The 57,671-nt window shown below is 32.3% G+C and carries 66 protein-coding genes, 1 pseudogene and 1 riboswitch; of the genes and pseudogenes, 56 read left to right on the top strand and 11 right to left on the bottom strand.

Features of this window, described 5'->3' with window-relative positions; all coding sequences use genetic code 11:
- The first annotated feature begins 145 nt into the window (after positions 1-145).
- The 7 genes from MKX82_RS29805 (at position 146) to MKX82_RS29835 (ending at position 4,629) form a co-directional block, all read left to right on the top strand.
- Positions 146-652, top strand: coding sequence for a hypothetical protein (locus tag MKX82_RS29805; protein WP_341082280.1), 507 nt, complete (start codon positions 146-148; stop codon positions 650-652).
- 17 nt (positions 653-669) lie between these two features.
- Entirely contained in the window at positions 670-975 is a 306-nt protein-coding gene (locus MKX82_RS29810; RefSeq protein ID WP_341082282.1) for a helix-turn-helix domain-containing protein, read from the top strand.
- A gap of 223 nt (positions 976-1,198) precedes the next feature.
- The gene (locus tag MKX82_RS29815) at positions 1,199-2,107 is read left to right on the top strand and encodes a C39 family peptidase (RefSeq protein ID WP_341082283.1); all 909 of its coding nucleotides are present in this window, start codon (positions 1,199-1,201) and stop codon (positions 2,105-2,107) included.
- 79 nt (positions 2,108-2,186) lie between these two features.
- Positions 2,187-2,720 (top strand): hypothetical protein, encoded by a 534-nt coding sequence (locus tag MKX82_RS29820; RefSeq protein ID WP_341082284.1) that lies wholly within the window; start codon positions 2,187-2,189, stop codon positions 2,718-2,720.
- Positions 2,721-2,853: 133 nt separating this feature from the next.
- The gene (locus MKX82_RS29825; RefSeq protein ID WP_341082285.1) at positions 2,854-3,621 is read left to right on the top strand and encodes a hypothetical protein; all 768 of its coding nucleotides are present in this window, start codon (positions 2,854-2,856) and stop codon (positions 3,619-3,621) included.
- A complete protein-coding gene (locus MKX82_RS29830; RefSeq protein WP_341082288.1) occupies positions 3,596-3,958 on the top strand; it encodes a hypothetical protein in 363 nt (120 codons plus the stop codon). The genes MKX82_RS29825 and MKX82_RS29830 overlap by 26 nt, the downstream gene beginning before the upstream one ends.
- 515 nt (positions 3,959-4,473) lie before the next feature.
- Positions 4,474-4,629, top strand: a complete 156-nt coding sequence (locus tag MKX82_RS29835; protein ID WP_341082290.1) for a hypothetical protein — start codon at positions 4,474-4,476, stop codon at positions 4,627-4,629.
- 207 nt (positions 4,630-4,836) lie between these two features.
- On the opposite strand, the gene MKX82_RS29840 is transcribed toward MKX82_RS29835, so the two are convergent.
- Positions 4,837-5,181, bottom strand: coding sequence for a hypothetical protein (locus MKX82_RS29840; RefSeq protein WP_341082291.1), 345 nt, complete (start codon positions 5,179-5,181; stop codon positions 4,837-4,839).
- Positions 5,182-5,250: 69 nt separating this feature from the next.
- Here MKX82_RS29840 and MKX82_RS29845 point away from each other — a divergent pair, with 69 nt between their 5' ends.
- The 3 genes from MKX82_RS29845 to MKX82_RS29855 all read left to right on the top strand — a co-directional run bounded on the left by MKX82_RS29845 (position 5,251) and on the right by MKX82_RS29855 (position 7,573).
- A complete protein-coding gene (locus MKX82_RS29845; RefSeq protein ID WP_341082292.1) occupies positions 5,251-5,790 on the top strand; it encodes a hypothetical protein in 540 nt (179 codons plus the stop codon).
- A 274-nt stretch (positions 5,791-6,064) separates the two neighbouring features.
- On the top strand, positions 6,065-6,802 hold the full coding sequence (locus tag MKX82_RS29850) for a hypothetical protein (protein ID WP_341082293.1): 738 nt from the start codon (positions 6,065-6,067) through the stop codon (positions 6,800-6,802).
- A gap of 318 nt (positions 6,803-7,120) precedes the next feature.
- Positions 7,121-7,573, top strand: coding sequence for a hypothetical protein (locus MKX82_RS29855; protein WP_341082294.1), 453 nt, complete (start codon positions 7,121-7,123; stop codon positions 7,571-7,573).
- 227 nt (positions 7,574-7,800) lie between these two features.
- On the opposite strand, the gene MKX82_RS29860 is transcribed toward MKX82_RS29855, so the two are convergent.
- Positions 7,801-8,217 (bottom strand): DUF4304 domain-containing protein, encoded by a 417-nt coding sequence (locus MKX82_RS29860; protein ID WP_341082295.1) that lies wholly within the window; start codon positions 8,215-8,217, stop codon positions 7,801-7,803.
- Between the two features lie 232 nt (positions 8,218-8,449).
- Between MKX82_RS29860 and MKX82_RS29865 the strand changes: the two genes are divergently transcribed.
- Together MKX82_RS29865 and MKX82_RS29870 are read left to right on the top strand one after the other, a co-directional pair.
- On the top strand, positions 8,450-14,617 hold the full coding sequence (locus tag MKX82_RS29865) for a DNRLRE domain-containing protein (RefSeq protein ID WP_341082296.1): 6,168 nt from the start codon (positions 8,450-8,452) through the stop codon (positions 14,615-14,617).
- 52 nt (positions 14,618-14,669) lie between these two features.
- A complete protein-coding gene (locus tag MKX82_RS29870) occupies positions 14,670-15,152 on the top strand; it encodes a hypothetical protein (RefSeq protein WP_341082297.1) in 483 nt (160 codons plus the stop codon).
- Positions 15,153-15,436: 284 nt separating this feature from the next.
- Here the strand turns inward: MKX82_RS29870 and MKX82_RS29875 are convergent, their stop codons facing one another.
- The 3 genes and pseudogenes from MKX82_RS29875 to MKX82_RS29885 all read right to left on the bottom strand — a co-directional run bounded on the left by MKX82_RS29875 (position 15,437) and on the right by MKX82_RS29885 (position 18,205).
- Positions 15,437-16,177 carry an AAA family ATPase gene (locus MKX82_RS29875; protein WP_445738873.1) on the bottom strand — a complete coding sequence of 247 codons (741 nt, stop codon included), beginning with the start codon at positions 16,175-16,177 and terminating at the stop codon, positions 15,437-15,439.
- A 30-nt stretch (positions 16,178-16,207) separates the two neighbouring features.
- Positions 16,208-17,590, bottom strand: a pseudogene (locus MKX82_RS29880) (Mu transposase C-terminal domain-containing protein); the annotation flags it as partial.
- Positions 17,591-17,647: 57 nt separating this feature from the next.
- A complete protein-coding gene (locus MKX82_RS29885) occupies positions 17,648-18,205 on the bottom strand; it encodes a recombinase family protein (RefSeq protein ID WP_127738745.1) in 558 nt (185 codons plus the stop codon).
- Between the two features lie 379 nt (positions 18,206-18,584).
- Between MKX82_RS29885 and MKX82_RS29890 the strand changes: the two genes are divergently transcribed.
- Both MKX82_RS29890 and MKX82_RS29895 read left to right on the top strand, forming a co-directional pair.
- On the top strand, positions 18,585-19,112 hold the full coding sequence (locus tag MKX82_RS29890; protein WP_127738746.1) for a GrpB family protein: 528 nt from the start codon (positions 18,585-18,587) through the stop codon (positions 19,110-19,112).
- A 423-nt stretch (positions 19,113-19,535) separates the two neighbouring features.
- A complete protein-coding gene (locus MKX82_RS29895; RefSeq protein WP_127738747.1) occupies positions 19,536-20,294 on the top strand; it encodes a DUF5626 family protein in 759 nt (252 codons plus the stop codon).
- 44 nt (positions 20,295-20,338) lie between these two features.
- On the opposite strand, the gene MKX82_RS29900 is transcribed toward MKX82_RS29895, so the two are convergent.
- Both MKX82_RS29900 and MKX82_RS29905 read right to left on the bottom strand, forming a co-directional pair.
- The gene (locus MKX82_RS29900) at positions 20,339-20,572 is read right to left on the bottom strand and encodes a hypothetical protein (protein ID WP_127738748.1); all 234 of its coding nucleotides are present in this window, start codon (positions 20,570-20,572) and stop codon (positions 20,339-20,341) included.
- 1 nt (position 20,573) lies between these two features.
- Entirely contained in the window at positions 20,574-20,903 is a 330-nt protein-coding gene (locus MKX82_RS29905) for an ArsR/SmtB family transcription factor (protein ID WP_127738749.1), read from the bottom strand.
- Between the two features lie 311 nt (positions 20,904-21,214).
- Here MKX82_RS29905 and MKX82_RS29910 point away from each other — a divergent pair, with 311 nt between their 5' ends.
- The 9 genes from MKX82_RS29910 (at position 21,215) to MKX82_RS29950 (ending at position 27,147) form a co-directional block, all read left to right on the top strand.
- Positions 21,215-21,865, top strand: coding sequence for a uridine kinase family protein (locus MKX82_RS29910; RefSeq protein ID WP_182102337.1), 651 nt, complete (start codon positions 21,215-21,217; stop codon positions 21,863-21,865).
- A 157-nt stretch (positions 21,866-22,022) separates the two neighbouring features.
- Positions 22,023-22,622, top strand: a complete 600-nt coding sequence (locus MKX82_RS29915) for a DUF4304 domain-containing protein (RefSeq protein WP_182102336.1) — start codon at positions 22,023-22,025, stop codon at positions 22,620-22,622.
- Positions 22,623-22,877: 255 nt separating this feature from the next.
- Positions 22,878-23,270, top strand: a complete 393-nt coding sequence (locus tag MKX82_RS29920; protein ID WP_182102335.1) for a DUF3888 domain-containing protein — start codon at positions 22,878-22,880, stop codon at positions 23,268-23,270.
- A gap of 190 nt (positions 23,271-23,460) precedes the next feature.
- Positions 23,461-23,844 (top strand): DUF3888 domain-containing protein, encoded by a 384-nt coding sequence (locus tag MKX82_RS29925; protein ID WP_182102334.1) that lies wholly within the window; start codon positions 23,461-23,463, stop codon positions 23,842-23,844.
- Between the two features lie 274 nt (positions 23,845-24,118).
- Positions 24,119-24,727, top strand: coding sequence for a recombinase family protein (locus MKX82_RS29930; RefSeq protein ID WP_251647372.1), 609 nt, complete (start codon positions 24,119-24,121; stop codon positions 24,725-24,727).
- Positions 24,728-24,762: 35 nt separating this feature from the next.
- Positions 24,763-25,506 (top strand): hypothetical protein, encoded by a 744-nt coding sequence (locus MKX82_RS29935; RefSeq protein WP_251647369.1) that lies wholly within the window; start codon positions 24,763-24,765, stop codon positions 25,504-25,506.
- 149 nt (positions 25,507-25,655) lie between these two features.
- A complete protein-coding gene (locus MKX82_RS29940) occupies positions 25,656-26,036 on the top strand; it encodes a NucA/NucB deoxyribonuclease domain-containing protein (RefSeq protein WP_341082324.1) in 381 nt (126 codons plus the stop codon).
- A 29-nt stretch (positions 26,037-26,065) separates the two neighbouring features.
- Entirely contained in the window at positions 26,066-26,371 is a 306-nt protein-coding gene (locus MKX82_RS29945) for a hypothetical protein (protein ID WP_251647367.1), read from the top strand.
- A 38-nt stretch (positions 26,372-26,409) separates the two neighbouring features.
- Positions 26,410-27,147 carry a hypothetical protein gene (locus MKX82_RS29950; protein ID WP_285308680.1) on the top strand — a complete coding sequence of 246 codons (738 nt, stop codon included), beginning with the start codon at positions 26,410-26,412 and terminating at the stop codon, positions 27,145-27,147.
- Between the two features lie 231 nt (positions 27,148-27,378).
- A riboswitch (cyclic di-GMP riboswitch) is annotated at positions 27,379-27,462 on the top strand.
- A gap of 63 nt (positions 27,463-27,525) precedes the next feature.
- On the opposite strand, the gene MKX82_RS29955 is transcribed toward MKX82_RS29950, so the two are convergent.
- Positions 27,526-27,684, bottom strand: a complete 159-nt coding sequence (locus MKX82_RS29955) for a hypothetical protein (RefSeq protein ID WP_251647364.1) — start codon at positions 27,682-27,684, stop codon at positions 27,526-27,528.
- Positions 27,681-28,781 (bottom strand): hypothetical protein, encoded by a 1,101-nt coding sequence (locus MKX82_RS29960; RefSeq protein WP_341082298.1) that lies wholly within the window; start codon positions 28,779-28,781, stop codon positions 27,681-27,683. The genes MKX82_RS29955 and MKX82_RS29960 overlap by 4 nt, the downstream gene beginning before the upstream one ends.
- A 325-nt stretch (positions 28,782-29,106) precedes the next feature.
- On the opposite strand from MKX82_RS29960, the gene MKX82_RS29965 reads away from it, so the two are divergent.
- The 13 genes from MKX82_RS29965 (at position 29,107) to MKX82_RS30025 (ending at position 41,181) form a co-directional block, all read left to right on the top strand.
- A complete protein-coding gene (locus MKX82_RS29965; RefSeq protein WP_285308682.1) occupies positions 29,107-29,421 on the top strand; it encodes a hypothetical protein in 315 nt (104 codons plus the stop codon).
- The gene (locus MKX82_RS29970; protein WP_251647361.1) at positions 29,399-29,566 is read left to right on the top strand and encodes a hypothetical protein; all 168 of its coding nucleotides are present in this window, start codon (positions 29,399-29,401) and stop codon (positions 29,564-29,566) included. Before MKX82_RS29965 ends, MKX82_RS29970 begins: the two co-directional genes overlap by 23 nt.
- A complete protein-coding gene (locus tag MKX82_RS29975) occupies positions 29,563-30,069 on the top strand; it encodes a hypothetical protein (protein WP_251647360.1) in 507 nt (168 codons plus the stop codon). Before MKX82_RS29970 ends, MKX82_RS29975 begins: the two co-directional genes overlap by 4 nt.
- A gap of 8 nt (positions 30,070-30,077) precedes the next feature.
- Entirely contained in the window at positions 30,078-30,308 is a 231-nt protein-coding gene (locus tag MKX82_RS29980; RefSeq protein WP_285308683.1) for a hypothetical protein, read from the top strand.
- A 916-nt stretch (positions 30,309-31,224) separates the two neighbouring features.
- The gene (locus MKX82_RS29985) at positions 31,225-32,343 is read left to right on the top strand and encodes a CHC2 zinc finger domain-containing protein (protein ID WP_285308684.1); all 1,119 of its coding nucleotides are present in this window, start codon (positions 31,225-31,227) and stop codon (positions 32,341-32,343) included.
- A 50-nt stretch (positions 32,344-32,393) separates the two neighbouring features.
- A complete protein-coding gene (locus MKX82_RS29990; RefSeq protein ID WP_285308685.1) occupies positions 32,394-33,047 on the top strand; it encodes a SprT-like domain-containing protein in 654 nt (217 codons plus the stop codon).
- An 873-nt stretch (positions 33,048-33,920) separates the two neighbouring features.
- Positions 33,921-35,441, top strand: coding sequence for a primase C-terminal domain-containing protein (locus MKX82_RS29995; protein ID WP_285308686.1), 1,521 nt, complete (start codon positions 33,921-33,923; stop codon positions 35,439-35,441).
- A 222-nt stretch (positions 35,442-35,663) separates the two neighbouring features.
- Entirely contained in the window at positions 35,664-35,903 is a 240-nt protein-coding gene (locus tag MKX82_RS30000; RefSeq protein ID WP_251647355.1) for a hypothetical protein, read from the top strand.
- Entirely contained in the window at positions 35,900-36,829 is a 930-nt protein-coding gene (locus MKX82_RS30005) for a conjugal transfer protein TrbL family protein (RefSeq protein WP_251647354.1), read from the top strand. The genes MKX82_RS30000 and MKX82_RS30005 overlap by 4 nt, the downstream gene beginning before the upstream one ends.
- Positions 36,830-37,264, top strand: a complete 435-nt coding sequence (locus MKX82_RS30010; RefSeq protein WP_251647353.1) for a hypothetical protein — start codon at positions 36,830-36,832, stop codon at positions 37,262-37,264.
- Positions 37,245-39,557 (top strand): VirB4 family type IV secretion system protein, encoded by a 2,313-nt coding sequence (locus tag MKX82_RS30015; protein ID WP_341082300.1) that lies wholly within the window; start codon positions 37,245-37,247, stop codon positions 39,555-39,557. The genes MKX82_RS30010 and MKX82_RS30015 overlap by 20 nt, the downstream gene beginning before the upstream one ends.
- The gene (locus tag MKX82_RS30020) at positions 39,558-40,115 is read left to right on the top strand and encodes a hypothetical protein (protein ID WP_285308687.1); all 558 of its coding nucleotides are present in this window, start codon (positions 39,558-39,560) and stop codon (positions 40,113-40,115) included. It abuts the gene before it with no gap.
- A complete protein-coding gene (locus tag MKX82_RS30025; RefSeq protein WP_251647350.1) occupies positions 40,093-41,181 on the top strand; it encodes a peptidoglycan DD-metalloendopeptidase family protein in 1,089 nt (362 codons plus the stop codon). The genes MKX82_RS30020 and MKX82_RS30025 overlap by 23 nt, the downstream gene beginning before the upstream one ends.
- A gap of 43 nt (positions 41,182-41,224) precedes the next feature.
- Here MKX82_RS30025 and MKX82_RS30030 read toward each other — a convergent pair whose 3' ends face one another.
- Complete coding sequence (locus MKX82_RS30030) at positions 41,225-41,863, bottom strand: hypothetical protein (protein WP_285308688.1); 639 nt, start codon at positions 41,861-41,863, stop codon at positions 41,225-41,227.
- A 271-nt stretch (positions 41,864-42,134) separates the two neighbouring features.
- On the opposite strand from MKX82_RS30030, the gene MKX82_RS30035 reads away from it, so the two are divergent.
- The 19 genes from MKX82_RS30035 to MKX82_RS30125 all read left to right on the top strand — a co-directional run bounded on the left by MKX82_RS30035 (position 42,135) and on the right by MKX82_RS30125 (position 54,516).
- Entirely contained in the window at positions 42,135-42,968 is an 834-nt protein-coding gene (locus MKX82_RS30035) for a hypothetical protein (protein ID WP_285308689.1), read from the top strand.
- 196 nt (positions 42,969-43,164) lie between these two features.
- Positions 43,165-43,380: a hypothetical protein gene (locus MKX82_RS30040; RefSeq protein ID WP_251647344.1), complete on the top strand. Its 216-nt coding sequence runs from the start codon at positions 43,165-43,167 to the stop codon at positions 43,378-43,380.
- Positions 43,381-43,407: 27 nt separating this feature from the next.
- Positions 43,408-44,577 (top strand): ParM/StbA family protein, encoded by a 1,170-nt coding sequence (locus tag MKX82_RS30045; RefSeq protein ID WP_251647342.1) that lies wholly within the window; start codon positions 43,408-43,410, stop codon positions 44,575-44,577.
- Positions 44,577-45,062: a hypothetical protein gene (locus MKX82_RS30050; protein WP_285308690.1), complete on the top strand. Its 486-nt coding sequence runs from the start codon at positions 44,577-44,579 to the stop codon at positions 45,060-45,062. The genes MKX82_RS30045 and MKX82_RS30050 overlap by 1 nt, the downstream gene beginning before the upstream one ends.
- 745 nt (positions 45,063-45,807) lie before the next feature.
- Positions 45,808-46,095 carry a hypothetical protein gene (locus MKX82_RS30055; RefSeq protein ID WP_341082301.1) on the top strand — a complete coding sequence of 96 codons (288 nt, stop codon included), beginning with the start codon at positions 45,808-45,810 and terminating at the stop codon, positions 46,093-46,095.
- Positions 46,096-46,685: 590 nt separating this feature from the next.
- Positions 46,686-47,066, top strand: coding sequence for a hypothetical protein (locus MKX82_RS30060; RefSeq protein WP_251647336.1), 381 nt, complete (start codon positions 46,686-46,688; stop codon positions 47,064-47,066).
- A 65-nt stretch (positions 47,067-47,131) separates the two neighbouring features.
- Positions 47,132-47,317 carry a hypothetical protein gene (locus MKX82_RS30065; protein WP_251647334.1) on the top strand — a complete coding sequence of 62 codons (186 nt, stop codon included), beginning with the start codon at positions 47,132-47,134 and terminating at the stop codon, positions 47,315-47,317.
- Positions 47,317-47,532: a hypothetical protein gene (locus tag MKX82_RS30070; protein ID WP_285308692.1), complete on the top strand. Its 216-nt coding sequence runs from the start codon at positions 47,317-47,319 to the stop codon at positions 47,530-47,532. Before MKX82_RS30065 ends, MKX82_RS30070 begins: the two co-directional genes overlap by 1 nt.
- The gene (locus MKX82_RS30075) at positions 47,529-47,903 is read left to right on the top strand and encodes a hypothetical protein (RefSeq protein WP_251647330.1); all 375 of its coding nucleotides are present in this window, start codon (positions 47,529-47,531) and stop codon (positions 47,901-47,903) included. The genes MKX82_RS30070 and MKX82_RS30075 overlap by 4 nt, the downstream gene beginning before the upstream one ends.
- On the top strand, positions 47,900-48,091 hold the full coding sequence (locus MKX82_RS30080; RefSeq protein ID WP_251647328.1) for a hypothetical protein: 192 nt from the start codon (positions 47,900-47,902) through the stop codon (positions 48,089-48,091). Before MKX82_RS30075 ends, MKX82_RS30080 begins: the two co-directional genes overlap by 4 nt.
- A complete protein-coding gene (locus MKX82_RS30085; RefSeq protein ID WP_251647326.1) occupies positions 48,081-48,566 on the top strand; it encodes a hypothetical protein in 486 nt (161 codons plus the stop codon). The genes MKX82_RS30080 and MKX82_RS30085 overlap by 11 nt, the downstream gene beginning before the upstream one ends.
- A gap of 550 nt (positions 48,567-49,116) precedes the next feature.
- Positions 49,117-49,389 carry a hypothetical protein gene (locus MKX82_RS30090; RefSeq protein ID WP_251647324.1) on the top strand — a complete coding sequence of 91 codons (273 nt, stop codon included), beginning with the start codon at positions 49,117-49,119 and terminating at the stop codon, positions 49,387-49,389.
- A 202-nt stretch (positions 49,390-49,591) separates the two neighbouring features.
- On the top strand, positions 49,592-49,825 hold the full coding sequence (locus MKX82_RS30095; protein WP_251647322.1) for a hypothetical protein: 234 nt from the start codon (positions 49,592-49,594) through the stop codon (positions 49,823-49,825).
- 139 nt (positions 49,826-49,964) lie between these two features.
- Complete coding sequence (locus MKX82_RS30100) at positions 49,965-50,246, top strand: hypothetical protein (RefSeq protein ID WP_341082305.1); 282 nt, start codon at positions 49,965-49,967, stop codon at positions 50,244-50,246.
- A 584-nt stretch (positions 50,247-50,830) separates the two neighbouring features.
- Positions 50,831-51,277, top strand: coding sequence for a JAB domain-containing protein (locus tag MKX82_RS30105; protein WP_251647422.1), 447 nt, complete (start codon positions 50,831-50,833; stop codon positions 51,275-51,277).
- A gap of 239 nt (positions 51,278-51,516) precedes the next feature.
- A complete protein-coding gene (locus MKX82_RS30110; protein WP_251647319.1) occupies positions 51,517-51,996 on the top strand; it encodes a hypothetical protein in 480 nt (159 codons plus the stop codon).
- 804 nt (positions 51,997-52,800) lie between these two features.
- Positions 52,801-53,064 carry a hypothetical protein gene (locus MKX82_RS30115; protein WP_341082306.1) on the top strand — a complete coding sequence of 88 codons (264 nt, stop codon included), beginning with the start codon at positions 52,801-52,803 and terminating at the stop codon, positions 53,062-53,064.
- Between the two features lie 19 nt (positions 53,065-53,083).
- Positions 53,084-53,914, top strand: a complete 831-nt coding sequence (locus MKX82_RS30120; RefSeq protein WP_341082307.1) for an ArdC family protein — start codon at positions 53,084-53,086, stop codon at positions 53,912-53,914.
- Between the two features lie 422 nt (positions 53,915-54,336).
- Positions 54,337-54,516: an aspartyl-phosphate phosphatase Spo0E family protein gene (locus MKX82_RS30125; RefSeq protein ID WP_251647314.1), complete on the top strand. Its 180-nt coding sequence runs from the start codon at positions 54,337-54,339 to the stop codon at positions 54,514-54,516.
- Between the two features lie 67 nt (positions 54,517-54,583).
- Here MKX82_RS30125 and MKX82_RS30130 read toward each other — a convergent pair whose 3' ends face one another.
- The gene (locus tag MKX82_RS30130; RefSeq protein ID WP_341082308.1) at positions 54,584-55,228 is read right to left on the bottom strand and encodes a hypothetical protein; all 645 of its coding nucleotides are present in this window, start codon (positions 55,226-55,228) and stop codon (positions 54,584-54,586) included.
- Between the two features lie 698 nt (positions 55,229-55,926).
- On the opposite strand from MKX82_RS30130, the gene MKX82_RS30135 reads away from it, so the two are divergent.
- Positions 55,927-56,409, top strand: a complete 483-nt coding sequence (locus MKX82_RS30135) for a macro domain-containing protein (protein ID WP_341082309.1) — start codon at positions 55,927-55,929, stop codon at positions 56,407-56,409.
- Positions 56,410-57,671 lie beyond the last annotated feature (1,262 nt).

The raw sequence follows: 57,671 nt of genomic DNA on the forward strand, positions 1-57,671 counted from the left end.
AGGTGAAACCCAAAACATTAAAAGAAAAAACATATGCTAAAATAAGTAAAAAAGGCTTAAATACATAAAAACAATGGACAAGGGAGGGGAATGTGTCATATATGACATAAATTGTTTAACGTTTTATTGCATATATGATATTATAATGGTAAAGTTAAATAAGAAAGCAAAAGTAATCTCATTTCCCAATGATTACAATAGAGACATATTCGCACCATATTTAGTTAGCTTAGGAAAAAAGGCAGAAAGTGAACATAAATATCGGGTTCAGTTAGCATATCTTTTAAAAGCCCTAGACTATATGCAATATGTAGATTTTTCTAACCTACCTACAGGCTCAAATCGTTTTTTTCATGAACTTGAAATTACAGTTGAAGGTAAAACTTATAGCAAAAGTTTTGAGTTGATAAAGCCTTTGGCCAAAGAAAATATTTATGAACTCCGAATAAATATAGAAGAATCCGAATGGAGATTTAGAGCAATTTTCTTTCCTTATACTTATAAAGGGGTACAGTACTACTGCTTTATTTATCCTTTTGTAAAGAAAGAACAAGTACAATTTGATTTAACAAACCAATTTAGAGATAAAGCATACAGTATTTATTATAATTTGAACCAAGAACCGTCTAAATATGTAAAGTATTTTAAGTAAGATAGGAGGTAATTATATTGGATTTAGTTAACATGGGACATGATATTGTACAAAATATACCAGAATTACATGATACATTTTTTAGCTTTTCAGCTAGTTTGGGTAAATTAGTTTTTGCTGCTCGAATGGATAAGAAACTTACGCAAAAAGAGTTAGCTGATAAATCTGGGGTTGCTGTTAAGACAATCCACCGTATAGAAGGTGGAAGTGGTGGGGTTACAGATAAGACTTATCAAAAAGTTTTCACCGCATTAAAACTTTCCCAAGACGATCTAGCAGAAGCTTTTAAAAAAACTCCTAATAAGGTTTTAGCAAAAGTGTAAGGTTGATATCAAAGAGATATCTCTAAAAGGTATCTCTTTTCTTAAAAACATAAAGTATACATGTATACTTTATGAAAATTATACAAAATAGTTCTTAAGTATTATTAAAACTTCTTATATGTGAAGTGCTTTCATGTTATCATCCAACTATATACATACATAATCTGTCTTTCTTAGGTATATGGATATAGTTGTAAAAAATAAAGAAATAGGGGAAACTATTATGAACAGACCAAAACATAAGAAAAACAAAATCACTAAAAAGTTATTTGCAATGGTTGCCGTAATGGTGATGCTTCTTACTATGATGGGAGAATCTTTTAGTCATAAGGTGGAAGCAGCATCAAAAACAACTACTATTTATTCAGTCAATGCTTCTGCTCTTAATGTAAGAAGTGGTGCAGGAACTAAATATAAGACAATTGGTTCCTTAAAAAGAAATGAGATTGTTTCCGTTAAAAAAACAATGTCCAATGGTTGGTATCAAATCAATTATAAAAGTAAAAAGGGATATGTTAGTGGACAATATATATCTAAAACAAAAGTGTTAAACGTACCCCTAATTAAACAAAGACCACAATTACCTTCTGGTTGTGAAGTTACTTCGGTAGCAATGGCTTTAGCTTATTATGGCAAGAAAGTAGATAAAACAGTTTTAGCTAAAGAAATGCCAAAAGATAAGACTGCATTAAAAAGAAATAAAGACGGTTCAATAAAAACATGGGGAGATCCAGAGGTAGGTTTTGTTGGTGACCCATTTGGGACAGGCTTTACAATTAATCCAAAACCATTGAAAAAAGTAGTGGATAAGTATAGAAAAGGAAGTCTTGCTTTATATGGGAAAAATTTCAGTACAATTGAAGGTTATGTTAAGGATGGAAAGCCAACTGTAGTATGGTTTACTATCTCACATGAAATGCCGTATAACCGTTATTGGAAGACGTCAAAAGGAAAAAAAATCACGGCTCCTAGCCCACTACATGCTATTGTAGTAACAGGTGTTGATAAAAAATATGTTTATTTTAATGATCCTGAATCCAATAAACAAAGTGGTCAACATGTTAGAATGGCAAAAGATAAGTTTGTTAAGATTTACAACGCAATGGGAAAAAAAGCCCTTGTAGTTAAATAATTACTAGAAAAAGAGATACATAGATATCTCTTTTTTAGTGTTTACAAAAAAAATATGAACAATGAAATGGGGAAATAAAATGCCTTCAATTACATCATTAGCTCCTTATATTGCACTGATAGCGGGGATTATAGTTGCTTATTTAACGTTTAAAAGCCAACTAAGATTAAAGTCATATGAATTGCTTCTAAAGCGTAGAGAAGAGGTTTTGAGTGATATTGAAAAAGAAATAGAAAAATTGCAAACAATTAATCTAGAGATAGAAGGAAATACAACATCCCCAACTTTTGAGCGATATGGAAGAGATTACTTTCAAAATGGATTAATTTTATACCATAAAATGAAGGGAGCAAATTTTGGGAAGACTGCCGGTTACTTAATAGAATCTTATTATCATATTAATAACGAAAAAATAGGAGTAAATAATATTACGAAAGAAGAACTAGGAAGTTGGATTTTTAGGAAAACCAATACTTTATCAACGCTTTATGGATTGGCTCATTCTAAAGTAAATATGGAAATTCAATATCTTACACTACCAGGGTATCAGCGGCTTTACAAGAATGTGAAATCCTTATTTGAAAAATGGAAAAACAGAAGAAATAATGATTGAAAAAAGTGGGGTTTCTCCACTTTTTTTATTGAATATATTTTTATACCATTTAAAATAGAACGTATATTCCTTTGATTTTCTTAGATGATTTAATTGTATAGATAATAAACCATAAATAGAAAGGGTGTGCAATATGAGTAAGAATCAAGAATACCAAAATAACGCAGAGCAAAAATGCTTGGATTTAGTAAAAAATAATTTATATAAGAAAGATTGTTTTGGTATGTCTGATCAACAGTATATTGAATTGCAAAAATGGTTAAAGGATGCTAGGCCTAATCAGAGTAGTAATGAATTTCCTGATTTTGTATTTGAAAATGGTTTTATAGAACATTTTGCAATTACTTCATCGTTAGAGGGAAGAAAAGGCGCAAAACAGAAGCAAGAATCTATGATTTTAAGAAGGGAGAGCGAAACAGCTTTTTTAAGTGAACTTGATAGTAGTGAAGACAGACCACTAGTAAGCAAATCATTTTTTCGCCCATTTGAACAACACTCACATCTTAATATTGTAAATTCAGTTAAGAAAAATTGGCAAAAACACATAAAAAGTTATGAGAAAATATCTCCTCCTAAACATGGTATTTTTTTACTTGAATATACGGATTTTAATATTCACACTGCAATTTGCAAAGAAAATGAGTTAGCAGAAATATACAGCTCATATAGAATAAGTGCAGACAAAAATTTATTAGAGTGGATATATACATTTAACGGAAAAATTGAATATCTAATCTTGAGTAATCCATTCTCTATTGAAGTAATAAGAATAGAACAAATACTTAACATTATAGAGAACATCCCAAGAGTTATATATGAACCTGTTATAGGCATGGAATCTAATAAATATATAGCTGCTAAAGGAAGTGGAATAAGTGACAAAGATAACAGACGAACATAGAAGAATAATTGAGCAATCCATCTATTTACCTTTAGTATTGTCAGTATTGGAGCATGACAGAAAAGCAACCGAAAAATCTTCCTTTAAGATTAAGCTAGTTTATCTAAACCTAATTGAATACACAATGTTAAAGGTGCAAAAGGATCTTAAAAAGATTAATGATGATATGCGTAAATTCAATATGAAAGCTATCAGAGGTAATAATGATGGAGTATTTACAGAATATGATTTCTATTATAAAGGATATCATGAAAAACATAGATATTTTAATGCTAACCTCAGAAATAAATCAGAATTACTTCTGGATTATTATTTAAACAAGGATAACAATAACTAAAAAACACTTCTTTCTAATAACATAGGACTGACAAACAATGCAGTTCACCTCATAATTAATATTACTCCCTAATTATAAGAAGTTCATTATGAGTTAAATACCAACCAAAGATTTTATATACATATTATAAACCATATTTAATCGACTATATAAAGTTAAGAATTAACCGATATATTTACTAAACACAAATAGCCCTAAGAAATAGGTATTTCTTTTAGGGCAATCTATTATGTTTGTATTTTTAATAAGAGTACCTACCTTATCAGTAACTTACAAGGTACACACTATAGTTATTGTTTCTTATGCCATATGATCGATCAAGGCATTTAATATTTGTGTTTGGAGAAAACTAATCTATTATTAACTTTCGATATTCTTCCTTTATACTCGAAGGAGAGTAAAGATATCTGAGTTGCGCGCTAACTCATCCAGTTACTAATATTTCATTCTCTTGCACCTTTTATCATTATTAACAATTATTCTTTTTCTAATACATAATAGGAGAATTCAATTAGATGGATAAAATGAAAACATTACTTTCATACATACATGAATCAGCCATATTTCCAGAAGATGGACCTTCATATGCTGATAGGCAGAAAACAAACCTTTTTATTTTTGATAGAGAAAATCTGGAAGAATTGATATTGAAAGAATTAAAGAACAAATAGAACGATATAGAACGGAAAAAAATAAAAAAGGAAGTTGTTAGTTGGATTTTGGAAGTGTACAAAACCTAATGGGCTTCAAAATGATAATAAGGTATAAATAAAGTAAAAGTTTATTCCCTTTAACACTGACATATTTGATATCACTAATTTTGCGCTTGAATATTATAAAAGTACCCACTATTTGTATTATTAGTGGGTACTTTGTGTTTAATTATGATTTTCGATTCCTAACAATAAATTCAATTCATTATTCAGTCTTTTATATTCCTCAACTTCAAATGACACTGTTACTCTATCAACTCGTTTTGAGTCTGGATAAAGGTACAATTGTTGGTTGAACTTTACACCGATAGGTGAAATTATTTGATAAATTAAATTTAAAATTTTAAAACATTCAAAGTCTACTCCTTCTTTTAGATGATTTTTAACACTAACAACAATTAAATTGTTAATATTTTCAACCTTAGGTTTCCTAGTTGAAATATTATTAATTTTGCATTGTCCTTTTAAAACACGCTCAAAAATATCTGAATTTTTTATATTTTCTTCCAAAAACAACACTCCTTTATTTTTTTATGGTAACATTATACATATATAAAATAAATAGGAGGAAATAGAAATATGAGGAAATTTTTTGTTGGGGTATTTGTTTTATTAGTATCCTTTATTATTGCAGATCGAACTTTTGCTAGTGAAAATGACATTCAATTAGAAGATTTAACTACGCAAGGAGAAATAATTTATCAGGACGAAGAAATTACTGTAAGAGATTTTGGTAATGATCCTGACATTGCTAATCTTATCAAAGAAGAACCAAATAGTGTAACAGCTAATACAAATAATACTGGAATCGGTATTCAAGCAGTTGGACCAGGTGGGAGTGCAAATGTTACTGCTGCTACAAATGGAAGAACGATTTACTATACTGTTAGACCAGCTACATTATGGCCTTACCATTTTAGTGGCGTAATAAAATTAAGATATTATTCTGGTTTTAAAAGAGATGCAACAATAGGAGGTATGGGAGCTGCTGGTTCTTCTGTTAGTGGTGCTGTATCAATGAATAAAAACAACGGTGGATATGCAACATTATCTGGTAAAGCTTATTCTCTTGATGGTGATGAGTATAAGGTATTACCTGGAGTTGGGGTTGCATATTAAAGTTTAGTATGTTTTAAAGAAAACTGCACAATTATTACTTAGCAATCGCAATGAATTTCTAAACGTCTACTTATTATAGTAGACGTTTTTTCTTTGAATCAACCAATCTATTTGTAGTTCACATATTTTAATAGTTTTAATAAAACAGTAAATTAAAGTTTGAAATAATGTTGATTTTACCATTTGTATCACTAAAATTATTACAAAACATTTGTTCGTCTCTTGGCTAGAATTATGGTAAAATATTCATAAGAAAAACTTTGGAGGTGTGTTGTTGAGGCATCGTAATAATCGAACTGTTTTAGAAGAAAATTCACAAAAGGAATTAACCACTGTTCCGGGACCATTAGTAACTAAAATCATTATTGAAAATAGTCTGAGTAACGATTTTGAGGAAGCAAAAAAAGAGTGGGAATTAGTTACACATATTTCAAATGAATCAGATGAATTTGTTGAAAACTGCCAACTCTGTAACCATAAAAACTATATTGAAAATTGGTTAATACAAAATGCTAATACAAAGGCTTTATTAAAAGTAGGTTCAGATTGTATCAGACGATTTATACAGTTTGCTGGAACTGCAAATCAATATGACAGTAATACTTTCTTTGCTATTAAAGAAAAGGAAATAGGGAAAGAACTTGAGTTAAGAACATCATACAAAGAAGTTATTGGGATGCCATTACCAACTGTAAGAGCCGCCAATAGATTTAGAAAGCTTTGTAAAGAGTTGCTTGAGTCAAGAGGTCAAATTCATCTTCTTGCAACAACAGATGGTCAGTACGAAGTAATACAGCAGCTTTTTAGAGTGAATACACCAACAGCTAAAGAAATGAAAAATTTTGAATGGCTTATGCATGATCCGCCAAAATTACCTGTTCAAAAAGAAACTAAGAAATTCAGAGAAATAAAATATAAAGAGGGTACAACACTTAGAAGGAGTGCTAAAGTTACACGAAGCACGCTTGCTGACTCCAAGGCTTATCAAGATCCCTCAAAGAAATACGATTAAAAGCATCCATATTATTTGAACGTGCATTTTAGGTAAAGTTGGATGAATAGTTCTATTGATTTTAATCGCTATTATTACATCATTTACAATATTTATTTTGAATAGATATTTATCAAATGTAGCAGGAGTACATTGAAAGGAGTACCAATTTAGTACTCCTTTTTCTAACTATGCCTATTTTTCTATTTAGCGGAGCTTGCTAATAGCATTAAATTTTGTGGTGTGTTCTTTTTTAGAGGTTCCATTTTAAAAAAAGTAAGTATTTGTATCTAACTTCTTTTAAACTAAAAGTATGGTAAAAACCTAGAAGGAGGAATAATGATGAGTAACTATCCTTACGATATTATTAACGGAGAAGAAGTCCCCCCGTTAGTTATTAATGAAAATTATACCCTAACAGGAAAGCATAGTGGAACGGTTCAAGTAGAAAGTGGTGAATTTCAATTATTAGGGAGTTTGTCTGGAAGTTTACATGTTCATAGTGGTGCTACAGCATACATAAAGGGCAAACAAAGCGGGTCTGTTTCGGTTGATAGTGGTGGAAAAATAATAGTAATAGGTAACTTAAGCGGTTCTATGATGATTTCAAATAATAGTGTACTTATTGTTGAGCCGAATGGGAAAGCTTTTGGAAGTCTTCTTAATAATGGTACACTAATTTTAAGAGGTGTACTAGCTGGTGCAAGATCTGGACAAGGTGAACTTATAATTGAAGGTGCTGGTTATATTAAAACGCCAGTAATTAGAAATGGTATTCATTACTATCAATAATCTTAAGAAGAAATATAGAAATAGACTGGTGAATTCAAAATTCACCAGTCTATATTTATAATAATTGGTATTTTATTTGCATCTAAGTGTCATAACTTAAGATTTAATGTTCTAATTCTGTAATTGAGCTTAATTGTTAAATAGTAGGATAATTAAATTGATTTTTACTTTTAGTGATATAGAAAATAGTTGAGTTAATAAATAAGGAATTCCTATAGAGGAATTCCTTATTTATATAGAGAAGAAATCCATGTTTTATCCGAGGTATGTAAAAGTTTCAGAACACTATTTGCAACTTCAATGTAATCTTGGTCGCTTTTTGCAGATTCAAAATTAAACCATATACCGCCTTCATCTAATGATTTACCTCCTAATCTAAACCGATCATTTATAAAATGTGCAGTTACTTTATTTGGTGGAAGCTTTTCTCCCCTAATGACGGGAGTATCTTCCTTAGAACAACTAGCTAACTCAACAACAAAAGAGCCTCCCCATTTGTTGAATTGAAAGGTAATTAAATCAATGTTATTTTCATTTATTCTTCTGAAATGAGGAAGTGACCCTTTAAAACCTTGTTCTCTTAAAGCAGATATTACAACTTGTTTTAAAGCATTATCCATTTTCTTTCTTTCAATAGAAGCCATGGAATTACTCCTTTATTAATAAGATTTGTAGTTTGCCATACAGAGACTCATTCTTCAAGTTATAAAAATATTACATCATGAAAAGTATATCATACGTATAATCAGTCTAACGAGTATCCCAAAGTACTTATTACATTATGATTCAAATTACATTATGATTCAAGTTACTATAATAAATTATAAAATGTCGAAATATGTAGAAAAAAGGAGAATGATATTAGTATACCACTTTATGAATAATCGTTATAATGAAGCGTATTTTAAAATAATAGGGGGAATTCGTTTGTTTAAGAGGTTTATATTAATAATACTCAGTATTACTCTAGTTATCTCCATATTACCATCTTATGCTCAAGCTAATACTGGTAATGAGGTAGTAAATTCGACAGATGAGAGTACAAATATTTCAACTGATGAGATAATAGAAAATTCAGAAGAAATAGAAAACGAGAGAGATGAATATTCTAAAACATTCATAAATGATGAGGGACAACTTACAACAGAGATATACGCAGAGCCTATTCATACCAAAGTAGATGGGAAATGGGAGGAAATATCTACAGATATTATTCTAAATAGCAAAGATGAGTTACTTGAAACCGAAATAACTCAACTAGAAGCTGCATATCCTACTAAGATTTCTTCAAAAGAACAAATTAAATATTCCTTTGGAGAACATTCTTTAGAGTTTTCCAACATTACAGCAAGTGATGGGAAAGAAAGTTTTACTCTACAGCAACAACAAAATGCTGAGACAAATGAAAATAAAGTAACGTACAAAAATGTATTGCCAGGTATTGATTTAAGGCATGTTTCTTTGAATAAAGAAGTTAAAGAAGACTGGATTATTAACGAATATCAAGGAATAAATGAGTTTAACTATGTAGTTAATACTGATTTGTATCCTAAGTTAGAAGACGATGGATCAATTAGATTTTATGAAAATAAGGATTCAAAAGAAAAAGTATTTATTCTACCTTCACCTATGATGGAGGACTCCAATGTTAATAATGGTCTAGGTAACGGGGTAAAATCTAATCAATTGCACTATGAAATAGAAACAATTGATACTAATCAATATTCCATAAAATTAGTTGTTGATAAAAAGTGGTTGGAATCAGATGAAAGAGTATTCCCAGTATATATAGATCCTTCAGTTTCTGTAGATGCTATGGGTGACTCCTTTGTCTCAAGTGCTTACCCAAATACGAACTATAATAAGGAATGGGATTCAGTTCAGGGCGAATATGTTTTAAAAGTTGGTAAGTATGATAGTACAACAGGAACAAACTATGCTTTTATAAAGTTTTCCTTAACGAATTTAAAAGGTGCTGTGGTTGATTCTGCAGATTTAAAAACCTATGTAACGCATGCTTATTATGCTACACAAAAAACTGGACTTTGGGTGGATCGTGTAACAGGACCATGGTATGCAAATGAATTGACTTGGAATAATAAACCAGGATCTGCTGCCATTACCAGCACTACAGTTGCTAGAGATGAGTGGGCTACTTTCCCAGTTAAAGCAACTGTACAAGGATGGATTAATGGAGACTATCAAAATGATGGGTTTAAATTCCATACTAATGGAAACGGACAAACCTACTGGAAGAAGTTAAGTTCTGCTGAAACCGAAAATGTAGCTAAGTTAGTTATTTCTTATCATTATCCGACGATGAAGAATCCTACAGTAAAAGCTACACAAACTGCTGATGGAGCGACAACAGGCTATGTAGATGTTTCCTGGCCTTCTATGAATGGGGCTAAATCTTACGAATTACAAATGTATAATGGGAAAAGTTTTGAAACTGTTTATACAGGGACTGGGACAAGTTGGTCTTCGAAAAATAAAAAAATGTTCCCTAAATCTCCTTACTCTACAAGCAGCAGTTACAAACTTGACGGTACAGGTGTTGAACTTCCAGTTGATCCAAGTGCTTTTTATTCGGCAAAGAGTGGGACTTCAACTACAAGAAAAGAATATGGTTTTAAGGTAAAGGCTATATATGAGAATGGATCAAGTCCTTTATCTGCTGAAGTAAAAAAAGCAATCCCTGCTAATTTGGTAGATACACCAGACATGCCTACAGTAAAAGGTTATGCATATCCTGAAACTGACGTTACGAATAAAGAAAAAGGTTGGTTGGATATTAAATGGGATGCTGTGGCTGGAGCAAAAGGTTATAAGGTATTAATTTATAACGGTAAAGATTATGAAAGTTTTAATGTAGGAAATGTTACAAGTTGGTCAACTAAAGGACAAAAGATATGGCCTACTAGTACCGAAATTTCAGCTGGTAAGTTTGCTCTACATCACGATAAAAATGGTTCAGAGCTTCCAATAGACCCAAGACAAACTTATACAAATGCTAATGATGGATACCAATCATTTAAAAGGTATTCTATTGTAGTAGTTGCAGTAAGTGATTTAGGAGAAACACCAAGGTCGGTCTCAAATTACGGATACATACAATTACCAACAGTAAAGAATATCTCCGTATCAAATGAGATTGTGGATGACGTAAATAATCGAGGAATTCTAAATATTAAATGGGATAAGATAGATGTTGCTGGTGGCTACATTGTGGAAATCAATGACGGTAGTGGCTACCGAAGTTATGATGTTGGAAATGTGACGTCTTGGTCTACATTAGAAGATGAAAATGGAGAAGTATTTAGATTATTTCCGAATGTAGATTATCTACCAATGGATCCGACTCCTTATTATAAAAAGAATGGGGCGGATTCATCACTGTTTAGTAAAAAAGAATATGAAGTAAGAGTAAGAGCTTATACAATTAATGATGAAATAGAACCTCCTAGTGAAAAAGATAAAATTGATGGGCCAAGAGGATTAAGTGCAGCATCAACTAGTGTTTATACCTCCTTTGTACCCAATGATGAATTATCAGGTATAGAAGACTATTACACTTTCGGAACACATGAGATTGGAAATGCAGAAGCATCAGTGAATGTTACAACAGGAAATTTAAATCTTAATTTTAAAGATCATTCTATCTATACAAGAAGAATTGAGGAATTTAATTTTAATAGATACTATAATTCCAAATCTAATCAATCTTCTGTATTAGGTAAAGGATGGACATTTAACGGAAATGAATACTTTGTAAAGAAAGACTCCAATTCTTCCGATTTTTATTATTTTGATGAAGACGGTACAAGACATGAGTTTGTTTATAACCCTAAAACTGGGACATATACATCGCCTAAAGGAAAGTATCTTCAATTAAAAGATGTTTCAGTAAATAGCAAAGCAGGGTTTGCATTGGCTGATAAAGAAGGTTTTACAAAATATTTTGAAGCCAATCCTACTTTACCAAATAGTTATCGATTATCTTATTATAAAGATAATAATAATAACCAAATTAGATTTAAGTACTCAGAGGACAATAAATTAATAGAAGTTTTAGAAGTGGATGAAAATAATAACCCTATTCTTAAAAGTAGTTTGAAATTCACATATTCAGGTGATCTTATAACTATGTCTAGTTATAATAACCGTTCGGTTATTTATACGTATGATGATGAGAAGCGATTGATTAAAACAACAATTAACGCAAATGGGACCGAAAAGTCTATTACTAACTTATTTGATTATAATGAGGATAACAATTTAACAGTTTATACGGATGCTAAAAATAATATAAACACTTTCAGTTATGAGGATAACAAATTAGAAGTACTTACACCACAAAGTGACGGTAATGAATCTGTACTTACCACTTACAAGTATGACAAAGCTAATAATAAATATTATCAGATTGATATTGAAGGCAACACAACAACTTACGAACGTGATACTGTTAATAATACATTTGCTGTAGCAACTGTTATAAATGATGATGAAACCCAAAGTAAGGTAACATATGACGAAAATTATAATGAGTTAACAGAAACTGATGAATTAGGTAACTCATCCGTAAATAAATATGATGGTAATGGCAATATACTAACCAATACTGATAAAGAAGGAAACATTACAGCTTTTACTTACAACGATAAAAATCAGGTCATTGAGGAGATAAGTCCCGATGGCATAAAGACAATCAATCAGTACTCGGGATATAATTTAATAAGTACTCAAATAGGTGATGAACTGAAAAAGTATGAGTACGATAAATATGGGCGACAAACTAAAGAAATATATCAAAATAATACAGCGATTATTCAAACCTACGATGATGCTAATAATAAAACAATTATTAAAGATATCAATGGTAATTCTACAACTACTATTTTTGATGATTTTGGTCAAGTGGTTAAAGAATTTGATGGTGAGAATAGGGCAACAGGTTATAAGTATGATTTATTATATCCAGAGATTAAAACAGGGGTAACTGATGGTAATGGTAATACCACAACTTACGAATATGATAATAATGGTAATATCACTGCTGTAATAAATCCTAATGATAATCGAAAAACATTTAAATATAATGGAAATAATCAACTTTTAGAATCTGTTTATCCTATAAATGCTAATCTAACAAATAAAGTTATTAATACCTATGACGAGACCGGAAATCTTAAGACCGTAAAAATGAATTCAGGTACTACAAAGAATTATGATTATGATGATTTATATCAAATTAAGAATGTTTCATTTAAAAATAAAAATGGACAAGACTCATTATTAATAACTAATGGATATGATGATTTAGGAAATGTTACGAGTGTAACTTTAAAAAATATTATTACAAATAGTAATATAATTGAAAAACAAATTAGTTATACGGCAACTAATTTAATTAGTAATTATAATCAAGGCAATTACTCTACGAGCAATGAATATGATGCTAGTGATCGGATAAAAAACAAAATAATTAATTATAATGATACAGTGAAAAGTTTAAAAATTAATCAACAGTTCGAGTATGATGAAATAGGAAAAATAAGTAGTACTATATCCAGTTTAGGTTCAACCCCTTTATTTAAGAATGTGTATACTTATGATTCAGACCAAAATAAAGTGGTACAAAATTATAACGATGGTTTAGTTGAAAGTACTTCCCTATTTAATAAGAGTAGTAAAGTGAATTCTATTCAATATAAAATTAATGATTCGACTCTTTTACAATCATTATCTTATGAGTATGATAATTCAGGTAATATTTTAAAGGAAATTAGTAAGAATAATAGTGTAACTTATTCTTATGATGGTGATGACCAATTAGTAAAGGAAAATTTTCAAAATGGTACCACTAATGAGTATCAATACGATAATCTTGGTAATAGGGTAAAAGCCATTGTAAAGGGAAAAGAAATAGCTTATTCCTATAATGAGGGTAACCAGATCATTGAGAAAAACAAAATACCATATATATATGATACTGATGGGAAACTTATAAAAGATGATGTTTTTAAGTATGAATATAATGATATGGGATCTTTAACTAAAGTTAGTAACTTAAATAATAATGAAGTAGCTAGATATGAATATGATGAAAATGGTTTAAGAATAAAGAAGTTAATTGGATCTAAAACTATTGAATATTACTATGATAATAACAAACTTGCAATAGAAATTTTGAAAGAAAATAATCAAATAATAAGTTATCGATATTATCAATGGGATGGCAATGATGAAATAATCACAGGCATGCTGATATATAATAAAAAACAAGATAACACTTGGGAAACTAATAAATATTTATTCTTAAGAAATCAAAGAGGGGATGTTATTAGCATAATCGATAGTAAAGGAGCTGAGGTTGGTTCATATGAGTATGATGCATTCGGTAATATTATTAGCTTAAAAGGAGTAATTGCTGAAGAGAATTCTATTCGTTACGCCAACTATTATTATGATAATGAGACTAAACATTATTATCTTAAAGCTAGGTATTACAATCCTATAGATGGTGTTTTTCTAACACTTGATCCAGAAGCTGGACAAGTTACTGACTTAACCTCACAACATGGTTATATATATGCTGAAAATAATCCTAATTATTTTATTGATATTGATGGAAGAAGAGGGATTAGAATATACGGAGGTAGTAGGACAAAGACTAAAGGACTGTATATATATCCTTCATTCTCCACTGGTAAAGATGGCGAAGATTATATTCATATGATTTTTGGAGGGGATCCGCACAAGTACTTTTGGACTGAAGTTGATGGTGGGGGTGGTAGAATAATAGATGTGTATGCTAATAAAGTTGCTCATGAAGTCAAGGTTGGATATGCTACTAAATCCTCTAGGCATAAATTACAAGTTAGAAAAGATGCTTGGTTACTAAAAAACGAAAAGAAAAAAGTAGTATATGCGTATTGGCATTTCCTTAGAAGTAAGAAAACAGGTAAGTGTGGTGCTTCTGAACCATTAAGAAATTACTTAAAGAGTAAAGGTATAGGTTTTTGGGTGTACAGTGCTTAATTAGAGATAGAATTAATTTGAAAATGATAAAATCCCATTTTAATTTTTAAATATGGGATTTATCATTTTATTAGTTACGGTACTTAAATCAATTAAAATAGGAGGACTTTTTATTAAAAAATTAATTGTCTTTTTTATTGTACTTTTAATTGGGGGAGGTTTTTACATGTTTAAGAAAAATACTACTTCAAATAGTTATGAAGAATCACCACTTGCAGCTGGAATGAATTTTGATTTTGAACAGGTAGAACCATTATTAAATCGTATTAATTCCTCGGTGCTAGATTCTGGTTTTAGTCAGTCGGATATAAATTATATTCAGTCCGAAATTGAATTAATGATACACAATGAAGTTAAAGAAATTGGTACTTTCAATGTTGTATATAATGAAAAAAAAACTAAAATTAGAATTGAAGCCGAAGTTCATAGTGATGAAAATCCTCCAGATGTAGTTTTATATATGTACAGCACTCAAGAATTAGTTGACCTATTAGATGAAGCAATGATGGAACACGCGGAAGATTTAGGTGTCTAGGAGGTTATACTTCGTATAAGCATTAAGAATTCTAATTTAGAGATTCGATAATTCCTTAAATTATTCACTTTTGAGAAAATCAAAAATAAAGATGAAATAAAAATATCAAGCAGAGATTAAATCTGCTTGATATTTTTATTTCATCTAAAGTTTCATAACTTAAAAGAATTGACACCAAAAAGAAAACCTAGTTGTAAATTTTGGTTTTATTTTTCACTTATTTTAATAGTTATTTTTCATTAAATACAAAAAGCTATCCATAATAAAGGATAGCTTTTTTACTATTATTTAATTCCAATAACTAAACTATCTCTTGCGGCTTCAACAACATCTGTAGTTATAGTAGTAAGTTTATTAATTTCAAGAATTCTCTCTATCTGTGTAAATAGTCTTTGTATAAGCCTAAAGTTCCCTCCTGTTATCTTTATGATGTTGCTTATGGCTTCATAATCAGAAAAATCTTCAAGTTTTATAGAAAGTCCAAGCTCTTCCCATTTATACTCAAGTATATGATGAGCTTCATCTTTACTTAGTTTGTCAAACTCATGAGCAAAACCAATTCTAGAGTATAGTTGAGGATAACGAGCTAATCGTTTTTCAATTCCTGGCATTCCAATTAATATCATTGCTACGTTGTTTTGATCATAAATATCCCTAAGTTGTTCTAAACTTTGCAGTTTTAATCGGTCAATTTCATCGACAATGATTAAATCTATATCTTTATAGGAATCTGAATAATATTCTTCTTCGCCCGTAGTATGTAGTTTATACATCGCCTTTGACATATTTATTCTAAATCCTAAAGTATTGATATTGTCAGTCATTTTAGTAGATCGGACTGCTGGAGCTGTATAAAAAATTGTGTTGGCCTCAAGAATTGCTCCATCCGTTTTTAAAGGAATTTCATCTGCTTTTTTATAAGCTATTTGCTTCTCTATATTATCCCAATTTGTATAATACCTTGAAGATAAGGTTTTTCCGACACCTGGAACCCCATAACAAATACCTATATATTTATATTTGATACAAGCATCGCAAAATTCTGTAAAACGTTTATATTCTTCTTGTTTGGAATCTCTAACTTCTTCTATAACAGATTTTCTAGGTTCTAGTTGTTTCTTTAAAGTTTTTCTTACTTTATTTCGGGCAGAAACAATTTCTTTAAGATCTACGGTATAATCAGAGATTTCAGGAGAAATGGCAGTACATATGTATTTATCCTGATAAAATACTCTAATTTCTGCAATATCTCTTGGATTGTAACGAATAATCACAGTTTCACCAACGTACGCAGCTAAATTAGTATCTATATATCTCATGCCTTGAAAATGGATACCATCAGAATGCACTTTTCTTGGTTTTGCTACGTTTAATAATAATAAATCCAAAGTTTCTAAGCTTTCTGGCATATTAGGTAGAAATCCTGAACTATTCCAAGAATGTATTGGTTCCTTTTTTGTTGTGCCATGAATCCTATGGTGATACTTATATATAAGGAATGTTGAAAATTTTTCATCAAGTTCTTTAATTGTGAGAAGGGACTGGGTGGTTTGATTACCTAAATAACCAGGTAAATCTTGCAAAAACAATTGATTTACCGTTAGAAAAAACCTTTCAATTTTCCCTCGTCCTCTAGGAACACCTACAGTCGAAAAGACTAAGTTAATTTTCAAATCAATTGCTACCTGTTCTAAATGTTTAGAGGTAAAATCACTTCCGTGATCTGTGTAGAATTTTTCTGGGATGCCACATATTGGCCAATCACGATTTCCTTTCTTCCATATTGCTTGGTGTAAAACTAATGATGTGTTTATTGCAGTGGGGGATTCAAAGGATAAATAGTACCCAGCAATTGCTCGACTATAATCATCTAAGATAATTGTTAACCAAGGCCTTTCTGGTTTTCCTTTTTCATTTAACACGATAATATCTAGTAGAGTGTGATCAGCTTGCCAAATTTCATTGGGGTAGTTTGCTTCACGTCGATATATCAAATCATATTTGTTTTTATATTCTTTATTCCCTTCATAGGCTAACTTCTTAAGACTGGGTGAAAGAGATTTCGAAATGGAATAGACTTGATAATAACTAGGTTGTTTCCAATTTTTCTTTTTACATACTTCACATATTTTTCTATGGATAGAAGAGACCGAATTCCTTCTATGATTGAATATAAGGTTCTTTATCTCTTCCAATACATTATTCTCAACTTTAAAATCTCCTGAATCAGTACGACCTTTACGAATCAGACCCCTTAGTCCAAAATGGTTATACTTGTTAATCCAATTATGAAGTGTTCGTTTGGTAATGCCAGTTTCTTCAGCAATAGCTTTCAGTGGTTTTTCTTGATTAAGATAAGGAGCAATCAACCAATATTTATCCATAGCCTTTTGTCTTTGTTCTTCTGAAAATGATGTTAGTGGGGGAAGTTCACTCATATAAACAACTCCTTCAGAAATGGAAGCAACTAATTACTAGTTGATCTATTCCTATTTTTAATCATTATTGGTTTTATTCATTTTGCGGTAAAGAGTCATTCTGGATACTCCAGCTTTATCTGCTGCCTCAGAAAGTGTTATACCTTGCTCCATTAAATAAAAAGCAAAATTTATTTTTTCATTATCAATAGGCGGCCTCCCTGGTACTTTCCCTCGTTTTCTTGCAGCCAGAATTCCTTCTTTTGTTCGCTCAGAAGTTAAGTCACGCTCAAACTGTGAAATACCTGCGAAAACAGTAAAGAGCATTTTTCCATGGGCTGTTGTAGTATCAAGCCAGGATTCTTTCAAACTTTTTAAATTTGCACCCTTCTTTGCAATTAGTTCAGCAATCTCTATTAAGTCTTTAGTAGAACGAGATAGCCTAGTAAGATCTGTAACTACAACTGTATCCCCAGAACGTAAATATTCTAACAATTGATTTAATTCTGGCCGATTTCGTTTCGCACCTGTTACTTTTTCGAAAAAAATTCTCTCGCATCCAAATTCTACTAATTGTTGTTCCTGACGATCTAAATTCTGATCCATAGTGGAAACTCTCATATAACCAAATTTCATGAAATTCACTTCCTTTTCAGATTAATTGTATCAAAAAAGGTATAAAAATAGTATTGTTACATATTAATTTTGTTACATATTTTTGTTACAACTAGAATGCTATTTTAACTTTAAATTATTTATAAAACTGTTCTTGTAACAAAAATGACCGTTTTTGTTACAAAAAGATGTTTTTTTATAAGGGAAAATATAAATTAGGAAAGACCCTATAAAATGGAAATAGCTCTATATTCTTTTGGTGTGGAAATTTATGTAAGGATAAGTTAAAAGAAATTAGCTTGTTCCTTACTTATGGAATTAGAGTGGAAGTTTAATGGAAGAAGGATTTTAAGTAACAGTGCCGAATCATTTAAGTTACCCTTAGAATGAGGTGGTTAAAATGAAACTAGGACTAAAACGTGATGAGTTAAGATTAGAAACACATACCGTAGAATGGGAAAAAGAGTTTCATAGGGTGAAACAGGATATTCTAAATTCAACCCCTATTCAGGAAAAACAAATTGAACATATAGGAAGCACAGCTATTAAGGATATGGTTGCAAAACCAATATTGGATTTAGTTGTGGGTGTAGATGATATTGAAAATGTTGAAAAAACTATTTTTCAAGGACTAAAGAAAGCTGGATTTTTAAAACTTCAAGTACAACGTCCAAACGAAATCGTACTTGCAAAGTTTACTGATGAATCCTACGAAGAAAAGACCCACTTTATTCATTTAGTTGAATATAATAAAGACCTCTGGAAAAATTTAATCTTCTTTAGGGATTACTTAAATGCCAACCAAACAGCACGTGAACAATACAAAAGGATAAAAATTGAGTTTGTAAAAGAAAAAGATGGTGGAATTGATGAATACACCGACTATAAGGAACAATTCGTAAGTGAAATATACGGAAAAAGAAAATAGTTGTGAAATATCGAGGGCTTTGATCTAATAAGGATTAATACCGCATTTCCGGCATTCTCTAATAAAAGTTGAAGATTTTTAATAAGAATACTAGATAAGGATAACCTTCATATTTGGAGGTTATTTTTAAAAATAAGCGTACAATCGTTAATAGATTGGTAGTTTATATCAAAAAAGGAGAGTATACCTAAAATGGTATTACTCTTCTTTTGTCTTTCTAGTTATTGGCACTTTTTTATTCAGTTTTAGTAATTATTTAACGTTAATTTAATAAAATTCTATCAATCGATAATGTTTTTCTTTACCTTTTTTTTAAAAAAATAACATTTTATACAAAATTAGTAGATTTATAACTTGTATGGGTATATAATCAAATTGTTATTTGGGAAAATTTAAAAAATTACAAAAAAGATGGGTATCATTTTGAAGAAATTCATTACAGGTTTAACTATTCCAGTTTTAGCGCTTTCTCTTGGGTTGGGAGCTACCACAAGTTTTGCTAGTGAGTTAGATAGCCCAACCTCAAATAATGTAGTGGAACAATCTCAGCAAATAACTGCTGAAGATATAGCATCCCTAAAAGAATTTTTAACTAGTTATAATGTAGATGAGACAACTCAAGACCAATTGATTACAAAATTAAAGAATGGAGAAGTATGGGATTCTATTAAACAAGGTCAAGAACCAGTTAATACTGTTGAAAAAACAACAGAAGAAAATGGAGTTGAAACAATATCCACTTTTAAAGATGGTTCTATTGCAGTAACAACATTAGAACCAACTATTGTAGAATTTACAGAAAAGGCTCCAACTACTGGTGGTTTTTCAACATTTGCAGTTAGTCCAGGAACTGTTACAAGTGGAAGTGGTTATAAAAATTTCAAAAAAGCTAAAGCATATGTATATACTGGAATAGCTAATGCACATTTTTATGCTGATTTCACCATTGTGCAAGGTGGTAATGACTATATTTCACGAGTATATGACTATAAAATTGTAGGAATAGGCGGTACAGCTTCTTACGACAACCTTAAGATTACAAGAAAAACAGAAAATCTAAACGGAAAAGCATCTGCTAAACTTGATTTCACATGGGTTGCCTTTAACGGCGCAACAAGCAGCACTTGTTGGATTAAACTTTTTGTTGGAAAAGATTCATATAGTACTGACTATAGTTACTAATAAATAAAAAAAAATCTCTTTATTTTTAAAGAGATTTTTTTAATTCATTCAATGTCTTTTAACATTTTTTCAATATTATCTATTTTTTGATGAATTTCGTCTAATTGTTTCTGGTTACTTTCAATGTGTTGCTTTTCTAACCTTAATCTTTCATCAGCTCTTTTTTCATATTTTTTAACAGTTTTTACAATGAAAAAAAGAACAATTAGAATTAAAATAATTGGAAGAAAAATTTGCATTAATGAAAATAGACCTAAATAAGTAGTTACATTCGTCAAGTTAAAAATCTCCTTTTAAATTATCTTTCAATTCTTGTTGAAATAGTTTATAAATTACATTTTTATCTAACTGAATTTGAAAAGAACTTAATTCATAAAACTTTAACGCCTTACCTGATGTTGAAATTTCTAAATTACTTTTAACTAAATTAACCTCCTCTAATTTTTGCAAATGTAAGTAAAGTAAAGGCCTGCTAATTTCTAAATTACGAGCTAGTTCACTCACATATTGTCTTCCTGTTGCTAAAATTGCAATAATTTTTAATCTGTGTGGATTGGCCATGGCTTCAAGAGACTTCAATAATATTTCTTTAGAATATTCTTCTTTCATATGTAAGTATTTTATTACACGTGTAACACATGTGTCAATATTTTTAGAAAAATTAATTAAATTTCAAATATCCTAAAAATATATAAAAGGTGATCATCGAGGTTTAGTTAAAGAGTTTTGTCCGTTGAGACTTACTTTTTGAATATCAAGAAAAGAAAACAAAAAACTCTTATGGGAGAAACAGGGCAGGTTAGTTAAACAAGCAATAGAAGATTAATGATAAAATTTTAATGATAAAATTTAGCTATTGCTAAATCCAGTATAAAAGACAAGATAATGAACATAATTCGATAAGCGATTGGGAGGTAAATATGGAAAAGGTTCTACATAAGATAGCTAATTTGATTAACAGTAGTGATGAAAAAACGGTTATTGGGATTTCGGGTCATGGTGCATCTGGAAAGACAACATTTGCCCATAATCTGATTAAACTTCTGGGACATGAAAATGTGAATTATATCAATACTGACCCATATATCATTGGCTCTCATCTTAGAAAGTACACTATATTGAAATATGAATATAAGAATCAACACCATCAAGACAAAATGACAGCTTGTCATCCTTCTGCTCATAATATAAATGCTTTAGAGAGAGACCTTCAAATGGTAAGGGATGCTTTAGACTTTTATACAATAGGCACGCATTATACAGAGAGCGAGTTAATTTCTTCAAGAAATAAAGTGAATATTATAGAAGGGATGACCGTTGCCTTTACTGACCCCAATTTGTATAATCTAAAAGTTTACTTATATACTGATGGAGAAACCGAGCTGATGAGAAGAGGTATTCGTGATGTTTCTGAAAGGGGAATAGATATAAATTATTTAAGAAAATCTCATGAAGAGCGTAGAATTCAATATGAGTTATTTATGCATCCTTATCATAAGAATTTCGATATAGTTTTAAAAAATTCAAATGAAAACTATGTTCTTGAAAAAGGGCATTTACTTAATTTGTGAAAAAGTGTACTTACACTAAAGGGTGCTTTCCTTAAATGTAGGGTGCCTTTTCTTATGTTGCTAAAATGGGCAAGTTACTGTAATAAGGGGATGAAGGAATTATACTAAAAGAAGGAGAATATAACTCATCTAGGGTAAACGGAATGGAGAAATAGAGATGATTATGCAGGAAGTATTTAAACAACTTATAAAAGATGAAATTGCTCCTATATTTAAGGAAAATGGTTTTAAAAAGAAAGGAAATAATTTTGCAAAGACACTCTCTGACTTTGCATGGACTGTAAATATCCAATCATCTAAGTGGAATACAAAGGAAGAAGTGGAGTTTACTATTAATACTGGTATTTTTACTGATAAATTATTTGGAATAGGTTATAGAGAGGAACCACCCAAATTTCCAACAGAAATTAATTCGGTTCTTAGACACCGAATTTCTAAACTGAAAAATGAACAGGATTACTGGTATAAAATTAACTTATCAAGTGACTTAGCTAAAGTTAAACAGGAAGTAAGCAGTGATATAGAAAGTTTGGTTTTTCCATACTTTGAGAAATTCCAAACAATTGAGGACGTCATACAAGAGATGAAAAGAGAAGAATCACAAGACTCTTATAGCGATCTAGAACTAACTATTTTGTACCAAGTATATGGATATAATAAGGAAGCACAAGAAAGAATTATTAAAGCATACAACGAAGCTAGTTATAAACCATATATTAGAGAAGTGGCTGATCAACTAAATTTATCAATAGAGTGAATGGATTCTCATGTAAAAGAGCTTTATAGTCAATATGGCTAAAAATCTTACTAGTTTCTTCGGGCAATAGGAGGGGATGATCCATAAGGATTAATCCTCGTTTTTGGTTTTGTTACTAACGGGGCAGCATTCCTGTAATAATTGAAACCTGCTTATGGTAGAAACGCGGCAGGTTTGTTGCAGTAGTTTAAATATTTACCAAAAAAATCGAGTATATCAATTCTTTTTACTTGCATACTATTTATAGGTGATAATATGAAAAAATCATTAGTTCTGTTTATTGTTTTCCTTATATGTTTAAACTTTAATAATTTGGCTTACTCAGCTACTGTAAATGAGACGGATTCAAAGTTGTGTGATGCTCTAGGGTTAGCTTTAATCATAAGCTTAAGTAAACCAATAGATGTAGCAATTGCTAAAATTTATCAAGATGATAAGGAAGCTCCTGAAGGTCTGATTTGGGCTCCGTATACAACGAAAATCTTGAAAATAAAACAAACTAACGGAATTGGTGGAGCGTATGAAGTAACTTTAAAAGTATCGTCTTATTATGGTGCACATAATTTTTATGGTGAAGATGAAATAGTGGTCAGTGCAGAGGGTAAATTAATCTCATTTAAACATTTAAAAACATATCCAAAAGGATAGTATTAAAGTCATACGAATATAAGGTGAACAGAATTCAGCTGCTAAGAGCAGCTGTTTTTATTTTACAAACGTGGGAATCAATGCTTCTTTATTGCTCTGGTACAAACAGGGCAGAATAGTGACACAAAGGGACTGTAAAAAAACTAATAAAAAGGTAATTCAGCACACATAATACCACTGAGGTGGTTCAATGAATAGGAAAATTACATCCTTAATAGTTTTTATAATGTTATTAATAAATACACCCACGTATCCACTTGCTATAGAGTTACCGGAGACCATTAAGGAGGAAGAGTTAATAAATTTGTTAAATGAACAAATCCTTTCAGTGATTGGAAGTGATTGGTTTAGGGGAAACGAAAAAATATTAGAAGTAAAACAAGATGACGGTGGGACAGTTGTAGTAAAAGTTCAAGTGGTGAGCTTTGAAGGTCCTCATAATCCTCCTTACTTGCAAGAGATTATTACATTTAAAGTTAAAGGACATAAAGTTGTACCAATTGATTACTTCAATAGGGTCATTCCAGAAAATGAATGGGACAAATTCAAAATATCTGAAGCCATGAATGATTAATTAAACTTTAACAATATTAACAAAAAGGGATTTTTTAGAAAAGTCTCTTTAATTAGTCGCTTTAGTAGAAGGATTCTCATAATAAATGAATAAAAAAGGAAGAGTTTGTGAAGAAATGTACTTAAGCTAACGGGGGCGTTAGTAAAATAAGATGTTTCAATATAAGAGTTTTTTAGTGTAAATTATCGCTTAAATTAAATGAAAAATAACTCTTAAAGTGACAAGTATATAAGGCGGTGTCATAACTTATATTCATAAATAAAGGGGAAAATTAATGATTTATGGTTATGCAAGAGTAAGTACATACGGTCAGGCTAAAGATGGAAATAGTTTAAAAGACCAAATAAATATATTACAAGGTTATAATTGTAATGAAATTGTGGAAGAGTCATTTACTGGAAAAACGATGGATAGACCAGCGTTTAATGAATTACTAAAGAAATTAAATTCCGGTGATACATTAATAGTCACTAAATTAGATCGTTTTGCGAGAACCTTAATTGAAGGGGAAAAAATAGTTTCCGAATTAATTGAGAAAGGGGTTAAGGTGATTATTGACAATATGGGAATGATTCTAGATAACACATCTAGTAGTAAATTAATGAGACAGATTTTTTTTGCTTTTGCCGAATATGAACGCAATATGATTGTAGAGCGCACACAATCCGGAAAAGCGATTGCGAAGCTTCGAGAAGACTATAGAGAGGGGAGACCCAATAAGTTTAGTCGCAAACAGATAAAACATGCTTTAGAATTGCTCACAACTAATTCTTATAAGCAAGTTGAAGAAGTAACAGGAATCAGTAAAAGTACGTTAATTAGAGCAAAGAAGAAAGAGTACTCTAAAATTACAGAAGATGATAGAGAATTGGAGCCCGATTAAAGTGGTTTTCTAGAGTGAGAAAGAAGGGAGATTACATGACTAAAAAAAGAGATATAGTTACACAGAGATTGTTATTAATAGATTTTATTAACATTATAATGCTTGCCATTCCTACTGCAGCATTTCTATTATTAACATTGTTTTATGGACTAACATTTTTTGTACCAGGTTTGTTATTTATATTATTGAGTACAGTTTTATTTGAAATTTATATCAGACGTAAAAATAAATACTACGCCTATCGAATTACTAAGGCAGAATATGAAAAATTAAAAGAAAAGAAATTAATCCATTATACTAATAAGATTAATGAACAGGAATTTGAACTATATAAACAAACAGGAATGATTAAATTAAGTGCTGGAATTTCAGCTAAATCAAATTACATAATGAAATTTAAAGAGAAAAGGAATGCTTTTATATGGTTCCATAAAGAAGAAATTTGTAATGAACCTGGATTACATTCATTTTTATTTAATCATCTACATGAGCTACAACCGAGAAAGTATAAAGTAATAATAGAACCTGCTCATATTAATAAAGAGAGAATCCTAGTAAGACCGGATAATCAGAATATTATTATAGAAGACGATCTCTATATTAAAGCTACTGTAGAAACTGATTTCAAGTGGTGCAATGATAAATTCTATTTTAAAGAGATATTTTTCCCTACTTTATATGCAACTCGCTATGTTATATATCCTAAATTTCATCAACTATATGGAGAGCTAAAGGATAAGAGAGAAGTTAAAAAGAAGAAGCCGAAAGTAATTGCATAGTATTTTTTTTAAACACGGAGTATACAAGTATACTCCGTGTTGCACGAAAAAGTTGTGAAATTGTTATAGATATAAATAAGAATGTGAGGTATAAGTTTTTGAAGAAAATATTAGGTGCTGTAATTATTGTTATTATTTTAGCTATAAATTTGGTTGAAAAAGATACTGAATGGTTCAATAAAAAGACTCCAGGTAAATTAGATAGTTATGATTATGTCATTGATTTTCCAGAAGAAAAATATCCAGAAACAGCAGCACATATAAAAGAAGCTATAAATAATGGTGAATCGCAAGTTTGTACTATAGATAGAAAAGGAGCTGATGAAAATAGAGAATTATCATTAGCTGGTATACCGACAAAAAAAGGATATGACCGTGATGAATGGCCAATGGCAATGTGTGAAGAAGGGGGGAATGGGGCATCTGTAGAATATATTGTTCCTTCTGATAATAGGGGAGCAGGATCTTGGGTAGGAAATAGGCTAGAAGATTATCCAGATGGTACAAAAGTCTTATTTAATGTAGAATAATATAATAAATAGATTAAAGGATTGGTAGCATGTTAGTACATAATAGTAGTGAGAAAACTGTAATTTACTATAAAAAAAAATCTCATTTTCAATCAGACGGAAATTTAGTAGAAATATATTCTGTAAATAAACAAACTTTATATCCAAACTCTGTAATGGTTGAAGATGAAGTCCTGGCTGCTGAAATAACAGAAACACCTATAGACCAACTAACTAGTGAATTTCGATTCATAATAGAAATGGGTAATTATGATTTATTAGCAGAAAAAGAAAATATTAGTGAAGTGCATGCTAATGAACTAATTAGAAAAATTGAAATGACAATTATTCATTAAATACTATTACTAGAAATGAAAAATTAAGGGGGAAAGTAATGGCTAAAAGGAAAAGAGCTTGCTTGTTCTGCGGAAATACTGAAAATTTAACTAGTGAACATGTTTTTCCTCAATGGTTATTAGATGGAATGGGTATTCGTAAGAAGAAAATGGATCTTTCGCATCTTACTCTATTAGGAAACTCAATTAGTGAACGACCGTTAACTCCAAATACATTAATCAATGGATTAGTTTGTAGGAAATGTAATAACGAATGGTTAAGTCGAATGGAGGACGAAATAAAGCCTTATTTGTTACCCTTAATTAAAGGAGTCCCACAGTATCCATTAGAAGAATATCATAAGGAATTATCTCTTTGGGCTTTTAAAACTGCTATTATTTTGAATAATGCAAGTAACTATCGAAATATAGTTCCTAGAAGACATTTTCGTTATCTTTATAAACATAGACGAATTCCAGAAAATGTGTGTGTGTTATTTGGTATAACGGAAAATATAGTAGATTTAAATTGGGTTCAAAGTCAGGGGGTTATGCATTCAGGTATAAATAATTCCATATCGGAGGATACCAGATTTCATGACATTTATAAAATTACAATACAGCTTGGGCCTATATTAATTAAAGTTATTTATAGTCCTTTTTATGAATATAAATACGTGCTAGATAAACCAAGTCATATGATGTTACATCCTTATCTAGCAGGAACAGGGAAGGATTTTGTTGCAGCAGAGGATTTAATGTCATTTGATATAGAAGGTTCAATGTTTAGTAGATGAACAATTAATTTATAAACACACCACTATTCGGGTAATCTATGACCAACAAATTGCTACATACTTGAGTAAATACATAATGTTCCTTTTAGTAAAAGCTATTGCCTATGGCAATAGCTCTTGGAGTGTATAAAGACCGCCCATGATCTTTACGCTGCTTATTTTAACCTATTAAAGTATTTGTTGCAATTTTAATAAATATTTGATTTAATATAGGTATAAAGTATTATGTGAACTTAAATTAGAAGCGATGATAAATTATCTGTATGTGGGCACTTGGATAATTTGTAGCTAGTAGTGCAACCGGCTAATTAAACATTACATTTGTTTAATTAGCTTTTTTTTGTGCAAAAAAAATCCAGTCTAAATTTTGGACTAGATTTAAGGTGTAATAGTATGTTTGGCAACTTTAACAACTTGAACAGTGCTAAATGGTGTAATAGTATGTTTAGCAATAGATTCACTAGCAACTTTATTTTCTGTATTGTTGATAGCTCCTATTGAAAATAGTAGCATTCCAGCTATTAATAATCGAATCACGAATGCAACACTCCTTTATAATCCATTTTCTCTTTAGCTGTAACCATGAGATCATAATATTCACATGCTAACTCAAAGTCGCCGTTATCTTTATAATATTGTGCCAGAATACTGCTATATTGCTCTACAAAGTACCATATTTCTGAATCTACGAAGTAGTTAATAATTTCAATATATTCATCTTCTAACTCTCCGTAGCTGTTATAATCCGGATCGTAGTTTGTTTTTAGAACCCTAAAATGATATATGTAAGACTGGTTATTCGCATCATGAGAAAGGCTTGTCCCTTTTTCATACCATTCATTACCTTCTTGTATTTCATCTAGGCGGTAGGATTCACGTGATAATAAAAAGTAAGTTTTTATTAAATGTTCGGAATCATATTTGCCAGGAAGTGATAGGGCTAATTTTAAATTTTTAATAGCTTCGGCGGATTTATTTTGTTCACCATAAAGAAAGCCTAAGTTATGATAAACTATCTTCTTTATTTCCGGATAACCGTTAGATTCGCCTAATTTCAAAGCTTTTGTATAGTGTCTTTCTGCTTCGTTATATTGTTTTATTTCATAATGATTACTACCTAAAAGACATTGACAATCAGCCATTCTTTTTAGCTTTTGGTGTTGTTTGAATAACTCCAATGCAGCATGAATATGTTGGATAGAGAGTGTTATTTTATTTGCTTCATAATAGACAGCTGCTACATTATAATGATACTCAGCTACCTCAATGGAATCCTCAATATTTTTAAGTTTTCTGCCTGCCAATTTGTATTCGTATATGGCTGCTTCAAACTTATCATTCAAATAGTTATAAATCCCTTTAAAGAAATGAAAATAGAAGTAATACGCAGGATCTGCAGTATCCAAATATCTTTCCATCTTTATTAAGTATTTTTCAGCCTTTGGCATGTCTTTTTCCAGAATTGCAGTTCGGGCCTTTAAGAGTATAATTTTCTTTGAATCTGAAACGCTGTATGTTAATGCGGATTCTTGTTTGAATTGAGCACGAATAGATAATGCCTTATCCAATTGTTGATCCCTTAGATAAGTGTTCCATTTGTCTAAAAGGCTTTGTTTGGTATCTAAAGCCAACATGTTTTATTTCACCTCTTGAATTAAATTATTATGAGAATTATTATTATGAGATTTTAATTATAACACTTAAATCTAGGTTATAGTGACTAAAAATGTGGAAAAATATCGAAAGTTACACAAAAAAATGATTTTTATATAGGTATTTATTCCTATTTTCATCGAAAATATTATTGCGATTATTTGTAGGTAATTGTAGTACTTTTTATTGACGCTAATAAAGTATACATGTATACTTTAGGTAGGCTATCAAATTATTAGGGGGTTTTAAAATGAAAACCAATTTTTCTTTAACTGAAAATCCGATTCTGCAACAGGGGGAGATAATATGAAGAAGATATTATTTCTAATTATATTAGGATTCTTCTGTATGAAGTTCTCGCCTTTTATCATGTTATTTTTGATGTACGGGGGCATATACCTTTTATCTAATTATGATCCTGCCCTTAAGGTAAAGATGAATGAACATCAAGCACAAATGGTTGATATGTTTGGAACTTATTTTCATGATATCTACAAAAGTTTGTCAGCACCAATGACAATCACTTATTTCTTTTACTTGCTTTTAGTTATATCTGGATTTATTGGTATCAAGATGCTTATTAGGGAGGTCAAAGGACATGGCCGAACAAAAGAAGCTTAAGAACCAAGAACGAGTTATGTTTATAGAGATACTTGCAATGAAGACTGGAATTAAGAAGGAGTACTTTGAGAGGATTTCTGATAGTGATTTAGAGTACGAATATCTTTCACAGTTAGAAGATCATAGGGAGGTTTTAAGCCTATGAAAAGGAACTTAAAGTTAATCACTAAAGAACAAATATATAAAGAACTGCAACAGACAAAAGAAGATATTAATATAGCTATAAAAGAAAGCAATGAGTACTTACAAAACCAATTTGAAAACGATATTTCTTTACTAATAGAAATCTTCTTTAATGCAGCGCCTTACAATGTAGAACAAATAGAAATAGTTTCTTCAAGAATAGTTCCTTTTTTAGAGTCGTTTGAAATAGAGTCAGTAATAAAAGACATTATAACCGCCTTAAGATTAGGGTATTTGCACCAAATCGAACATATTAGCACAACTGAAATGTGTTCGGAATTAGGTATAAGTAAACAGGCTATACAGAAGTACTATTTTGATATTAATGAACCAGAACAGGTTATTAAAGCAAAGAAAATAAAACATCCAATGATTCCAGTACAAAGGTACGTGAGAATAGTTGTTTTAGCGGAAAGATTGGATTTTGAGTTATTTAAAAATTGGTATCTAAATGAAAGGAAGTAAATTTAATTATGAACTGTTCTAATTGTACAAAAGGAGTTTTAGAGTTTGTTGGTTATTTGAATTTTTATATGGGTGGTACGGTAACTTATCAACCTGAATTGTATCGAGATAAAGAGAAACTAAGTACTTCTATCCAAATTTGTAGTTTTTGTGGTGATACAAAGTTTACCAGCCACCCAAAATTATTAACAGAGCTAAAAAGAGAAATTAGGGAATCACAATATCATTTTGTTAAATGAAGAGAAATATGGGGGAACTATCATGATAGGACTTATACAGGTTGGGTTAATACTTTTAGCAATTGTTGTTATTTTATTTTTTACATTTAAAGAGTATAGGATACAAGTTATACGTATGGGTATAGTGTTAGTTGTAACAATATTAGGTTTTGTATATTTGTACTACTTGAATCCAGATGCAACGAGCTTGAAAGATTATCTAAAATAGAAATTAAGATATTAAGGGCGGCAGCACTCACTCCTGATAAGCAGCTGTTCCCCTATCGGTCCACAGCAGCCAACCAGGAGTAGGTGTCGCTACGGCACTAAAAAGCTCGCTAACCACGGACTGTACGGCTATCGCCTACATTCCGTAGGTTCCAGATCTTTTTGCCTTTCAGGCCGCACCGCACGAGCCGAAGACCGTTAAAAACCCAAAACCTTAAACCCGAAGGATAGCAGGCTACCGCCTGCTTTTTATTATGGCATTTTTCCCCTTTTGCCTTCCGTATGGTATTGATTCGCACGGCCACTAAGGCTGCAGCAGGCAGGACACCCGAACCTTTCCTGCTGCAGCCAAAGTGGCCGAGGGAACAGGTCAAGGGGCCAAAAAGTTTTTCGCTTTAAGAGCAAAACCGGAAGCGAAAAACTTTTCGTCTTTAACCCTTGACCCATTCCCTATACGATCAATTCATACTCCATGTCAAAACGGGAAAAATAATTCCCTTTTTGGGAACTACCTTCCATCCGGAAGGCAGGGGAAAAATAAAAGAAAAAGACCATTTAAAAGACAAATTGAAAAGATATACATGTATACCTTATAATAAAATAAAAAGCCATTCTGAAAACAGAATGACTAGTAGGCTATCAAACCAAGAGGTTTAATACCTTTATTATAGCAGATTACAAAATTACATAAAAGTGAGGATGTTATATAATGGGTAAATTTTACGACAGAGTTGTAATAGATGAATTGTTAGGTGCGGTTTCTTTTGAACAAGTTTTAGACTATTATGGATATCCATTTAAGGGCCACGGTAAAAATAGGGGAAGTCAGTGTCCTAAATGTGGGAAGGATCATGACCATTTTAAGATTAATACTTATAAAAATCTTGCTAATTGTTTTGTTTGCTCTTTTAGTAGTAACACTATTCAGTTTGTCCAGGCCGTTGAGGGTTTAGGGTTTATTGCTGCAGTAGAAAAATTGGCTCACATCTGCAATTTTAAATTACCAGAGAATACAACAAAAAAGAAAAGGAATTTTTCTGCTTCTGAAAGAATTATGTATCATGCAGTTGAATTTTATAAAAAGCAAGATACTAGCTACCTAGTTGAACGTGGTATAAAAAAAGAACTAGCTGATGATTTTAAGATTGGATATGCAGCTGGGAATACAGTTTTGTTAGATTACTTAAGTAATAAAGGCTTTGAAAAGAAGGAACTTTTAGACTCAGGATTAGTTGTAGAAAGAAATGGAAAGCTAATGGATTTCTTCTATCAGTGTGTCATATTTCCTGTTATTCAGAGTGGTGTGATTGTTGATATCTATGGTAGACATATTGGTAAATCTAAAATAAAACATGTTTATTTAAAAGGAGACTTTATCTTATTTAATATTGATAACGTTAATGAGAAAAGACCAGTTATTTATGTAGAGAGTATAATAAACGCCTTATCTATTATTAGCGTTGGTTATTCCAATGTAGTTGCAGTTGGAGGAGCATCTAAATTTTCAAAACGTCATATCTCATTACTAAAAGGAAAGGGCGTTAAATCGTTAATTAATGGTTTTGACACAGGAGATCATTCTGGAGCCGGACAAGAGGGAGCAATTAGCTCAGGTAAACTTATTGAACAAGAAGGAATTCATCATAAGGTAATAGAGCTTCCAAAAGATATGGATATTAATGAATTAATCACATCGCACAATGGCCCAACAGAGTTTAAAAAAAGGTTAATTCAAGCTAATACTACAGAGGAATTTGAGTTGAGATACAGACTATCTAAAATGCCTACATCCTGGATTGAATCATATTTAAGTGAGAGAGCACTATAAGCATTTAATTTATTTTTGAATATTAATATTCAAAAAAACGGAGGGAGAAAATGTCTAATATTAATGCAGCCACAAAAGAACTACATAGAGCCTTTAGTTTATTAAATAAACAGTTCTTTAAAAGTCAGTTACCTGAACCAGCAATTACAATTCAAACAAGTGGTAAACGTCTTTCAATGGGATGGTGTTCATCAAGAGAAGTCTGGTCAGATAAAGAAGGAAAGATAAGAAAATATGAATTAAACATTTCAGCAGAGTATTTAAATATTGAATTTATGGAAACGATGGATACAATGCTTCACGAGATGATACATTTATACAATGCTGTTAATGGGGTTAAGGACACTTCGAGAAACGGAACCTATCATAATAAAAAGTTTAAGGCTGAATGTGAGAATAGAGGTTTTTATTTTCCGGATGCTAAACCTAACAAAAAATATGGTTGGGCTTTTCCTAAGTTAAAGGAAGAAACAAAAACAATCATAGGAAGTTTGGACATTCGTACTGATGCTTTTATTATTGCTCGTAGAGATCCAGTTACGGAAGAAGAAAAGGAAATAGAAAAAGAAAATAACTCAGAAGGGAAAAAGAAAAAATCTTATAAGTGGGTATGTCCGGGATGTGGTGTAAGTGTGAGATCCACAAAAGAGAGAATTAGTATAAATTGCGGTGAGTGTCTAGAAGCCTTAGTATTGAGTAAATAAAAAAAGGCCGTAAAAAAACAAAGTGCCAATCAGATTGGCAGTCCGATTGGCCCAAATAGTATTATCATAGAATGATAAACATTCTACTCCATTGAATAATACAATTTGTTTTACTTTGAGAATTTACTAATTTGTAATTTAATTATATAAATTTTATAGCAAGATTGCAAGAGCATATAAGAAAATATTCTACCATTTTTAATGTATACTTGTATACCTTTTTGTCGAAAAAATTATTTTTCGTTTTTTTTCTTCAAATAATACTACACAAAAGGAGAAAATTATGGTAGTTTTAATAGTAGAATAAAGAAAATTAAATATACCTAGTAATCACGTTACTCCATTTCGTCGATTATTAGATAAACTTGTTGGCTGGCCCCCGATAGGTGAGAAAAAGACGTAGATCTAGTATTGAGGTAATCTATATACAAATAGGTTAGTTGAATACTATTTATGTCTAATTAAAGCATATCCCCAAAATGGATGTGCTTTTTTTGTGGACTTAAATACATACATAAAGAAGATAAATAATACCAACATAAATCTAAAAAAATACAAAATAAAAAAGCGTGCTACCAACACGCTCAGAAGAAGTAAGCTAGTTTGCCGACTAGCTCTAAAAGCCAATGTGTTGCTACCAACAACACATCAATTATCATTACTTAGATATCATTATATTAACAGTTTTTCTGTATGCTTGCAACAACAAGTGTATAGTTTTTTAGTGATATTAATATTTAATATAATTGTATCCATTTCTATATAGGTGTAGACCTTTCTTTTGGCTGTCTTTAGAGACAAACAGGCGTAACTAGATTACTTCTTTAGGGTAATAGTTGCGCTTTTTGTTTGGCCAAAAGGGAGGTTATTTTTATGCAAAGGAAAGATATTCATTCTATTGAAGTGATTCAGTTCATGACTCACAGCAGTTTGAAGTTATATAAGAAGGTGGGATCTAAAGCACCTTTACATAAGAGAACTAAATATGAGCAATCGCTTAAGGGTGAAGATAAAAAGGGTATTGTTTTTGTTTCCTCTTCGAAAGAGGATCTAACAAATGGAGTTGGACATATTGTAACTTCTTATGAGACGTTGTACCAGCAAAAAAATTCACTTACACATTGGACACCAAATACGTTCAGAGGTGGAAGTTACTATGACTTCAAGAACAGAGTTATAAAGGGGCATACTAGAGATAATTTAAAGCAAATAAATGTTATTGGTTTTGATATTGATACTAAAGAGATTGACTTGTACGCCTTGTTTTTAGGTTGTGACGAATTAGGGTTACCAAGACCAAATGTACTTCTAGAAACACCTAAGGGGTTTCAGGGTTTCTTTGTGTTGGAAACACCTTTTTATATCAATAAAAATAATGACTTTAAAGCTTTACGAGTGGCTGAACAAGTAGCAAGTAATGTTTTAGAATCACTAAAAAAGTATGTGCCAGTCGATACAAATTGTACTCCCTTTGGTTTTTATCGTATACCCAATGACTTCAATTTGATTTACTTTGATGATAAGCCGGCTAATACTAGCCTTCTTATTTCATGGTCAAAACAATATGAAGAAGAAAAAAGGCGTTCAACATTCAAGGTTGTTTTTGCTAATGGAACAGGAACTTGTCAAACTTCTACAGAATGGTATTCAGCTTTACTTAATAATAAAGAAATTCAAAAAGGGTTTCATGGTTCTAGCCGGAATAACGCTTTATTTACACTTGCAGTTGCGAATTTTGCTAGTGGTATCTCATATGAAGACGCATATGATACCTTAGACCAATTTAATAGTAATTTAAGCGTTCCTTTATCTGTTAGAGAGTTTGAGCGAACAGTTAAATCAGCTTATTCAGGAAGATACAATGCTCCAAAACGTACGTATGTTGAGGGGTTATTAGAGATGTGGACAGATGGCAGCGTTAAATACCAAGGTAGAGAAGGCTGGTATAAATTTAAAAAGTCCAGAGAAGAAAGAGTACGTTCCCACTATCAAGAATGGGAAGATGACATTAGTCTGTTTTTAGACAAACATATAAGCCCCGAAAAGCCGTTTTTTGAGGGTTCTCTTCGTGTGCTTTCTGAAACTATTAATATACCTTTATCTACGTTAAAAGAGGTTTTAAAGCGTTCTAGCAAGCTAGTAAAAAAGACAATAGGGCGTGGAAGAAGTGCTATAACAATGATCACCACTAAAGCAATGCTGTTTCGTAATTTATTACATAATCGCCAGCAGTATATCAAACAAGCACAACTTAGTTTTTCAGAACTGCTACCAGAAAGTGATGTAGTAATTCATTCTTTTGATATTCCATATCTAGATGAAGTAATAATTACACAAGAAATCGACCTGATATACAGGGGCGGCGCTTCACCACCGGACAAGCTTGTTGTTTAGAAATTAATAAGCCAGTGTGCCAATACATATCTATACTACCCTTTGGCCTCCCACTCTAACCCATGGCTTTATATACTCTATTGGGTACGTAGAATTAATAATCTTAATAAATTAATAATAAGTTATTGCTAAAATATACATGTATACTTTATAATGTTTCTTAGGGTATACGTGTATATCTTACATTGCACTTATTTTTATTAAGAAAGGATGTGTGGGGGAGTGCCACCGTTTATTACAGGTCTTAGGAATTTATTAGATGATGCTGCTGGATGGATGCTTTATTTAGTTCCAGTTGCAATTGTCGTAATTGTTATTTCTACTGGATTTAAAATGTATCAAAATAATGATCCGCATGAGGTTAAGGAAATTAAGGCTAAAGGCTTTCGTGGGGTAATTATTACAGGAATTATAGGTTCAGCTACATGGATCTCTAATTATGTTTGGGGATTATTTTCATGAAGAAGTCAAAGTTATTTGTAATTATGGGGGCGATGGTGGCTATACTCACTGTCGCTTCTCCTGCATCTGCAGAAGGTTTTTTACCTGACTTCTTAAATCCAGGAAAGATGATGCAAGAAGCTATAGTTGATTTCTTCAATGAGATTGCTTCTGACATAGCTACTGCAGCATTTGAGCTTCTATCTGACTATGTAATAGGAATCACTGAAATTGATAAAATACCATCGATTAAAACCTTTATGCAGTGGTCTCAGGCAGCTGGGGGAGTAATAGCAGGTATATTCTTCGTTAAGAGATTAGGGGAAGCGTTAAGAGATGAACTTACAGGGGAAACTACACCTAATATTGCTGAAATTATTGGTAGTTTTGCTGTATCTTGTGCCTTAATATTTGCTACACCTTATATTATTTTAAATTATATTATCCCGATTAATAATCAGGTTGTTAAGGCAATTTCAAAGCTTGGAATTGACGTGAAGATCTATGATGACGTTATAGATATGATGACTACAGGGGATCAAGGGTTGCATTTTGTGTTTTTATTCTTGATATGGGCGTTTGTATTTATAGCATTTTCAATATCAGGTGCTATTCGCTATGTTGATTTAGCAGTCTTATTGATTATGGGGCCTTTAGTAGCAACTTCTTATGTGAACAGATCCCAAGTATATGCAACTTATTGGACTGAGGTAGTTGCGGTTGTATTTACACAAAGCATCCATATGTTGCTTGCTTATTTTGTAATTCAATGGGCTTCTGATGGGACGTTCTTAGGATTCTGTTTCTCTTTAGCTGGAGCCGTTGTTGCCTTACGAGGGCCACAAGTATTAAGACAATTTTTATATACAAGTGGCTCTGGTGGAATGTTACAAGGTGCTGGGCGAATGGCATCTTATAAGTTTCTAATGAAAGGCGTTGGAAAGTAATTGAAATATAAAATACCACGTAACGTAAAATCCGGTCTTTCTTTTATTGGGTTAGAGGTGAAAGGTTGGTTACTTTTTTTGCCGACAATCGTTGTTTTTGGTGGATTAATAATATTACTCATTCCTGATATAAAGCTAAAAGCAATGCTCTGTATTCTAACAGTTGGGATAGCTTATTTTGCTTTTATGGTAGATGAAAATACTGGCTCTATGAACTATACGGTTATTACAGAACTTATTAAATGGTTTAGGGGCGAAAGAGTAATTGAACCTGTTTGGGATGAAACCTTTGACAGATATCACACCCTAAAAATCAAAAATAAGACTGTAGATAAAGAAATCCTAGATTCTTATAAAGCTTTTCTAAATAAAGAAAATGAAAGTGGTGAAATTAATGAAACTGAGCCTGCCGTTTATGGGGAAAAAGAAGAATGAACCTAAAAAACAGACTATACCAATTAAGAGTATTGATGACTTAATAGAAACGGAAGATAAGAAGTATGTTGCGGTATTAAAGGTTGTTGACCCGTTAAATACTGACTTATTAGGAGTGGATGACATTGTTCCGGCAATCAGTGCTATCCAGGATTGTTGTAATACTTTGCAGGAAAGGGCGCAAATATTAATCAGCTCTGAAAGAGTAGATATAGAAAAATATTTAGATTATTTAAGGGAGAAAGCTAATCAAGCTACTGATGCTTATACCTTAGACCGTATTCAAGCAAAGATGGATTACTTAGAATCAAGATCACTAAGCAGCAACACAATTTTAAATTTCTATTTTTCTATTCGCAGTCAATATAAAAAGATTCAGGAAGCTTACGATGAATTACAGGATTTAACTAAGGCGTTTCAAGAATATCTCCAAATGGGGGATATGCATTTGCAGCTAATGACAAAAAAGGAAGCGATGAAGGTTTTTTATGGAAAGTTAAACCCGAATACTTCCTTAGTTGAGCCTTATACAGCAGATATGAACCTTCAAAATATTTGTCCTGATGTTATTAGAGATAAAGGCCAAACCTTAGAAATGGACGATATGCACTATAGTTTTTACACATTTTCTTCTTTTCCGGACGAAGTTGAACCTAGTTGGCTAAAAAGAATAATGAATGTAAGAGCAAATATTGATTTATCAATTAATATGCAGCCAGCAGATAAAACTAAGATTATAAATGCTACTAATACAAGATTAACTAATATTGGTGTTCGATTAGAAGAAAACATTCCACCAAAGCTTAAGAAAAAATATGAAAAACAGCAAAAAAGCTTGGAAGAACTCTTAGAAGAATTACAAAATGATTCTGAAAACATATTTGATACAACATTTATTTGTGCTATTAGAGAAAAGAAAGAAGAAGATTTGGCGACGGCTGAAAAGCGATTAAAAACTGCAATAAGTTCTTCTAAGTTAAGAAGTAGAAAATTGAAGTATAAGGGCCAATTTTTAATGTGGTACACCTTACCGATCTGTTACTCAAATCTTGAGTTTGAAACTAAAATAAGTTGGCCTATGCAATCCTCGACAATTGGTTCTATTTTGCCTTTTGATTCTAGTGAGTTGCAGGAGAATGATGGAATACTTAAAGGGTTTCATGCTAATCACGATGCTCCAATAATTTATAATCGTTATAACCGTAATTCGTTTAATAATCCTAACGAAATGGTTATGGGGGAATCTGGATCTGGAAAGAGTTTTTATTTGAAAGCTGATATGTTAAGACAGAGTACTAGTGGACATAGTAAAAGATTATTTGTAATAGACCCTGAAAGAGAGTACTTTTTGCCAAATGCCAATAGGGTAATCTTTAAACTTGGTTCAGAATTTACTACTAATCCATTTCATATTAGATCAACAATTGTAGACTCAGATAATGATTCAGAAGATGGGAAAAATGATGTAGGTCAATATCTCCGGAGAAAAATAGGGGATATGATGTCATTCTTTATATGGATAATTCCCTCACTAGATAACATGCCAAAAGAAAAGGCAAATTTGATTCAAGCTATTACAGATTCTTACGACAAAGTTAGTAATTTAAACTTTAACTCTACAAAATTACCAGAAAGCTTCCCAACTCTAACAGACTTAAAGGAATCACTAAAACAATTTGGTGATAGTGGACAATGGATAATTGACAGCATGTACCCTTATATTGATGGGCCATATGCTTCAATGTTCAATGGTCAAACTAACTGGGATTTTAATTCTAAGATTACAGTAATGGATATCCATGAACTTAGTGACGATGTTAAAAAGCCACTTATGGATTTATTGCTTAAGGATATTTGGGAAGAACATAAGATAGACAGAGAAGAATTAAAAGGTCTTTATGTGGATGAAGCTTGGCTACTAGCTGATGAGAATAATCAACAAACCATGTATTTCTTGCGAGAGATAGCTAAAAGGATTCGTAAATATGGTGGCTTCTTAACAACAGCAACACAAAATGTGGACGACTTCTTAACTATCGGAAAATATGGATCTGCAATATTTAAAAATGCACACTTCAAGACATTTATGAGACTTGACGAAAAAGACATTGAAGAATTGAAACGTTTTATGTCCTTTAGTGAAAAAGAATTGAAAATACTTGGCCAGAAGAAATCCAAAGGCCGTTGTATTCATATGGCAAGTTCTAAACGTATTGAGATGCAAACAAAGGCTTCTCCTGATGAATTAGCTATCATAGATCCTAAGCAGGCTAAAGAGCTGGATATTGCTTAAATGAAGCAGTATTTAACTATATTATTAGTCCTTGGTGTGTTGGTTGGCGGCATGTATGTATATAAAAGTTTTACCAATAATGACAAATCCCTTGAAAATAGTAAGATACAAAAAGAACAAGAAGAAACAGACAGCGTGCCGATCCAACGCATTGACGATGAAATAAAAGAAAAAACTCTAAAAACTGCTGAAAAGTTTTTAGAAGCTTATATAAACTATGATAGCGAGAATCCAGCTGATTACGTTGATAAAATGAAGCCATATGTAACAGAAGAATTTTTTATAGGACATGTTCAAAATCCAAAAAGAGAGCCCTTAGAAGTGAAAACATATAGAATAGGTGAACTTCATATTTCTGTAGCAGAATCGACGGAACATGTAGGTGTTAGTTTGTCAGATGAAATAACAGTATTTGGAGAAGTTCATAGATTAAAAACCACAACTGATAACAAAGAAATAGAAGAATATAAGGAGTATTGGCTAGTGTTTGATAAATATAAGAATGATTACCTTATAAAGGGGATAGATATACAAGATGGCACAGGCCACGAGCACTAAAAGCAAAGCAGCTGGACTGGCATCTTCCATCTTCACACTAGCCAAGATGCCATACGTATTTCTCATTGTGATATTTGTTTTAATTATTTTTCTAATTGCTCCTTTTATGTTGTTCTTTTCTAATAATGATACCTTAACAGGCGGGGATGTTTCTGGTGTTGGTCAGACAGAAATTCCTACTGAGTATATGCCAATATATCAAGCAGCTGAAAAAACTTATAATGTCCCATGGTATGTTTTAGCTGCTGTTCATAGAATTGAGACTAACTTTGGAACTATTAAACCTATGATTAGTCCAGTTGGGGCGTTGGGACACATGCAGTTTATGTGTAAAACCTGGGTTGGTTGGTCAAGTCCTGGAGGAGACGGTATAGGAAATTGTGATCCTTCTATAAACTATACTAATGTCATACTTATTAAGAAATATGGTGGATATGGAGTGGATGGGGACCGTGATATGAGAGCCGATCCATTTAATCCAACTGATGCTATATTTACAGCAGCTAAATATTTAGCTGCTAATGGGGCAGCTAGTGGTAATGTTGAAAATGCGCTTTATGCTTATAATCATAGTACCGAATATGTTCAAGAAGTTATGCAATATGCACAGTCTTATGTAGTACAAGCAGATATGACACCAGACGGAGCTTATGAGGTTGATGTTGGAGACTCTGGTTTAGCCTGGCCAGTTCCATGTACAAAGAGAGTAACATCTGGTTTTGCTGTTCGTACAGATCCGTCTACAGGGGTGCTTAAAATGCATAATGGTATTGATATAGCAAATGGTCAAACTTGTTTTAGAACACCAATAATTGCTGCTGCAGATGGTGTTGTATCTTATGCCGGAGCATTAGGAACGTATGGGAATGTTGTATTTGTAGATCATGGAAATGGCATGCAAACAAGGTATCCTCATATGGATTCTGTTTCAGTTAGAGTAGGACAAAAGGTAAAGCAAGGTGACAAAGTAGGACTATTAGGAAGCACTGGTGATTCAACTGGCCCGCATTTGCATTTTGAAATAAGAATTAATGACAAACCTTATGACCCTATTAAGTTTTATTAGGGGTTAAGTTAAAGGAGCAGAATATATTCTGCTCCTTTAACTTTTAGTTCTCTTTAGCAAAACGTAAAATCTCAGCAGCAGCTTTTATCCGAATAACTGGATCTTCAGCAAGCAACTCTTTTTCTAAGACATTTAAAGCACTACTGACTAACTTATTTAAATTAACGTCAAGTTCTTCCACCGGTTCAAACCATTTATCTAAACCAGATTTTTCAAAAGGATATTTAAATTGAGTAATGGTTCCCCTATTTCTAAGTAATTCTTGGAGTTCTAGATTCAATTCAGATTTATTGAGAACTTTAAGTAATTTAGCTTTTCTTTGATGACACATTCCGAAACTATCATGGTCATAATCTTTTTCGTACGAATATTCCCCAACTTCAAAAATATAAACATTACCGATTTTGTTGGTTATTAGGACTATATCATCTTTTTTCATTGTATTTACAAATGTATTTACTGCACTTAAATATGTCCCTAACTGTTGCCCTTTATAATTATAACGCTTCTCTAAACGTTCGCGAATTTCATCCTTGCTTACGTTCGTTAAATCCCCAATGCCTGGCCAACCAATAGCGACAAATGCATTCTCGCCGCCATCAATTCCCATAAAATCATTAATTCTTTCAGTGCCGTGAGGTTTAGACTTCATCTGAAAAATGTTTACATTAATAGTATTCATTAAAATTCCTCCTTAACCCTCACGATGCCGTTAGGGTTGTTTATGGTTTAATACTAATGGGATATTACCTATCTGTCAACCGTAAAATATTTAAAGGCTTCCCTCAGGGTTGATTAGGGTTATGGGTGGAATAAATACTTTTTCATATAAATGTAGATAAAAAACCATTTTGGGGCTATTAAGTTTTAAAAATGATTAATAGAAAATTAAATTAGCCGATTCAATAATATAAGGAGAAGAAAAATACATATAACTAATAAAGGAGTAATTTATGTTCCAGAACGAACTAGATGAACTAATAGGTGAATTAAAGAAATATGACCCAGAATTAAAAGAAAGTATAATCAAGCCCATTTTAAGAGAAAGAGACCAAAAATTCTATTCATATAATATAGAACCTTGGGTTAATTATCTTAAAGATACTTTTAGTGAAGAACCCGTACTTATAGAAGAAGTTAACTTTCTTTATAATAGATACCGTTTATTAGAAGAAGACTTTAAGGAATTTAGGGTTAATGAAATCTACAAAGATGTTATTGCAGGGAAAATAGGAAGAGATAAAGAGATATATGGAAGGCAAATGATCCCATATCCAGGTGTGAGTATAATTGTTAATTGGCAAATAAATAAGGCATTAGAATTAATAAAAGAGAAAAATTTAAAAGTGGAGAACTTTCAATTAACGAAAATGAATATCTTTTATGCAGAACTAAATTGGGCGCATTTAGCAAAAGCTAAAAAGAATAAGTCACCAGGTATATTGTTAGATTATGAACCTTATGCGGGAACCGAATATCAATATGTTTTAATAGACGGAAATCATAGATTATTTTCTATCCTTCAACGTAAAAACAAACACCATGACTTTCTAAGGCTTAACAGGGGGATTGCTAACCAGATTAAAACGGAGGGCCCCGTTTACATACTAGAATCTGAGGAATCTTTAGCAAGTATGCAGCATCCTATTTTTCATTATTTCTATTTATTGCAAGTACTTCTTACACAAGTTAAAACCTATGATGAACAATCTCTAAAATGGGCTAATGTTGTTGAAGATTCAAATTCAAGATATAATCAACTAAAAACTTTTGTAGTACAGGCATAAGAATACCGAAAAATTAAGAGAACATTATCATTAAAATAAGTAATGATAGTTGTTCTCTTTTTTGTTGAAATCCTTTCGTATCAATGGTTTAATTAATATTGTATTAAATTGTAGTACTTTTTCATATTTCTGTTGCATTCTCTTGAGTATACATGTATACTTTAACTATAAAGTAGTTCAGGAGGATGATTTAAATTTGTTCAATGCAGTCATTGATTCATATTTTCAATGGATTAACAAATTATTAATTAAGCTTTTTAGAGTTGAAGTTCCTGAGAAAAAAGAAGACCGAACAACAAATCATTACATAACTTTAGGATTCTTTCATTTAAGTTCTACAATACTTGGTATGCTAATTCCTGGTATGGCAGTAATTGCATTAATGACAATGTTTTATTCAATAGCAAACTAACTTATAAGATTAATAGGAGGTTTTTTTATGACAACAATTAAAGCTGGAATAGACGCAGGAAATAACGGTACGAAATTTAATATAGAAGGACAAGAACCTTTCATGATCCCTGCAGTATATTCAGAGTACTTAGGTGATTTAATAAACAAAATGGATTTAGAAGAAGTAGAAGCAGACAAATTAACTAATAACCTTGATGTAACGATTATTTCTGAATCTATTCTTTTAAGCAACACTAGATTTATAGTTGGACAAAAAGTATTAGATGATAAATTAGAAGCAATTGAGATGGAAAAGAAGTCTAATAAAGCAACTGATGATGTGCCATTAATTACAGCTTTAGCTGGTCTTGCGACTGATGCAATTCGTAGAAATCCAGGTCAAGATGATATTAAACAATCTTATGATGTAGGTGCTGCTTTACCAATCGGATCAATCAACAAAGAGTCTGCAGCAAAATATGAACAGCGTTTTATTGGAACTCATATAGTTAAATTCCATCATCCAAATGGAACAGTTATTACAGTTACAATTACAATCGAATTTTGTAAATGTCTTCCAGAAGGTGCGGCAGCTGCATGGGGCGTTGTATATGATGAAAAAGGTAAGCCAATCAAACGTAAAATTGAGATAGAAGTTGCGAAAGACCAAGAGCCTAAGATTGAAACAATTACTTATGATGACAAATCACTTCTACATTTTGATATCGGCGCCGGTACAACTGAAATTGTTGTTACTAAAGGGGTTTCATTTAATCCAAATCTAAGCGAACCACGTGGTTATGGAACAAAGCAAACGATACTAGAGATTGTTAAACGTTGGAACCTAGTTTATCCTCGTAAAACGATTGATTCTATTGTAGAGTTTAATGAAATTTACTTTGACTCAGAGCATCCTAGACATTCAACACTAAAAGAATTTGCAGTACAATTCATCCGTCAATTAGCTACTAAGTTTTCAAGCGATGTTATCAATAAGATTGATGAAATGAAAGATGACCCGTTTGTTTTCATTTATGGCGGCGGTGCTATTTTAATCAAGTCTGATCTTGAAAAGATATTAAAGCATAAAGACCGTTTGAAGAATGTAGTGTTTATAAATGACCCTATGTATGTAAACTCCAGAGGACTTCTGGTGTATGTTTCTTCTCCACGTTTCCAACAATTGAAGGAACAAAAAGTAGGAGTGTCTAATTAATGAGCAGAAGAAAAAATCAAACTAAAATATATGGTGTGGGCGATAGGCCCACCATATATTTAAAAAAAGATGTTCCAGAGGAACTTTTGGAGCTTATTAATGAACAATCTGATTTAACTTTATTTTTTATGCATTCAATGGAGTTATTTTATAAAGAGTATGGAGTAACTGATTGTGAAGAAATCCTTCCAAGAAAATATAGATTCTTACAAGATTTAAAGAAAATCCCTAAAAGTAATCGAGTGAACCAGCCGGAACAAGCACAAGAAGAAGTGGCAATAACTAGGGAAGAATTACCGATGGAGAATGTACAAAAGGATGAAGATTCTGTTAATGAAATCCTAAGTGTTGAAGTCGATGAATCTATATTTGCAAATGATGATGAAATAAAAAACGATGAAAAACAAGAAGATACAAAAGATAACGAAAAAATAGAATTTAATGCATGGGCTCATTTGGATCTTGAGGATGACCCTTACGCTTAAAAAATCCTTTTTCTATATAGAAAAAGGATTTTTTTACTTATTTTGTAAAAAAGTTAATCATCAAATCGATGAAGTCCCCACATACGGAAATTCCCTTGATAAATAAAGGTTTACTAGACAATTTAAAGAAAAACACCCCATTTTCCAACACATTTTTTCTGTTTTTTTCTTTTATACTCAGCTTAATTACATGGCGCTCTACCTTCTCTAAATAAAAAAATTACTGAATTAAGGAGAAAATTATGTCCACCCTTACTTATTTTAGTTAAGCAGTTATCGAATATGGTTTTTAGGAGAAAATCAGCAATAATTTTTAGTGATTGATTTTGTACTAGTCTTTTCTCCTTATATTCTTTTGCCTATAGAATGTCCATTTTTTTAAATTGAAGCGTTATATCTATTAGAAGGGATTACGCCTATATAGAATTTTTTTATTAATTTCTTAATTTTTTTAATTTTAACCTACTAATTTCACTTATATAAGTGAGGGGATTTTTTTAACTGTCTAATCTAACTTAGGTAGGAATGAACTTTAAAGGTGTTGAAGGGAGTGAACTTTTTGGAAAATAAAAAAAGGTATTTAAAAATCTTATAACAATATTAGTTTGTAAGTGTCCCATGTAATAAGAAAGATGCGCTAAAAAATCAGAAAAGCTGTTTACTTTAGCAGCCTTTCTTTCACTTTTATTGGTAGAGAGATATTTAATCAAACTACTAAAATACTTAACATATGGAGGAACAGAAAATGAACAAGTTAAATTTAAATGCACTAGAGAATCTTATAAGGGAAATTAAAAAGAAGGCGGAAGATCCTTTGCTTGCTAGTTTATATAAAGACGGCATACTGGATGAACTACTTTCAGATAGTATTTATATCCATAGTACATTAGAAGAAAATCCACACTACTTACTACATCCGTTGGCTAAAAGAGATTTACAAGAACACTTTAACCACATGAAAGCTATTGTTGAAAACGATCCCTTTAATCCCTTCTTTCACTTAATAGGTGGGATTGAAGAAATACTAAAGTGATCCTATTTGGGCGGCAGCACTGACTCCTGATAAGCAGCTGTTCCCCTATCGGTCCACAGCAGCTAACCAGGAGTAGGTGTCGCTACGGCACTAAAAAGCTCGCTAACCACGGACTGTACGGCTATCGCCTACATTCCGTAGGTTCCAGATCTTTTTGCCTTTCAGGCCGCACCGCACGAGCCGAAGACCGTTAAAAACCCAAAACCTTAAACCCGAAGGATAGCAGGCTACCGCCTGCTTTTTATTATGGCATTTTTCCCCTTTTGCCTTCCGTATGGTATTGATTCGCACGGCCACTAAGGCTGCAGCAGGCAGGACACCCGAACCTTTCCTGCTGCAGCCAAAGTGGCCGAGGGAACAGGTCAAGGGGCCAAAAACTTTTTCGCTTTAAGAGCAAAACCGGAAGCGAAAAACTTTTCGTCTTTAACCCTTGACCCATTCCCTATGCGATCAATTCATACTCCATGTCAAAACGGGAAAAATAATTCCCTTTTGGGAACTGCCTTCCATCCGGAAGACAAAAGAAAAATGTACCTTCCATCCGGAAGGTAAAAGAAAAAAGAAAAAAGGAAAAAAACGGAGGAAATAAAATGAGCGTTATTCTAATACATCCAAACACTTTTGAAAGAGCAGGTAAATTTTTTAAGGCTTGGAAAGGAGAATCAGATGAAAGGATAGCTGAAAGGCTATCTAAATGGGAATCTTATAATCGTGAAAACTATGAACGTAGATACTCTGAAAAAGTAGAATTACCTCTGGCAGAATACAATTCACTGGAACTTTCTTTTCAGCCATTAATAAGTCCAGAACAGATGTTAAACACTCTAAATTATATTAAATATCAATGTTGTGATTACTCATTTCAAATAGATAGAGATAAAACACTAAAAGAAATAGAAAAATATATAGAACAGGTAGAATCAGAATTTCAAATTAACCAGGCTTTACTAGAACATTGCTCATGGGGATAAATCTTATCCCCGATTAGTTAAAAATACATATAAATACAATCAGCTTAATTAGGAGGAAATAGTTTATGTGGTATCGAGTAATTTTTGATTATGGAGATGTAGAAACGATGATAATGGTTGAAACAACCAAAGTAGATGCAATGGAAATCGCAGAAGTGGCAATTGATGGATTGACTAAAAGGGGACTAATATTACCGCCGGAAGAAAATATTACTTGCGTAGCAGCAGCGCCAGAATGGGGAGAAGACTAATGAACAAACAACATAAAGAAATGCTTAGGAAGTTACAAAGTATTATAGATGAGTTGTCATTACTGAGTGAACAGGATGAGGAATTTAATAATCTTATGTGGGAGCTGAATGCAAAGCAAAACCTAAACTTTTTTGGGCGTTCCCTAGATGAATACAACATACATGATTTCATTGAAGAACATGAAAATCAAAACAAAGAAGGTAAATTAACATGACAGTCCAATATTTTCAGTCCAAAGGGTTTGAACTAGTTCCAGCATCTGAACCCAATAAACTAATCGCATACGTACCATATGAAAAATATCCATCAGCTAAGCAGCATTTATGCTTACAGGATAAAACACACTCGCTTCGCTTCAATCATGACTATTCGATAGCTATATTTTGTTTTGAAGGAAGCCTAGACACACCAGAATGGGAGTTACATTGTGATTCCTTAAGATATGAAGAATACATGTATCTGCTCGATTATGATGAGCTATGGTTAGATAATGAAACTACACAGCCGACTCAAATAGCACTATCAGACCTACCAGATTTAGTTCGCAGTTCCCTAGAAAAAGCCCTAAAGGAGTGCCATAAATGAAAGACTTATATTCCATTACAGACCTACATACCGACGTAACAACCTATAATCACACAGAGTCAGAAGTTATTGAAAAGGCAAGTAATATCCATAATGGAGATGTTTTTAACCTTCTAGATGCTATGGAAGCTCTAGCCATATCTGAATACTGGGTAGTTCAAATGGAGGTAAATGGACATGTTGACTGAAAAATTTTTAAAGGAATTGCAGGAGGTAGTTGATTACAACTACCTGCAGCTAAATAAAGTGGATGGAGACCAAAGTAATGCTAATTTAATTACGCTGTTTGATGAAGAAGAATGTGTTTCCGTATTCGACCCGTTTATGGACACGACGTTACGGATGCAAGTAGACCCATTAAGTTACGGTATAGAAAACCTTGAACAGATGGTAAGTGAATACAAATCAGTAGGAGAGATAATTAAAAATAGTACAACCAAAGAAGTTAATCCTGAATTTCTAAATAGCAAACAAGACTATCCTGACTATCCTGATTTTTTAAATAAAACAGATTGCGATGGTTGCTCTAGAGAACCTAAATACGGTGTTCTATTAGAAAAACCTAGGTCAATGATTCATCATAATACCGTCCTTGTTTCTCACCATAAAAAGCCTATGTACGTCTGTATAGATTGTCTGAAAGATGAAGTTGAATATCTTTAAATCAAAGAGACCGGAAAAGGTCTCTTTTTAAAATGTTTTTTTTAATATTGTGTGGATCTGCAAACAGATCCTAACTCTTTTAAAAAGGAAAAAACGAAAAAAGGCTAAAAGGCAGCCATTTTTCGTTTTTTTTATTTAACTTTCCCGCCCCCCACCCCAAAAAGCAACTATTGGGCCCCCTGTTCATCCTCACTATAGCTCAGTCGTCATTCCAGGCAAGGGAGCGAAAAATTTTTTATTTCTGATTAAATCCCCTCATGACATGGTATGACCTGGTGCGTCTTTCCAAGGTGTGATAAAAAGCATATCACACCTTTCCTATCCTCCCATCCCAACCATGTCAAGGTTTTGTTCGTTCTATGACCTGGTGCGTCCTTCCAGTCCTCCCATCCCAAGAACGAAAGCAAAACACGGTAAAGGGCGGAAATAAAAATTTTTTCGCTTATTCCCTTGCCTTCCAATCCTCCTTCACTGCCGTTGCAGATGAACAGGGGGCAAAGAACAAAAGCTTTCAAACCCTCAACCCTAAAAATCTGGGAGGAAGATGTATATGAAAATACAGAGCATTACTTATGAATTGGTGAACGGGACGTATGAAGGGAAAGCCTATGATATAGATAGATATTTCATAGTAGGTAGAAGACCTATGTCTACTCATGAGCTCACCGTTTATGTGAATCATTTAGATAAATCCATATCAGGTGATTGTATCCGTTACGGCTCATGGGGAGATATAGAGATTGATGAAGTATTGGAAATGTTAAGAGTAGTAGAAGAAGCCGGAGAGTTAAAAAGACCTTATGACGGTTACAAGGGAGAATAATATGGGGAATTTTTGGGAATGGTGTCCAAATTGTACAGAAGAAGCAGAGTTACCTTTAACCTTCGATAAACATGAATGCCCAAACTGTAAATACTATTTATTACCATGTTCACTATGTTCGGAAGATAATTGCTCAACTTGCCCATTTACAAGATGAGCATATGTGAACTAATAGAATAATTTATTACAAGGAGTATCGAAAGTGAAGAAATATCAAACTTACCTTAATGACCTTATCACTAAAAGTACTAACGCAGAATATTTCGCATGGTTTGTGAAAATGGATTTAGAAATAAATCCTATTGAAGTACAAGTGAAATATAATTTTACCAGCTTAGAAAGAGAACAATTGGAATCTACTCCTTCACAAGAGCTAAAGAAATACTTCAATGAGAATAAAATGAAGGAGAATGACTGGATATATGCGAACAACTAAACTGGATAAACAATATTATTCTCATTTCTGCAAGATTTGCAGAACTTACTTGAATGAGCTAAAGGGATATAAATGTACAGAGTGTTATTCAGATGATATCGAAGTAGTTTACTATACACTACAGGACGAAACTAACAAAATGGTTTGGACTTATATACCTGCTAGTGAACTAATTGATTTAGCTAGTTATATCTACCATAATGACCCTAATTTTAATTTTCATGAATTACCACTGTCTAAAGCTATAGAAGCTTTAGAAACAAATGAATACGATGTAACTTTACAGGAATGGATATATACAATGACGGAACAAGAATTAGAAATGGAAGGTTGTAAGTGCGGAAACAGAGGACTTTATCAGCTTGATATTAATGAGTTTGAATGTGGTGAATGTAAAAAAGTTTATAGAATAGTTAATTAGATTTTTTATAGACAATGGAAAAGACAAGGAGCACTTGTCTTTTTATTTTTTAAAAGCATAAAGGCGTGGAAGAAACGAAAACCGGCTAAAAGGCAGCCGGTTTTGTTTCTTTTTATTAACTTCCCGCCTCCCACCCCTAAAACCGGAAATTTGGGGATAGTGGGGCCCTCTGTTCATCCTCACTATAGCTCAGTCGTCATTCCAGGCAAGGGAGCGAAAAATTTTTTATTTCTGATTAAATCCCCTCATGTCATGGTATGACCTGGTGCGTCTCTCCAAGGTGTGATAAAAAAGCATATCACACCTTTCCGATCCTCCCATCCCAACCATGTCAAGGTTTTGTTCGTTCTATGACCTGGTGCGTCCTTCCAGTCCTCCCATCCCAAGAACGAAAGCAAAACACGGTAAAGGGCGGAAATAAAAATTTTTTCGCTTATTCCCTTGCCTTCCAATTCTCCTTCGCTGCCGTTACAGATGAACAGAGGGCAACAAATAAGACCTAAATCTCAAAATACAAAACCCAAAATCAAAACCCTCTGAAACCCAAAAACAAGGAGAGAAAAAACATGTCCAATCACACAGAAATAGAAAAAATTTATGAGGTAGTTAGAATCAAACAAATTACAATTGAGAATGACCGAGGACTAAACCTATATTCTATTAAGAGTCCACAAGATGGAGCAAAAATCGCAACTATGTTTATTGGTGATGAAGATAGAGAAGTGCTATTCGTAATCTGTTTGAATCAGAAAAATAGAGTAAATGCGGTACATCGTTGTCATATAGGTTCTTTAGACGCAAGCATAATCCATCCAAGAGAAGTCATGAAAACAGCCATACTGAATAATTCAGCTAGTATTATCATTGCACACAATCATCCGTCAGGTATGGTTGAGCCTTCAAGAGAAGATATAGAAGTCACTAAAAGAATGGTACAAGCAGGAGATATTTTAGGTATCCCGTTATTAGACCACTTAATTGTTAATGATGAGGGCAAGTATTATAGCTTAAAAGAACATGGTTATATCTAAAAAAGAGCATGAGGGGAATGATTAGCATTCTCCTTATCCTTTTAAAAAGTGTGTTGCCCTAAAAAGGAAGAAAAGGGATACCCCTTTTCTTTTATGGAAAATCGAAATATTTCCAGCGAATCCTCGCTTCCAATATTTCGATAAAAACCAAATCAATGTGTTGACAATGTCAACACATTGATATATCCTTAAATTAAGAACTTGTTGACAATGTCAACTTGAATTAAGGAGTATCATTTATGACAGTAAATAAAAAGGCGACTGAACTTATTTTGAATTACTTTCCCATGTTATCTGACATGATGAATGATGACGACCAAACTACGACTAAAAAAGACTTGAGTGAAACAGAATCCGTATTTCACCAAATGGCATTGTTTTTCCAAAATCCTAAGGAGAATACTTTTGATATTGGCTTGGTTTATAGTCATTTACAAGGTGATTGGGTGAGCTTTGCTTTTGAATGTCTTGAAACATTCTTTAAGGATGATACCTTTTTATTACCCAAAGACTATTCAATGACTATTAATGACCAAGACCCATTACTTAATCAGTCAAGTTTTGCTAAGAGATTAAATGAATCAGGTTTGAAATTTGATAGAAAAAAGCTCAGCGTGTATTACGAACGTGGTAAATTACCTAAGAATGATGCTTTGATTGAGGGGAAACCCTACTGGCTTACTTCTACAGTGAGAGAGTATATTAGCAAGAAGGAATAACCTAACTATTGTGGACATGTTTATATATATATTTTTTTGAAGGGTGTTTTTGACCCTTCTTTTTTTTATAAAAAAAGGTGTACCAGATTATATGGTACACCTGCGCTTATGTTTAGTTGAGGAGGTTTCACAAGCGAGTTGAATAGAGACGATTATTTGCCCTTAATACAGGTTATTAAATCTTGTCCAAATGGAAACGGCTAATAACTAGTATTCTTTAAAAACCTAAAAGCTTTTCAAGACTTAAACCCCTATTTGGGCGGCAGCACTGACTCCTGGTAAGCAGCTGTTCCCCTATCGGTCCACAGCGGCCAACCAGGAGTAGGTGTCGCTACGGCACTAAAAAGCTCGCTAACCACGGACTGTACGGCTGCCGCCTACATTCCGTAGGTTCCAGATCTTTTTGCCTTCCAGGCCGTACCGCACGAGCCGAAGACCGTTAAAAACCCAAAACCTTAAAACCAAAGGATAGCAGGCTGCCGCCTGCTTTTTTTATTTATTTTCTCCCTTTTGCCTTCCGTATGGTATTGATTCGCACGGCCACTAAGGCTGCAGCAGGCAGGACACCCGAACCTTTCCTGCTGCAGCCAAAGTGGCCGAGGGAACAGGTCAAGGGGCCAAAAACTTTTTCGCTTTAAGAACAAAACCGGAAGCGAAAAACTTTTCGTCTTTAACCCTTGACCTGTTCCCTATGCGATCAATTCATACTCCATGTCAAAAGGGCAAAAATAATTCCCTTTGGGGAACCCTTCCCTCCGGAAGGCAAAAAGAAAATTCAAAAACAAAATCAAAGGAGCAAGTCAAATGATTCTTAAAAACTTAGAAGAACAAATAATAAAAACCATTGAAGATTACATCTTCAAAATGGAACGTTTTGATTTTGAAGGTTTTGAGTTTATGAGTTATGAAACGGGAGTTTTTAAGTTTTTAAGTTATGAAAAAGAATTAGAAATGAAAACCTTAATTAAATTTAATCCTTATAACGGTGATGTTTTAGCTGTATTTGAAGATGACAGAGAAACAAGTTGGCACATAGGGACATTAAAGGAATTACATATACATAACTAAAATAAGGGAGTCGGATAAGATGACTAAAATAGATATTTATGAATTGGTAACTAATAGAATTATTGAAAAACTAGAAGAAGGTGTTATTCCATGGCGTAAGCCTTGGTCTAATGCTAACGCTGTAAATTGGTTAACACAAAAGCCATATAGAGGAATTAATACTATGTTATTAGATTCAGGTGAGTACGCCACTTTTAAACAGATTAATGATGCTGGTGGAAGGATTAAAAAGGGAGAACCTGGTCATATAGTGGTCTTTTGGAAATGGCTAGAAAAAGAAAACGAGGAAGGAAAAACAGAGAAGATTCCATTTCTAAGATACTATAAAGTCTGGGAAATCAATACACAAGTGGAAAGATTAAAGAGCAAAAAAGGACAACAGACATTTGAACATAACCCAATTGAAAGGGCTGAGGGAGTTATCGCAGGCTATATCAATTCCCCAGATTATACTTTCCGTTCAGGACAAGCAGTTTATTATCCACTATTAGATAAAATAAATTGCCCGCCTATGAAAGATTTTGAAATAGCCGAAGAATTTTACTGTACAATGTTTCACGAAATGGTACATAGTACAGGACATAAAAGCAGGCTCGCACGACCTGGAGTAACAGCGCAAGGGGTAGCATTTGGGAGTGAGACTTATTCAAAGGAGGAACTAGTTGCAGAGTTAGGAGCTTCCATGTTATGTGGTGTAGCTGGAATTGATAATCATACTATCGAGAATAGCGCTAGTTATATCAATTCATGGTTAAGGGAATTAAAAAATGACCATAAGCTCATTGTACAAGCTGGTGCACAAGCACAAAAAGCAGCCGATTATATTTTAGGAGTAAAGTTTGAACAGTGAACAGTAACGGGGAAGAAATCCTTCCCCTACTCTTTCAATATAAGAACGTAAAGTAAAATAAAAAAAATAAAAAAATGGAGTGATTTAAATGTTTTTTAAAACGTATCAAGAAATTAGAAGAACAAAACCAAGAATTAAAAAAAGAATTAGAAATCCAAGCTGAGTTAGCACTTGAAAATCACATGGAGTTAAAATACAAAGAATGGCAAGAAGAACGGCGGGATGCTCAATAAGCATCCCTTGTAAACAAATGAATATACGAGACATGGAACAGTTGAGCACAGCATGATTTATCACAATTTATCAAGAAACTTACTAGTTAATAACTAGTAAGTTTCTTGATATCAATAGAGTATACATGTATACTTTATTGATATGTTAGTCGTCTTTGGTTATTACTTTGTCTAAAGGTGGTCATTACATTGCTAAGTTTACTCATTGAAAATAAACGTAAAGAAATGATAGAAACTGGACTAAGCAAAGGTTTCAACGACAATGAAACCTTAAGGTTAAGCCGTGAGTTAGATTCATTAATTAATAAAAAAATGTTAGAACAAATAGAAAAAAAGCATAAAGGCGTGGAAGAAACGAAAACCGGCTAAAAGGCAGCCGGTTTTCGTTTCTTTTTTTTAACTTCCCGCCCCCCACCCCTAAAAAACCTTTCATTCTTTACTTGAACATTTTCTTATACCAAGGCATAGATTCTCTATCTTCTTTATCTTCTCTGAGCTTTCTCAAACCTTCTAATAGTTGCTTATCTCTATCCTCGATTTTCTTCCGTTCTTGCTCTCTTTCTGTTTTATCTTTTTGCATAATCTCTTGTAATTTTTCTATGTCTTCCCCTTTCTTCTGGCGATCAGTTTCAATTGTTGTTTGTATTTTCTCTAACGCAGCAGCATGCTCTTTGCTCATAGTTTGAATTAGGTTAGTTAATTCTTCATTCTTTGCTTGGGATTCTTGATACATTTGAATCATAAAATCTCGTTGGTTTGAAACTTCGGTAAGAATATTCTCATACCCTTTAACAATAGATGTAACTACATTGTTATTGGATGAGTCTTCTTCTTCAATTGTTATTTCCTTCACCGAATTAGTTAAGTACTGTTCGATTATCTCATTTGGTTCATTACGGTCTTTTAGCTCCATAATTAAACGAAATATGTCAATTGCTTCTTCTTTGAATCGCTTAGTACGTCCAGACCCTACTACCGGTAAATAGATTTTGAATGTCTGATACCAATTGTTTAAAGTAGTGCGTGGCCGTTTTAACATGTCTGCTATATCTTGAAGTGAATATGTTTTATCAATATGCATAACTGTTTCCCCTTTCTTTTAGTCATTCTTTGTCGTCGTCAATCATCGTCAAGTTGTAGTTAAATGAATAAAGGTTATTTCAAGACGTTGTCTGTATTCGTCAGGTTGTCGTTTGTTGTTAACTAGTCGCATTTGATTGTCTTGTATTGGCGTCTAGTCGTCGTCGGTTAGTCGTTGGAATTAAGGAGTCGTAAGTAGTTTTCCTAAAGGGAAACTACTAAGTTATGTAGTCGTCTAACTTGGATTTCTAGTCATCATTAAATAATACTAGATTCTATTAAAAAAATCCTTTTTTTTAATAAATTTTATTATGGTTTACTACACCTTAGTACAATGTACTACAAAGTAGTACTTTGTACTAAGGTGTAGTATTCGTGCAGAAAACAACTTGTTTTATTAATAGTATACATGTATACTTATAATGTGATAGCTAAAAGGAAGTGTTTTATTAAAGTGTTAAGAATATATCAAGCTAGAATTTAAACCTTTGACCATAAAGGAGGGTGAAGAAAGATGATAGACAGTAGAGAAGGTGATTTAAGAATAGGTCTATTTTGGGGAACAATCCTAAGTTTACCCCTTTGGATTTCCTTTTTTGGTTGGGTTAAACTTCTTGTTAATTTATAAGGGTTGTTCGTTTTTGGGTAGAAGTGACATTGTTTAGTTTTTTTATAGAGTTTATTAAGGGGAAAATTCATATGATAACTTTTATAGATGGAAATATCGCCAATGTTAAAGCAGATGTAATCGTAAATGCTTCTAATGGTATCGGCTATATGGGAGGTTTAATAGGTAGATTTATTAAATTAAAAGGTGTTGCTGAATCAATCCACTATGTAGATCCTTCCATTGAGAAAGAAGCGAAAAGAATTTGTAGAAAGAATCTAATTAAGCAAGGGGATGTTTTTGTTACTAATTCCGGACAATTACCATGCAACTATATCTTTCATGCTGTTACTATGTTTTTACCTGGTACTTGGTCTTCAATTAAATCTATAGAAACCTGTATCCTTAATATCATTAAGCTTGGAGAAGAATATAAAGTCGAAACAATTGCCATTCCTTATTTAGGTTGTGGAACGGGTAGTTTAAAAAAAGAACAATTGAATAATTTATATGAATTTTATTTTAAAAAGCACGATAGCATAACATTTATGATTATTAATTGGAGTAGAAAATAGTTGGTTATAGAAATTAGTTTGTTTACACTTGCTACATTAGGGTTAATTATTTGCTTGATAAGTATTTATAGTTTAATAAATCGGTATTTTTCTTATGAAAAAATTACAGTTCAGGTTATTTTGTTTTGTATGGGTTTATTCTTTCTTTTTGGGAGCATAATTATATATGAATTTATTTAAAAACGTTATAACGTTGGTGTTTCTTAGACTAATTTAACTGGTTAGTCTTTTTCTTTTTTTGGTTTTTTTGAATATTAATATTCAAGTTTCTTTTAGTTATAAACTTCATTTAGACCCCTATTTGGGCGGCAGCACTGACTCCTGGTAAGCAGCTGTTCCTCTATCGATCCACAGCAGCCAACCAGGAGTAGGTGTCGCTACGGCACTAAAAAGCTCGCTAACCACGGACTGTACGGCTATCGCCTACATTCCGTAGGTTCCAGATCTTTTTGCCTTTCAGGCCGCACCGCACGAGCCGAAGACCAAAACCTTAAACCCTAATTCAAAAGACTAAAACCCGAAGACTTTAGCTGTCATTGAATTTTTCAGCTTGGGTTTTAGTAGTAATTATATTTATCAGTTAATATGTACTAACATGTACTACAAATTAGTATTATTTTTCTGAGTTTTTTAAAGTGAAATTGAGATTTTTATTTATGTAATTGTACTAATATGTACTACGAATTAATCTGTCATCTTATTATCAGTTGACGTCTTATGATGACTTTTAGATGTTAATTGTCGTTATTAAGCGACTTGCTATTAATAAAGCATTTTTCGGAATAAATCAATCAATAGGGGACACTATAAGTACTGAAATAACCATTCCATTTCTATCATCTTTAGCTCATTCACATTGACCAAATTTGGGTGGGCTACTCCCAAAAAATATAGCTCATAATGCAAGTTTAGGGCAGGAAGTATATTCCGAATTTTAATTCTACTCCCCAAAATGCGTTGCTTCAATCCGGCTATTTAGCTTGCTAAACGCAGCTAAAATAGCACAGCTTTCAGCAAACATTTTTGCGTGATCTTCCTTTCAGTCAGGCCACTTAAAAATGTGCGGAACTTACCCCCACGGACAAAAGCTTCGCTTTTTGTGGGGGCGCTCCCTTGATCACATTCCTAGCCTTTGGCGGAATGAATCAAGGAGTGCAGGATAAAGAGTTGCATCCGCAACTCATAAAAGCCCACCGTTGGTGGGCTTGGGTGGATTCCGCTTAACTAGATTATAGATTCTATAGTATAATAGAGTATGAGAT

The organism is Niallia sp. FSL R7-0271 (assembly GCF_038005785.1).
Lineage (GTDB): Bacteria > Bacillota > Bacilli > Bacillales > Cytobacillaceae > Niallia.

Excerpts from the sequence above, each read along its gene's own strand:
- MKX82_RS29805 (WP_341082280.1), top strand. The coding sequence starts at position 146 with ATGGTAAAGTTAAATAAGAAAGCAAAAGTAATCTCATTTCCCAATGAT.
- MKX82_RS29815 (WP_341082283.1), top strand. The coding sequence starts at position 1,199 with ATGAACAGACCAAAACATAAGAAAAACAAAATCACTAAAAAGTTATTT.
- MKX82_RS29820 (WP_341082284.1), top strand. The coding sequence starts at position 2,187 with ATGCCTTCAATTACATCATTAGCTCCTTATATTGCACTGATAGCGGGG.
- MKX82_RS29825 (WP_341082285.1), top strand. The coding sequence starts at position 2,854 with ATGAGTAAGAATCAAGAATACCAAAATAACGCAGAGCAAAAATGCTTG.
- MKX82_RS29835 (WP_341082290.1), top strand. The coding sequence starts at position 4,474 with ATGGATAAAATGAAAACATTACTTTCATACATACATGAATCAGCCATA.
- MKX82_RS29845 (WP_341082292.1), top strand. The coding sequence starts at position 5,251 with ATGAGGAAATTTTTTGTTGGGGTATTTGTTTTATTAGTATCCTTTATT.
- MKX82_RS29855 (WP_341082294.1), top strand. The coding sequence starts at position 7,121 with ATGATGAGTAACTATCCTTACGATATTATTAACGGAGAAGAAGTCCCC.
- MKX82_RS29860 (WP_341082295.1), bottom strand. The coding sequence starts at position 8,217 with ATGGCTTCTATTGAAAGAAAGAAAATGGATAATGCTTTAAAACAAGTT.
- MKX82_RS29865 (WP_341082296.1), top strand. The coding sequence starts at position 8,450 with ATGAATAATCGTTATAATGAAGCGTATTTTAAAATAATAGGGGGAATT.
- MKX82_RS29870 (WP_341082297.1), top strand. The coding sequence starts at position 14,670 with ATGGGATTTATCATTTTATTAGTTACGGTACTTAAATCAATTAAAATA.
- MKX82_RS29885 (WP_127738745.1), bottom strand. The coding sequence starts at position 18,205 with ATGAAATTTGGTTATATGAGAGTTTCCACTATGGATCAGAATTTAGAT.
- MKX82_RS29890 (WP_127738746.1), top strand. The coding sequence starts at position 18,585 with ATGAAACTAGGACTAAAACGTGATGAGTTAAGATTAGAAACACATACC.
- MKX82_RS29905 (WP_127738749.1), bottom strand. The coding sequence starts at position 20,903 with ATGAAAGAAGAATATTCTAAAGAAATATTATTGAAGTCTCTTGAAGCC.
- MKX82_RS29910 (WP_182102337.1), top strand. The coding sequence starts at position 21,215 with ATGGAAAAGGTTCTACATAAGATAGCTAATTTGATTAACAGTAGTGAT.
- MKX82_RS29915 (WP_182102336.1), top strand. The coding sequence starts at position 22,023 with ATGATTATGCAGGAAGTATTTAAACAACTTATAAAAGATGAAATTGCT.
- MKX82_RS29920 (WP_182102335.1), top strand. The coding sequence starts at position 22,878 with ATGAAAAAATCATTAGTTCTGTTTATTGTTTTCCTTATATGTTTAAAC.
- MKX82_RS29925 (WP_182102334.1), top strand. The coding sequence starts at position 23,461 with ATGAATAGGAAAATTACATCCTTAATAGTTTTTATAATGTTATTAATA.
- MKX82_RS29930 (WP_251647372.1), top strand. The coding sequence starts at position 24,119 with ATGATTTATGGTTATGCAAGAGTAAGTACATACGGTCAGGCTAAAGAT.
- MKX82_RS29935 (WP_251647369.1), top strand. The coding sequence starts at position 24,763 with ATGACTAAAAAAAGAGATATAGTTACACAGAGATTGTTATTAATAGAT.
- MKX82_RS29945 (WP_251647367.1), top strand. The coding sequence starts at position 26,066 with ATGTTAGTACATAATAGTAGTGAGAAAACTGTAATTTACTATAAAAAA.
- MKX82_RS29950 (WP_285308680.1), top strand. The coding sequence starts at position 26,410 with ATGGCTAAAAGGAAAAGAGCTTGCTTGTTCTGCGGAAATACTGAAAAT.
- MKX82_RS29960 (WP_341082298.1), bottom strand. The coding sequence starts at position 28,781 with ATGTTGGCTTTAGATACCAAACAAAGCCTTTTAGACAAATGGAACACT.
- MKX82_RS29965 (WP_285308682.1), top strand. The coding sequence starts at position 29,107 with ATGAAGAAGATATTATTTCTAATTATATTAGGATTCTTCTGTATGAAG.
- MKX82_RS29970 (WP_251647361.1), top strand. The coding sequence starts at position 29,399 with ATGGCCGAACAAAAGAAGCTTAAGAACCAAGAACGAGTTATGTTTATA.
- MKX82_RS29975 (WP_251647360.1), top strand. The coding sequence starts at position 29,563 with ATGAAAAGGAACTTAAAGTTAATCACTAAAGAACAAATATATAAAGAA.
- MKX82_RS29980 (WP_285308683.1), top strand. The coding sequence starts at position 30,078 with ATGAACTGTTCTAATTGTACAAAAGGAGTTTTAGAGTTTGTTGGTTAT.
- MKX82_RS29985 (WP_285308684.1), top strand. The coding sequence starts at position 31,225 with ATGGGTAAATTTTACGACAGAGTTGTAATAGATGAATTGTTAGGTGCG.
- MKX82_RS29990 (WP_285308685.1), top strand. The coding sequence starts at position 32,394 with ATGTCTAATATTAATGCAGCCACAAAAGAACTACATAGAGCCTTTAGT.
- MKX82_RS29995 (WP_285308686.1), top strand. The coding sequence starts at position 33,921 with ATGCAAAGGAAAGATATTCATTCTATTGAAGTGATTCAGTTCATGACT.
- MKX82_RS30005 (WP_251647354.1), top strand. The coding sequence starts at position 35,900 with ATGAAGAAGTCAAAGTTATTTGTAATTATGGGGGCGATGGTGGCTATA.
- MKX82_RS30015 (WP_341082300.1), top strand. The coding sequence starts at position 37,245 with ATGGGGAAAAAGAAGAATGAACCTAAAAAACAGACTATACCAATTAAG.
- MKX82_RS30020 (WP_285308687.1), top strand. The coding sequence starts at position 39,558 with ATGAAGCAGTATTTAACTATATTATTAGTCCTTGGTGTGTTGGTTGGC.
- MKX82_RS30025 (WP_251647350.1), top strand. The coding sequence starts at position 40,093 with ATGGCACAGGCCACGAGCACTAAAAGCAAAGCAGCTGGACTGGCATCT.
- MKX82_RS30030 (WP_285308688.1), bottom strand. The coding sequence starts at position 41,863 with ATGAATACTATTAATGTAAACATTTTTCAGATGAAGTCTAAACCTCAC.
- MKX82_RS30035 (WP_285308689.1), top strand. The coding sequence starts at position 42,135 with ATGTTCCAGAACGAACTAGATGAACTAATAGGTGAATTAAAGAAATAT.
- MKX82_RS30045 (WP_251647342.1), top strand. The coding sequence starts at position 43,408 with ATGACAACAATTAAAGCTGGAATAGACGCAGGAAATAACGGTACGAAA.
- MKX82_RS30050 (WP_285308690.1), top strand. The coding sequence starts at position 44,577 with ATGAGCAGAAGAAAAAATCAAACTAAAATATATGGTGTGGGCGATAGG.
- MKX82_RS30055 (WP_341082301.1), top strand. The coding sequence starts at position 45,808 with ATGAACAAGTTAAATTTAAATGCACTAGAGAATCTTATAAGGGAAATT.
- MKX82_RS30060 (WP_251647336.1), top strand. The coding sequence starts at position 46,686 with ATGAGCGTTATTCTAATACATCCAAACACTTTTGAAAGAGCAGGTAAA.
- MKX82_RS30065 (WP_251647334.1), top strand. The coding sequence starts at position 47,132 with ATGTGGTATCGAGTAATTTTTGATTATGGAGATGTAGAAACGATGATA.
- MKX82_RS30070 (WP_285308692.1), top strand. The coding sequence starts at position 47,317 with ATGAACAAACAACATAAAGAAATGCTTAGGAAGTTACAAAGTATTATA.
- MKX82_RS30075 (WP_251647330.1), top strand. The coding sequence starts at position 47,529 with ATGACAGTCCAATATTTTCAGTCCAAAGGGTTTGAACTAGTTCCAGCA.
- MKX82_RS30080 (WP_251647328.1), top strand. The coding sequence starts at position 47,900 with ATGAAAGACTTATATTCCATTACAGACCTACATACCGACGTAACAACC.
- MKX82_RS30085 (WP_251647326.1), top strand. The coding sequence starts at position 48,081 with ATGTTGACTGAAAAATTTTTAAAGGAATTGCAGGAGGTAGTTGATTAC.
- MKX82_RS30090 (WP_251647324.1), top strand. The coding sequence starts at position 49,117 with ATGAAAATACAGAGCATTACTTATGAATTGGTGAACGGGACGTATGAA.
- MKX82_RS30100 (WP_341082305.1), top strand. The coding sequence starts at position 49,965 with ATGGTTTGGACTTATATACCTGCTAGTGAACTAATTGATTTAGCTAGT.
- MKX82_RS30110 (WP_251647319.1), top strand. The coding sequence starts at position 51,517 with ATGACAGTAAATAAAAAGGCGACTGAACTTATTTTGAATTACTTTCCC.
- MKX82_RS30115 (WP_341082306.1), top strand. The coding sequence starts at position 52,801 with ATGATTCTTAAAAACTTAGAAGAACAAATAATAAAAACCATTGAAGAT.
- MKX82_RS30120 (WP_341082307.1), top strand. The coding sequence starts at position 53,084 with ATGACTAAAATAGATATTTATGAATTGGTAACTAATAGAATTATTGAA.
- MKX82_RS30130 (WP_341082308.1), bottom strand. The coding sequence starts at position 55,228 with ATGCATATTGATAAAACATATTCACTTCAAGATATAGCAGACATGTTA.
- MKX82_RS30135 (WP_341082309.1), top strand. The coding sequence starts at position 55,927 with ATGATAACTTTTATAGATGGAAATATCGCCAATGTTAAAGCAGATGTA.